Origin of the sequence: Pantoea latae, assembly GCF_002077695.1 — a bacterium.
Classification (GTDB): domain Bacteria; phylum Pseudomonadota; class Gammaproteobacteria; order Enterobacterales; family Enterobacteriaceae; genus Pantoea; species Pantoea latae.
The window spans coordinates 57,672-113,434 of record NZ_MWUE01000007.1; the positions used below are offsets into that span (position 1 = coordinate 57,672).

Here is a 55,763-nt window from a genome sequence, read left to right on the forward strand (position 1 = left end):
TTTGTGCTCAGAGAAGTGACCCTGCAGGTGGTTAATCTGAGCAGTCAGCAGTGCAACCTGAACTTCAGTTGAACCGCTGTCGTTAGCGCCACGACCGTATTTGGCAACGATCTCTGCTTTAGCTTCTACGCTTAGAGACATAATAAACTCCAGTAATAAATGAATGTATGGGTGCCGATCTCTAATTCAGCTACCCGCTTTAAAGCCGCGCTATTCTACTCTTCGCCCGATGGCAACGCAAATGGGACGTTAAGCTAAGGTTACGCGGGATACTCCACCACCAGACGACGCGGCGCGACGCGTCCGTCGTCGGCGATTTCCGCCATGCCGATAAATTTCTGCGCATCGCCTTCGGTGACGCGCACCAGCCCGCTTTGCGGCGCATCTGCAGCCTGAACCGGCATGCCTTGCTTAAACGAGGCGGCAGCAGCGGCAGAGATATTCACCTGCGGAAAATCTTCCGCCGGGCTGTCCATCGGCAGCAGCAGCGCGTCAAGCGGCGCGTAGTCCGGCGTCTCCGCCGCGTTGACCGTTGCCGCTATCGCCTGCAGCTGCTCCAGCGTCATCATCTTCTCAATCGGGTAGCGCGCCACCTGCAAACGACGCAGCATAATAACGTGTGCGCCGCAGCCGAGCTTTTCGCCCAGATCGTCGATGATGGTGCGAATATAGGTGCCTTTGGAAACGTGAATTTCCAGCTCCAGCTCACTGCCTTCCCAGCGGATAAACTGCAGCTCGAACACGGTGATCGGACGCGCGTCGCGCGGCACGGTAATGCCTTCGCGCGCGTACTCATAGAGCTTGCGCCCCTGATACTTCAGCGCCGAAAACATGGTCGGCACCTGCATCGTCTCGCCGCGGAAACTCTCCAGCGCCGCATCCAGATCCGCCTGGCTAAAGGTCACCGGACGGGTCTCGATCAGATTGCCGTCGGCGTCGGAGGTGTCGGTGCGCTCGCCGAGGCGTGCGATGACGCGATAGCGTTTATCCGAGTCGAGCAGGTACTGAGAAAACTTGGTGGCTTCGCCGAGGCAGATCGGCAGCATGCCGGTCGCCAGCGGATCGAGCGCGCCGGTATGGCCCGCCTTGTTAGCGTTGAACAGGCGCTTTACTTTTTGCAGCACATCGTTAGACGACGCGCCCTGCTGTTTATCCAGCAGGAACACGCCGTGGACGTCGCGACCGCGACGACGAGGACGACTCATTAGTCCTCCTTGTCATCTTCCGCCGGGTTTTCACCGCGACGCTCGACATCGTTCCGGATCACATTAGAGACCAGGTTCGACATGCGCATACCTTCAATCAGCGAGTTATCGTAGAAGAAGGTCAGCTCCGGCACGATGCGCAGACGCATCGCCTTGCCGAGCAGGATACGAATATAGCCAGACGCCTCTTTCAGCGCTTTCAGGCCGTTTTTCACCGCATCCTCATCTTTATCGTTGAGGAAGGTGACAAATACTTTGGCATAAGCGAGATCGCGCGACACTTCCACGCCGGATACCGTCACCATCATGCCGAGACGCGGATCTTTAATCTCGCGCTGCAGAATGATGGCGATCTCTTTTTGCAGCTCCTGCGACACGCGCTGTGGACGGCCAAATTCTTTCGCCATAATCATCTCTCCAAAATAATTCGGGAGGCCAGCGGCCTCCCAAATTGCAACACATCGCGTAATGCTTATTCGATGGTGCGCTTAACTTCAATCACTTCGAACACTTCGATCATATCGCCAACGCGAACGTCGTTGTAGTTCTTCACGCCGATACCACATTCCATGCCGTTACGCACTTCGTTGACGTCATCTTTGAAGCGACGCAGAGATTCCAGCTCGCCTTCATAGATAACCACGTTGTCGCGCAGGACGCGGATCGGGTTGTGACGTTTGATGTTGCCTTCGGTGACCATACAGCCCGCGATCGCGCCAAACTTCGGTGACTTGAACACGTCACGCACTTCCGCCAGACCGATAATCTGCTGTTTGAACTCCGGCGCCAGCATACCGCTCATCGCCGCTTTCACTTCGTCGATCAGATTATAGATGACGGAGTAGTAACGCAGGTCAACGTTTTCAGCATCGATGACGCGACGCGCAGAGGCATCAGCACGCACGTTGAAGCCGAGGATAATGGCGTTGGAGGCCGCGGCCAGCGTTGCGTCGGTTTCGGTGATCCCACCAACGCCCGAACCGATAATCTTCACCTTCACTTCGTCGGTGGAGAGTTTCAGCAGCGAGTCGGAGATCGCTTCCACAGAGCCCTGGACGTCGGACTTCAGCACGATGTTCAGCTCGGAGACTTCGCCTTCGGTCATGTTGGCGAACATGTTCTCCAGCTTCGCCTTCTGCTGACGCGCCAGTTTCACTTCGCGGAACTTGCCCTGACGATAGAGTGCGACTTCACGCGCTTTCTTCTCGTCACGCACCACGGTCGCTTCGTCGCCCGCTGCCGGCACGCCGGAGAGGCCAAGGATTTCCACCGGAATAGAGGGACCCGCTTCCAGCACTTCACGGCCCAGTTCGTCACGCATCGCACGCACACGGCCATATTCGAAGCCGCACAGCACGATGTCGCCTTTGTTCAGGGTACCTTCGCGCACCAGCACGGTAGCGACCGGACCACGACCTTTATCCAGGAAGGATTCGATTACCACGCCGCTCGCCATGCCTTCACGGATCGCGGTCAGCTCCAGCACTTCCGCCTGCAGCAGAATGGCGTTCAGCAGATCGTCGATGCCGGTGCCGGCTTTCGCCGAGACGTTGACGAACATGTTTTCGCCGCCCCACTCTTCCGGAATGATGCCGTACTGGGTCAGTTCGTTCTTCACGCGATCCGGATCGGCTTCCGGCTTATCGATTTTGTTGACGGCAACCACCACCGGCACGCCCGCTGCTTTCGCATGCTGGATTGCTTCGATGGTCTGCGGCATCACGCCGTCGTCAGCCGCCACCACGAGGATAACGATATCCGTCGCCTGCGCACCACGCGCACGCATCGCGGTAAACGCGGCGTGGCCCGGGGTATCCAGGAAGGTGATCATGCCGTTGTCGGTTTCAACGTGGTAAGCACCGATATGCTGGGTAATGCCGCCCGCTTCGCCAGAGGCGACTTTGGTTGAACGGATGTAGTCCAGCAGCGAGGTTTTACCGTGGTCGACGTGGCCCATGATGGTCACGACCGGCGCGCGGGATTCCTGCGCAGCGTCGGTGTCGCGATCGCTCATTACCGCTTCTTCCAGCTCGTTCTCGCGGCGCAGGATCACTTTGTGACCCATCTCTTCCGCAACCAGCTGAGCCGTTTCCTGATCGATCACCTGGTTGATGGTCGCCATCGCGCCCATCTTCATCATCGCTTTGATGACCTGGGAACCTTTCACCGCCATTTTGTTCGCCAGTTCGGCTACGGTGATGGTTTCGCCGATGATAACGTCGCGGTTAACCACCTGAGCGGGTTTGTTGAAGCCCTGCTGCAGCGCGCTCGGTTTACGATGCTTGCCGCCTTTGCCGCCGCGAATCTGCGCGCGCGCTTCTTCACGATCGGTTTTGGCTTCAGAGTGCTTGTTGCCTTTTTTCGCCGGACGCGCCGCTTTAGCGGTGGTGCGCGCACGCGCGCGACCCGCTTCTACCTGACGGTCGTTTTCGTCTTCCGCCTGACGGGCATGAGTTGAAGTGGTGACGTGATAGTCGCCCTTATCTTCTTCCTCAGGTTTTTCCCATTCAGCCGATTTTTCTTCAGCCAGGCGGCGCGCTTCTTCAGCAACGCGGCGAGCGTCCTCTTCCAGCTTACGGCGCGCTTCTTCTTCCGCTTTACGCTTCAGTTCAGCCGCTTCCGCTTCGCGACGGGCTTTGTCGGACTGCGCAGCCTTGGTCATATCGTCGGTTTGATGATTCGTCACTTTTTCTTTTTCCGCTGCTTCACGCTTCGCCTTTTCAGCGGCTTCGCGCTTGGCTTTCTCTTCGGCATCACGTTGCGCTTTTTCTTCAGCTTCGCGACGGGCTTGTTCTTCCGCCTCGCGTTGCGCCTTTTCTTCCGCTTCACGCTGAGCCTGGGCTTCTGCTTCTGCCTGTTCAGCTTCCGCATCACCTTTTACATAGGTGCGCTTTTTGCGGACTTCGATTTGCACCGATTTACTTTTACCCCCGGTGCCTGGGATATTCAAGGTACTGCGTGTCTTACGCTGCAATGTTAACTTGCTTGAGCCGGTCTGACCATGCTCGCGATTGAGGTGAGACAGTAAAGTTTCTTTCTCTTGCTGCGTGACCGCGTCGTTCTCCGACTTGCGGATCCCTGCGTCAGCGAATTGCTGAACCAGGCGATCGACCGGGGTCTGAATCTCTGCGGCCAGCGATTTTACGGTTACATCTGTCATGCTGTTCCTTCCTGTTATTACGCGTCATCGCCGAACCAGCAGATATTTCGCGCGGCCATAATCAGCGCGCCGGCTTGCTCATCATTCAGCCCTTCAATATCCGTCAGGTCGTCGACACCTTGCTCGGCGAGATCTTCCAGCGTGCAAACGCCTTTCGCCGCCAGGCGGTACGCCAGCGTACGATCCAGGCCGTCGAGATTCAGAAGATCCTCAGCAGGCTCCTGATTACCACGGCTCTCTTCTTTCGCCAGCGCCAGGGTGGTTAACGCATTTTTGGCTCGTTCACGCAGGGCTTCTACGGTCTCTTCGTCCAGACCATCAACGTCCAGCAGCTCGTTGATCGGCACGTATGCCAGCTCTTCCAGCGAAGAGAAGCCCTCTTCCACCAGTACGGTGGCGAACTCTTCGTCGATGTCGAGATGTTTAGTAAACATATCGATAGCAGCATGCGCTTCGGCCTGGTGTTTCGCCTGCAGATCATCGACGGTCATCACGTTCAGCTCCCAGCCGCTCAGCTGTGAAGCCAGACGCACGTTTTGGCCGTTACGGCCGATCGCCTGAGCCAGATTGCCGGCTTCAACAGCGATATCCATAGTGTGGTTATCTTCGTCAACCACAATCGACGCCACGTCGGCCGGGGCCATGGCGTTAATTACAAACTGCGCCGGGTTGTCGTCCCACAGCACGATATCGATACGCTCGCCGCCCAGCTCGCTGGAAACGGCCTGCACGCGCGCGCCGCGCATGCCGACGCAGGCGCCGACCGGATCGATGCGTTTGTCGTTGGTTTTCACCGCGATTTTAGCGCGTGAGCCCGGATCGCGAGCCGCCGCTTTAATCTCGATGACTTCTTCGCCGATTTCCGGCACCTCAATGCGGAACAGTTCGATCAGCATTTCCGGCTTCGAGCGAGTCACGAACAGCTGCGCGCCGCGCGCTTCCGGACGAACGGCGTACAGCACGCCGCGAATACGGTCGCCCGGGCGGAAATTCTCACGCGGCAGCATATCTTCACGCAAAATCACCGCTTCGGCGTTGCTGCCGAGATCCAGGGTGATATTGTCGCGGTTTACTTTCTTCACCACGCCGGTGATGATTTCGCCTTCGTGCTGGCGGAACTGATCGACCACCATCGCGCGCTCAGCTTCGCGCACTTTCTGGACGATAACCTGTTTCGCGGTCTGGGTGGTGATGCGGTCAAAGGTGACCGATTCGATCTGATCCTCGACGTAGTCGCCCAGATTGAACGCTTCATCCTCGAAGCGGGCTGCTTCCAGCGTGATCTCGCGCGTCGGCTGCGTCACTTCTTCTACGATTTCCCAACGACGGAACGTATCGAAGTCGCCGCTTTTACGGTCGATGCTGACGCGAACGTCAATCTCTTGCTCGTACTTCTTCTTGGTTGCAGTTGCCAGCGCGCTCTCCAGCGCTTCGAAGATTTTCTCACGCGGCAGGGCTTTTTCGTTAGAAACGGCTTCTACAACAGCTAAGATCTCTTTGTTCATCCTGGTTAGCCTCAATCCGGACTTTTAAAAGTGGGGGACCAGGTTCGCTTTCTGAATATTGCTCAGCGCGAACACCTCATCTTTACCCTCAACGGTCACCGTCACCATCTCGCCGTCAACCGACTTGATGATGCCCTGCCACTTGCGGCGGTTCTGTACCGCCATGCGCAGGACCAGACTGACTTCTTCGCCGGTATACCGCACGTAGTGTTCTGCGGTAAACATCGGGCGATCCAGTCCCGGTGAGGAGACTTCAAGGTTGTAAGCCACGGTGATGGGATCTTCCACATCCAGCACCGCGCTTACCTGGTGGCTGACATCCGCGCAATCATCGACATTGATGCCATCTTCACTATCAATATAGATGCGCAGGGTTGATGTGCGACCGCGAACGAATTCAATACCGACCAGTTCATAGCCGAGCGCTTCTACCGGAGCCGATACCAGCTCTGTCAATTTTTGCTCTAATGTGGACAAGCCCACCCCCAAGACATAAAAAAAGGGCTTAATAGCCCAGTGTTGCGATTTCCTGATAACAAAAAACCCCGAAAATTCGGGGCTTTTTGTGACTGGACCCTGTACGCCGCTATGCGGCTCGGCACCGTCCAGAAGAATTTTTTTCAAAACTCGCTGCGATGCGCCCGTCGATGCATACAGTATATTTGAAAAAGAACTCTAAGGGAAAGTGGTTGCGGGGGCCGGATTTGAACCGACGACCTTCGGGTTATGAGCCCGACGAGCTACCAGGCTGCTCCACCCCGCGTCCGAAAACGTGACGAATGTTACGCTGATCTTGCGATTTTTGCAAGTAAAACTCAGATTTGGTACCGAGGACGGGACTTGAACCCGTAAGCCCAATCGGGCACTACCACCTCAAGGTAGCGTGTCTACCAATTCCACCACCTCGGCACTGTTCAGACCGCGACTTGAATCTGTCGCGTCGCAAGCATGACGAACTTATTTAGGGATATCGTTACCCGGCGCCGCCGGTTGTGCTGGCTGAGTCGTTGACTGAGCCGGCGCAGACAGATTTTCCCACTCGCTTCCCTTTGAAGTCTTATTGGTGTTCAGGTTACCCAGAACCAGGCTGATGATGAAGAACAGCGCGGCGAGAATGCCGGTCATGCGAGTCATGAAATTACCTGAACCCGTAGAACCGAACAGCGTGCCGGATGCGCCTGCACCGAATGAGGCTCCCATATCAGCGCCTTTACCTTGCTGCAGCATAATCAAACCCACGAGGGCGATGGCCACAATAAGGAAAACAACTAAAAGAGCTTCGTACATAATCAACCTGTTTCCTTGCGCGATAACCGCACAGTTAAGCTTCAGCCAGTATAGATGGGCCGTGTCGTCATCACCCATCAGAAGCGGGTGTGAATACTAACCAAAGGCGCATCCCTCTGCAAGGGTAATTTTCTTTGCCGCAGCTGACTGCGGAAAAAAGCGCCATCATGATGATTTTAACGGCGGATCGGCGTAAAAACCGCCGCCGTCAGCGTCTTAAACCGCCTTCACCTGCTCGGCAATACGGTGCGCCAGCTCGGTTACCTGGGCTTCGTTTTCCCCTTCCACCATCACGCGGATCAGCGGCTCGGTGCCCGATTTGCGCAGCAGCACGCGTCCGCGCCCCGCCAGGGTTTTCTCCACCTCCGCCGTCACGCTTTTCACCGCGTCGTCTTCTAACGGGTCGCCTTCGCCGCTAAAGCGGACGTTGACCAGCACCTGCGGCAGCATCTTCATGCCGCTGCACAGGTCGTGCAGGCTCATATGGTTGCGCACGATTGCAGTGAGCACTTGCAAACTTGCCACAATGCCGTCGCCGGTGGTGGTTTTATCCAGCAGGATAACGTGGCCGGAGTTTTCCGCGCCGAGACGCCACTTCTTCTCCTGCATCTTCTCCAGCACGTAGCGGTCGCCCACTTTGGCGCGCGCAAATGGAATGCCGAGCTGCTTCAGCGCCAGCTCCAGACCCATATTGCTCATCAGCGTACCGACCACGCCGCCGCGCAGCTGGCCCTGACGCAGCCCTTCACGCGCGATGATATAGAGGATCTGATCGCCGTCGACCTTCTCGCCGAGGTGGTCGACCATCATGATACGGTCGCCGTCGCCGTCGTAGGCCAGCCCCAGGTCAGCCTTCTCCGCCAGCACGCGCTGCTGCAGCATACGCAGGTCGGTCGCGCCGCACTCTTTGTTGATATTCATGCCGTCAGGCTGGGTGGCGATAGCGATAACGGTGGCGCCCAGTTCGCGCAGCACGTTAGGCGCGATGTGATAGGTGGCGCCGTTGGCGCAGTCGACCACGATTTTCAGGCCGTTCAGGCTCAGCTCGCTCGGGAAGGTGCCCTTGCAGAACTCGATGTAGCGGCCCGCGGCATCGACGATGCGGCTGGCGCGGCCCAGTTCGGCGGATTCGACGCAGGTCAGCGGCTTCTCCATCTCCAGCTCAATCGCCTCTTCTACCTCGTCCGGCAGCTTGGTGCCCTCGGCGGAGAAAAATTTAATGCCGTTGTCGTCAAACGGGTTGTGCGACGCGGAGATAACGATGCCCGCTTCGGCGCGGAAAGTGCGCGTCAGATAGGCGATGGCCGGCGTCGGCATTGGCCCGGTAAAGGCGGCGGAGAGACCTGCGGCCGCCAGGCCCGCTTCCAGCGCCGACTCCAGCATATAACCAGAGATACGGGTGTCTTTGCCAATCAGTACCTTTCTGGAGCCGTGGCGCGCCAGCACCTTGCCCGCCGCCCAGCCCAGCTTCAGTACGAAGTCAGGGGTGATTGGCGCTTCGCCGACCTTGCCGCGAATGCCATCTGTACCGAAATATTTACGATTACTCATGCCTTAATTATCCTTTTGCTCTCCGTGTCGCTTCGACAACGCGCATCGCCTCGACCGTCTCTTTAACGTCATGTACACGAATGATCTGCGCGCCCTGCATGGCGGCGATCACCGCGCAGGTCAGGCTGCCGGTCAGGCGCTGCGACGGCCCGACATTCAACAGCTGACCAATCATAGATTTACGCGACATGCCCACCAGCAGCGGCAGCGCAAAATGGTGAAAATGGCTCAGGTGGGCCAGCAGCTCATAATTGTGGTTGAGATTCTTACCGAAACCGAAGCCAGGGTCGAGCAGCAGATTCGCTTTTTTAATGCCGGCAGCCTCGCAGCGCGCAATCTGATCCACGAAGTAAGCGTCCACTTCGCTCACCACATTTTGATACTCCGGCGCCTGCTGCATGGTGCGCGGCTCGCCCTGCATATGCATCAGGCAAACCGGCAGGTCGACCGCCGCCGCCGCTTCAAGGGCGCCAGGCTCCGACAGCGAACGAATATCGTTAATGATGTGAGCGCCCGCTCGCGCCGCCTCGCGGATCACCTCTGCCTTTGAGGTGTCGACGGAGATCCACACCTCAAAGCGCTGGGCAATCGCCTCGACGACCGGAATGACGCGCGCCAGCTCTTCGTCGACGCTGACCTCGTCCGCGCCCGGACGCGTCGACTCGCCGCCGACGTCGATAATGGTGGCGCCTGCGTTGACCATCTCATTGGTGTGCGTGAGCGCTTCTACCAGCGAGTTATGCTTTCCACCATCGGAGAAGGAGTCCGGCGTGACATTCAAAATACCCATCACATGGGGAAACGAGAGATCGAGATGGGCATCACGGGCGTACAACTTCATGGGGAAAATCTCCTCTGATTACCTGATTACGGATGTAAAAAACCCCGGACCAGCCGGGGTTTTTGCAAGGGTGAAAACCCTGTTATTTGTCGAACTGCTCTGACATGGTGTTGCCAGGATTCGGGGTGCGCGGCTCATCGACAGGACGCGGCGCCTTCGGCGTGCCGTTGCTGTCGGAGTTGCTGCCCGGATCTTCCCAGCCTGCCGGCGGACGCACTTCGCGGCGCGCCATCAGGTCGTCGATCTGCGGCGCGTCGATGGTTTCATACTTCATCAGCGCGTCTTTCATCGCGTGAAGGATGTCCATGTTCTCGCCCAGAATACGGCGGGCGCGCTGGTAGTTGCTGTCGATCAGGTGCTTCACTTCCTGGTCGATAATGCGCGCGGTTTCGTCGGACATGTGTTTCGCTTTCGCCACTGAACGGCCGAGGAACACTTCGCCCTCTTCTTCCGCATACAGCAACGGACCGAGTTTTTCCGAGAAGCCCCACTGCGTCACCATGTTGCGCGCCAGGTTAGTGGCCACTTTGATGTCGTTAGAGGCGCCGGTGGAAACGTGTTCCGCACCGTAGATAATCTCTTCCGCCAGACGGCCACCGTACAGCGTCGAGATCTGGCTTTCCAGCTTCTGACGGCTGGCGCTGATCGCATCCCCTTCCGGCAGGAAGAAGGTCACACCCAGCGCGCGACCGCGCGGAATAATCGTTACCTTGTGCACTGGATCGTGTTCCGGCACCAGGCGACCGATAATGGCGTGGCCCGCTTCGTGGTAGGCAGTCGACTCTTTCTGCGCTTCCGTCATCACCATGGAGCGACGTTCCGCACCCATCATGATTTTGTCTTTCGCTTTCTCGAACTCTACCATCGACACCACGCGCTTGTTGCCGCGCGCGGCGAACAGCGCCGCTTCGTTCACCAGGTTAGCGAGATCCGCACCGGAGAAGCCCGGCGTACCGCGCGCGATGATGCCTGCGTCGATATCGGTCGCCAGCGGCACGCGGCGCATATGCACTTTCAGGATCTGCTCACGGCCACGCACGTCCGGCAGACCGACCACAACCTGACGGTCAAAGCGGCCTGGACGCAGCAGCGCCGGGTCGAGAACGTCTGGGCGGTTCGTGGCGGCAATAACGATAATGCCTTCATTGCCTTCGAAACCGTCCATCTCTACCAGCATCTGGTTCAGGGTCTGTTCACGTTCGTCATGACCGCCGCCCAAACCGGCGCCGCGCTGACGACCGACGGCGTCGATCTCATCGATAAAGATGATGCAGGGCGCAGCTTTCTTCGCCTGTTCGAACATGTCGCGCACGCGAGAGGCGCCGACGCCGACAAACATCTCAACGAAGTCAGAACCGGAAATGGTAAAGAACGGCACCTTGGCTTCGCCCGCGATGGCTTTCGCCAGCAGGGTTTTACCAGTACCTGGCGGGCCCACCATCAGCACGCCTTTCGGGATCTTACCGCCCAGCTTCTGGAAACGGCTCGGTTCGCGCAGATACTCGACCAGCTCGCCCACTTCCTCTTTCGCTTCGTCGCAGCCTGCCACGTCAGCGAAGGTGGTTTTGATCTGATCTTCCGTCAGCATGCGCGCCTTGCTCTTGCCAAAGGACATCGCGCCTTTGCCGCCGCCGCCCTGCATCTGACGCATAAAGAAGATCCACACGCCAATCAGCAGCAGCATTGGGAACCAGGAGATGAAGATTGAAGCCAGCAGGCTCGGCTCTTCCGGCGGTTCGCCAACCACTTTGACGTTTTTGGTCAACAGGTTATCGAGTAACTTGGGATCATTGACAGGAATGTAGGTCGTGTATTTATTACTGTCTTTCTTGATTACGTTAATCTCACGCCCGTTAATACGTGCCTCGCGGACCTGATCCTGGTTCACTTCCGACAGGAAGGTTGAATAATCAACCCTACGGCCATTCGACTCGCTGGGCCCAAAGCTCTGGAATACTGACATCAGCACGACCGCGATGACTAACCAGAGAATCAGGTTTTTCGCCATGTCACTCAAGGGATTAACCTCATATTACAACGGTGTTAACAGACAGCGTAGGGTACTATATATCCTTCATACATGGAATCGCGGCTGGTGGGCTGCAACTTCATCAATTGGGCTATAGTTTGCGCCCTGTCGCCACAATGTACACTTCGCGCGAACGTGATCGCGAAGCGTCCGGCTTACGAATTTTCACTTTCGTAAACAGGGAGCGAATTTCCCGCAGGTATTCATCGAAGCCATCTCCCTGAAACACTTTCACTACAAAACTGCCGCCCGGTGCCAGGATATCCCGACACATTTCGAGCGCCAGTTCAACCAAATACATCGAACGGGGAATATCCACTGCCGGCGTCCCGCTCATGTTGGGCGCCATATCCGACATGACCACCTGAACTTTTTGATCGCCTACGCGTTCAAGCAGCGCTTTGATCACCGATTCTTCACGGAAATCGCCCTGAAGGAAATCGACGCCGACGATAGGATCCATAGGCAAAATGTCGCAGGCGATAATGCGCCCCGACGCGCCGATTTGCTGCACCACATATTGTGACCAGCCGCCCGGTGCCGCCCCCAGATCTACCACGGTCATACCGGGTTTGAAAAGCTTGTCACCCTGTTGTATTTCATCAAGTTTAAACCAGGCGCGCGAACGCAACCCTTTTTTCTGTGCCTGAAGCACATATTTATCGCTAAAGTGTTCCTGTAACCAGCGGCTGGAGCTGGCCGAACGCTTTTTACCCGTCATAATTTTCTCAACTAAATCGTCATCGCAGCGATAAACCTGCACGCAATGGGTTGCGTTGATTTGGTGATAACCCCGAGATGGCGGTAGAATGAACCGTTTTCAATCCCTGAGTAAGCAAAAAATACGATGAATCTAAGTACCAAACAAAAACAGCACCTGAAAGGCCTCGCCCATCCACTGAAACCGGTGGTGATGATCGGCGGCAACGGCCTGACCGAAGGCGTGCTGGCCGAAATCGAATCCGCACTGGAACATCACGAACTGATCAAGGTGAAAGTCGCCTCGGAAGATCGTGAAACTAAACAGCTGATCGTTGAGGCTATCGTGCGTGAAACCAAAGCCAGCAACGTGCAGGTGATCGGTAAAACGCTGGTGCTGTATCGCCCCTCTAAAGAGAGCAAGATTTCTCTGCCGCGCTAACGCGCATGCCGGGCAACCGGCCAAAGAAAGTGCCATGCTCCCGCATGGGTTAAAAGGCCGCATCGCGGCCTTTTCCATTCTTTACATTAAGCTGTAACGCTTTTCAAAGCGTAGCTCTCTCTTAAAGGTATTCCACTTTAAGAATTTCGTACTCGACGTCGCCGCCCGGGGTTTTGATGATGGTCACATCATCTGCTTCTTTACCCACCAGGCCACGCGCCATCGGCGAATTCACCGAAATCAGATTTTGCTTAAAATCCGCTTCGTCATCGCCCACGATGCGATAGGTCGACTCTTCGTCGGTCTCGGTGTTCAGCACGGTCACGGTCGCGCCGAAAATTACCCGGCCGGTGTTCGGCATCGCCGTAACGTCGATAACCTGCGCGTTAGAAAGCTTGGCTTCGATCTCCTGGATACGGCCTTCGCAAAACCCCTGCTCTTCACGCGCGGCGTGATACTCCGCATTCTCTTTCAAATCGCCGTGCTCGCGTGCTTCGGCGATTGAGGCGATGATGCGCGGGCGCTTCACGGTTTTCAGTTCGTTCAGCTCTTCGCGCAGCTTCTCGGCGCCCCTTAACGTCATCGGAATCTGATTCATTTAAGCTCCTCGCTCTCTTTCCTGTTTTAACGGCGTCGTCCTGACCAGTGTCCACAGAAAAACCGGTTCTGCAGGGCCTGACCCTCGTTTTGCAAATAAAAGAATCCTGACCCGGAAAAGGTTCCAGGCCAGAAAGTGGTTTTGCATTTTGATACGTATTTTAACTCAGAGTTCCCTGTGGGTCATCGTTTACTTTCTACCGCTGCGGGACGTAGTATTGACGCCTTCACCTGCCAGTTACCGCGAGATTATGCGATTTTCACGACTTGTTACCGGACTAACCTGTGCGTTTATGCTGCAGGCACAAGCAGCGCCCGTTGATGAATACATGCAGTATTTGCCAGATGGTGCCAATCTGGCGTTGATGGTGCAGAAAGTGGGCGCCAGCGCCCCGATAATCGACTATCACGGTAAGCAGATGGCGTTGCCCGCCAGCACCATGAAGGTCATCACCGCGCTGGCGGCGCTGCTGGAGCTGGGCGGCGACTTTCGCTTCCAGACCACGCTGGAAACCAAAGGCGCCATCAGCGACGGCACGCTCAACGGCGATCTGGTGGCGCGTTTCGCCGGCGACCCGACGCTGAGCCGTCAGGATCTGCGCAACATGGTCGCCGCGCTGAAGAAACAGGGCGTCACCCATATTAAAGGCAACCTGGTGATCGACACCTCGGTGTTCGCCAGCCATGACATGGCGCCGGGCTGGCCGTGGAACGATCTGACGCAGTGCTTCAGCGCGCCGCCGGGCGCGGCCATCGTCGATAAAAACTGCTTTTCCGTTTCGCTCTACAGCGCCAGTGCGCCGGGCGACACCGCCTTTGTGCGCATCGCCTCCTACTATCCCGCGCATATGTTCAGCCAGGTGCGCACCCTCGGCCGCAACAGCGGCGAAGGGCAATACTGCGAGCTGGACGTGGTGCCGGGTGAACTCAACCGCTACACGCTCACCGGCTGCATGCGCCAGCGCGCGGAGCCGCTGCCGCTGGCGTTCGCCGTGCAGGATGACGCCGCCTGGGCGGGAGAGATCCTCAAGCAGGAGCTGCGCCAGGCCGAGATCGACTACAGCGGCCATCTGGTGCGCCAGACGCAGGTGACCTCGCCGGGCACCGTGCTGGCCTCGACGCAATCCGCGCCGCTGCATTCTCTGTTGCATACTATGCTGAAAAAGTCGGACAACATGATCGCCGACACGGTATTCCGCACCATCGGACACCACTACTTCAACGTGCCGGGCACTTTCCGCGCCGGATCGGACGCCATTCGTCGCATCCTGCGCGAGAAAGCCAACGTGGATTTAGGCAACAGTATTCAGGTGGATGGTTCGGGTCTGTCGCGCCACGATCTCATCGCGCCGGACACCATGATGCAGGTGCTGCAGTACATCGCGAAGAACGACGCGACGCTGGACTATATCTCTATGCTGCCGCTGGCGGGCCATGACGGCACGCTGCTCTATCGCGGCGGTCTGCATGAGGCGGGCGTCGACGGCAAAGTCTCGGCGAAAACCGGCTCGCTGCAGGGCGTTTATAACCTGGCCGGCTTTATCACCACCGCCAGCGGCGCGCGCGTCGCCTTTGTGCAGTTCCTGTCGGGCTACGCGGTGCCGCCGCAGGATCAGCGCACGCGACGCGTTCCGCTGGTGCGCTTCGAGAGCCGACTCTATCGGGATATCTACCAGAATAACTAGCGCATGAAAATATTGATCGTTGAGGATGATGTATTGCTGCAGGCGGGCCTGACGCAGGCGCTGAGCAGCCAGGGCTACGCCGTTGACGGCGCCGCCAGCGCCGCCGAGGCGGATGCGCTGCTGCACAGCGCGCAGTACAGCCTTATCGTGCTGGATCTCGGCCTGCCGGATCGCGACGGCAGCGATCTGCTGCGTCAGTGGCGGCGATCCGGCGTCGATCTGCCGGTCTTGATCCTCACCGCGCGCGACGCGCTTGACGATCGCGTTGAGGGGCTTGACGCCGGCGCCGACGACTATTTGATCAAGCCGCTGGCGCTGGCGGAGCTGCAGGCGCGGGTGCGCGCGCTGATCCGCCGCTATCAGGGCCGCAGCGATAATCTGCTGCAGCAGGGCGATTTGACGCTCAATCTCTCTTCCCAGCAGGTATTGCTGGAGAACCAGCCGCTCGACGTGACGCCCAAAGAGTTCGCGCTGCTGACGCGGCTGCTGATGCGCGTCGGACAGAACGTGCACCGCGAAACCCTGCAGCAGGATCTCTACAGCTGGCAGGACGACACCGGCTCCAACACGCTGGAGGTGCATATCCACAATCTGCGCCGCAAGCTGGGCAAAGATCGTATCAAAACCGTGCGCGGCGTCGGCTATCGGCTGGAGAACCGCGAATGAACAGCATGCGTCAGCGCCTGCTGATTATGCTGGCGCTGATCCTGCTCACCTGTCAGATCATGAGCGCCTTCTGGCTGTGGCACGAAAGCCGCGAGCAGATCAGCTTCCTTGTCAACGAAACCCTCTCGGCGAAGGCGCGCAACGATCGCGTCGAAAATGAGATCCGCGAAGCCATCGCCTCGCTGCTGCTGCCCTCTGTGGTGATGGTCGGCCTGACGCTGGTGCTCTCCTTCTGGGCGATTAGCTGGATCGTGCGTCCGCTGCGCGCCCTGCAGACCAGCCTGGCGCAGCGCTCCGCCGATAACCTGACGCCGCTCGCCATTCACTCCGATATGGAAGAGGTGGTGGCGGTCACTGGCGCGATCAACCAGCTGCTGGCGCGCCTCGATCATACCTTACAGCAGGAACGGCTCTTCACCGCAGACGCTGCCCATGAGCTGCGCACTCCCCTCGCCGGCCTGCGCCTGCATCTTGAACTGCTGCAGCAGCAAGGGGTGCCGCACAGCGAGATGCTGGTGGCGCGCATCGATCAGCTGATGCACACCGTGGAACAACTGCTGATGCTGGCGCGCGCCAGCCAGGCGTTAGCCAGCGGCCATGCGCAGCCGATTCACTGGCAGGCGGACATTCTGCAGCCGCTGCAGCCGGAAATGCGCGAGCTGGCCGATCAGCGCCAGCAGCGGCTGCGCTGGCCAGCGTCAGAAGTGGCGCCGAGCCAGGGCGAGCCGGTGCTGCTGCGTCTGCTGCTGCGCAATCTGCTGGAGAATGCCTCGCGCTACAGCCCAGCGGAGAGCGAGATTACCATTACGCTGGAAGCGCGCGACGGCAATATCATACTGAGCGTGATGGACGAAGGACCCGGCATCGATCCCGATGCGGCGGAGGAGCTAACCAAAGCGTTTCGCCGGCGCGATCAGCGCTACGGCGGCAGCGGGCTGGGGCTGAATATCGTGCTGCGCATCCTGCAGATGCACTATGGCGAGCTGAAGCTCATCAATCGCAGCGATCGCAGCGGGCTTATCGCCCGCTGCGTGCTGCCGTTGCGGCTTAACTGATTAGAACTGCGTGTTCAGGCTGACGTAGTAAGTCCGGCCTGATTCGTTGTAGGTATTCGCGCCCGCGCCATACAGGTAAGAATTGGTGGTGGCGTTGCCGGTGGTCTGGGCGTTGCCCTGACGGAAGTGGCGCTTATCGAACAGGTTGTCGATGCCGACCGTCACGCTGGCGTACTTATTCACGTCATAGGTGCCGCTCATGCCGACTACCGAGTAAGGGCTGACCTCTTCGGTGGCGCTGCCGGTGACCGCATTGCCTTTGTAGTCATACTTCTTCGGCACCTGCTTGCCGTACCAGGTGAGCGTGGTTTGCAGCGACAGATCCTGGGTTGCTTGCCAGCTCAGCGTGGAGTTCAGCGTATAGTCGGGAATAATCGACAGGCGATCGCCGGTCTCTTTATTCTTGCTCTGCAGCATATAGGTGAAGTTGTTGTTCCACGCGATGCTCTCCGTCACCGGAATATTCACCGTGCCTTCCAGCCCTTCCACCACCGCTTTCGGCACGTTCTCCCACTTATAAATGTCGGTGGTGCCGTTTGACGCTTTGCCGGACGGCGCATAGCCCGCCTCGATCTTGTTGCGATAGTCGTTGCGGAACCAGGTCAGACCCGCCTGATAGCCTTCATGCTTCCACTCCAGCCCAATCTCTTTATTGATGCTGTTTTCCGCTTTCAGATCTTTATTGCCCTGCAGATAACAGGCGCCGGTGCTGGCAGCGCAGCCCTGTCCGTTGCTGTAGAGCAGATAGTTAGGGTTGGTCTGGTAGAGGCTCGGCGCTTTATAGGCGCGGCCGATACCCATCTTCAGCGTGAAGTCGTCACCTAAGCCCTGCGAGAGGTTAAGCGACGGGCTCCAGTTATCGCCGACGATAGAGTGGTGATCAAAGCGCAGGCTCGGCGTCAGCATGGTGCTGTCGGTCAGCTCCATATTGTCTTCGGCGAACAGCGAGAAGATTTCCGCCTGCGAATAGGGGCTGCGGCCAGAGCTGGAGATGCCCGGCACCGAGCCGTTCGAGGCGGCCTGCGTGGTCGACGAGGGATCCTTCATGCGCTGCTGGTTCCACTCGGTGCCGAAGGTCGCGGTCTGACTCACCAGCAGTTCGAACGGCACGCTGATCTCGCTGTGCAGCAGCACGTCGTCCAGCTGGATGGTATTGAAGCCGCTGTTGGAGAAGATGCCTTCGGTGCCGCCGGCCAGCCCTTCGTTGATGCGTGAGTTGCGCGTATTTTCATAGCGCGCATAGGTATTGGTGCTGATGCCGTTGTCCCAGGCGCCGGTCCACTTCACGGCGAAATTCTGGCGATAGAGGCGGTTGGTCTCTTTGCCGTAGAGGCTTTTCACCAGCGCGCTGGTGTTGGTGTTCTGGGTGTCGCCGGAGTAGAGGTTGCCCTGGCGGCTGTAGCCCGCCTGGAACTCCAGCGCCTGCATCGGCGCGAACGCCCAGCGCAGCATGGCGTTGATGTCTTTATTCACCACCCCTTCGCGGCCCGCCGGATAGCTGCCGGCGTAGCTGCCGGTGCGCTCCGCCGCGTGACCTTCATTGATGTCGTAGGCGTCCGCCTGGGTTTTCGCCAGGTTGCCGTAGAGGCGGAAGCTGACGTCGTCGCCCAGCGGCCCTTCCAGGCTGAAGTTGGTGCGGCGTGTCGCTCCTTCGTCTTTGTGCTCCGGCACGTTGTAGTAGGCGTTCCACGAGCCGTGCCACTGCTGGTCATCATATTTTTTGGTGATGATATTCACCACGCCGCCTGCCGCGCCGTTGCCGTAGCGCACCGCCGCCGGGCCGCGAATGACGTCGATGCGCTCGATCATCTCCGGCGGCACCCAGTTGGTATCGCCGCGCGTATCGCGCTCGCCGCGCCAGCCGAGACGCACCGAGTTGCGGCTGGAGACCGGCATGCCGTCCACCAGAATCAGGGTGTTCTCCGGCCCCATGCCGCGAATATCAATCTGACGGTTGTTGCCGCGCTGGCCGCTGGTGGAGTTGCCGGTCAGGTTGACGCCCGGCATGGTGCGGATAATTTCCGACACGTCGCGCGCAGGGGGACGCTTTTTGATCTCGTCCGCGGTAATGGTGGAGACGCCCGGCGCCTGCAGGTTCTGCTGCGCGGCGCTCACCACCAGCGTGTCGTCGTGCGAAGTAGAAGAGGTGCTGGTGTCGGCAGCCTGCACGCTGGTGGCGGCAAGGCCGAGTTCAATCAGAATGGCTAATGACAAACGGGATAATTTAGGCATTTTTTATGTTCCTGGATTGCCGGCGGAAACCAGATGTCTCCTGCAGGCGCGCCGGTGAAAGAGTCATTCTCTGCAAGCAAGCATTCCAGCCGCACCCAGGCCCTCCTTCGCGGAACATCCGCCTGACAACACAGGCTGATGAGGCTGGCGGAACGCGCGCGCTCCTGGTGTCGGAGCGGGAAACACCCTATTGCAAATGCAAATAATTATCAATAGTATTATTCATAACATCTGCGCAACGCTGCGCGCATCGGGTCCAGTAAATAGTGCATTTATGACGTGGTTAACGAATGAAACCGGCAGTGACGCCTGGTGGCAGACTTTACAGCAGCAGGGCCTGCCCCTGATTGAACCCGCCCGCGACGGCGCATGCGACGTCACCTTCTTCTGGCGCGATCCGCAGGGAAGCGAAACCACCTCGTCCACCCGCCGCGTCTGGATCAATATCACCGGCGTTACCGATCATCATCAGCGCGCCGCGCCTCAAAGCTTCGATCATATCCCCGGCACCGACGTCTGGTTCTGGCGCACCCGGCTGCCCGCCAGCTGGCGCGGCAGCTATTGCCTGATGCCTGACAGCGATCCTGTCGACTTCGACGGCGAAGCGGATATGGCGACGCTGCGCGCCTGGTGGAGCCAGAAATTCCCCACCGCGCAACAGGATCCGCTTAATCCGCTGCGCGGCTGGTCAGGCGGACGCGGCATGCGCGTGTCGCCGCTGCACCTGCCCGACGCGCCCGATCAGCGCGTCTGGGAAGCAGTCGACAGCGGTCGCGCGCCGACGCTGCCGCTTCAGCACCATATCTGGCAGAGCGCGCGCCTCGGCAATCGCCGCTCGGTCTGGATCTACGCCACCGGCGAGGTGCAGCCGAGCGAGCGTCCGCTGGCGCTGCTGCTGGACGGCCAGTTCTGGGCCAATAGCATGCCGATCGCCTGGCCGCTACAGCAGCTCACCGACGCCGGCGAACTGCCGCCGGCGGTCTACGTGATGATCGATATCATCGATCGCGAACACCGCAGCCGCGAGCTGCCCTGTAATCCCGACTTCTGGCTGGCGCTGCAGGAGGAGCTGCTGCCGCAGCTGCAGGGCTGGGCGCCGCACCGCGTCAGCGCCGCCGAGACGCTGGTCAGCGGCCAGAGCTTTGGCGGGCTGGCGTCGACGTACGCCGTGCTCAACTGGCCGCAGACGTTCGGCGGCGCCATCAGCCTTTCCGGCTCGTTCTGGTGGCCTGCGCGCGGCGAGCCCAACGGCAGGCTGATCCAGCAGCTGCAACAGGGCGACTACTGTCACGCGTCGTCGCGTTTCTATCTGGAGGCGGGACACCGCGAACACCTGATTTTTAAAGCAAACCAACAACTCCAACAGGACCTGTCCGCCGCAGGACATCAGGTCATTTTCCATCCGGTCGACGGCGGTCACGACGCGCTCTGCTGGCGCGGCGGCCTGCTCAACGGACTGAAAGCAATGTGGCAACATCTTCTTTAAATCGCCTGGCTAGCCCGACTGTTGCGGGCAGGAGACCGATATGCAACCTAATCCCTTCGACGATCCGCAGCAGGATTGTTTCGTGCTGCAGAATGCGCAGCAGCAGTACAGCCTCTGGCCCGCGTTTCGCGCCCTGCCCGCCGGCTGGCGCAGCGTCTTCGGCCCGCAGCCGCAGACGGCGTGCCTGAGCTGGCTCAATGCGAACTGGCGCGATATTCGCCCGGCTCATTCCACCGCGAACCGGAGCGACCATGTCTGAGATGCTGATGAATTCCCTTGATACCGATCAGAAAATATTGCCGCTGGTGGCGGCGCAGCCCGGCATCTGGATGGCCGATCAGCTGTCGCAGCAGACCAACGCCTACGCGGTTGCCCACTTTGTCGAGCTGCGCGGCGTGCTGGACGGCGCGCTGCTGAGCAAGGCGATCGTCGCCGGGATGCAGGAGGCTGATACGCTGAATATGGCGTTCGGCGAGCACGAGGGCGAAGCGGTGCAGTGGCTGGCGCCGCAGCGTTTTACGCTGCCTGAGATCGTCGATCTGCGTCAGGAGGCCGATCCCGACGCCGCGGCGCGCGCGCGTATGCGCGCCGATATGTCCGGCGATCTGCGCGTGCTGAGCGGCGCGCCGCTCTGGCATCACCAGCTGATGCGCCTCGGCGAGCAGCGCTGGTTCTGGTATCAGCGCTATCATCACCTGGTGGTGGACGGCTTCAGCTTCACCGCCCTGACGCGCCGCATCGCCAATATTTACAGCGCGTGGCTGCGCGGCGAGACGCCGGAACCGACGCCGTTTACCCCATTTAGCGAGGTGGTAGAGGAGTATCAGCGCTATCAGGCGTCGCCGAGCTGGCAGCGGGACCGCGACTTCTGGCGCGAAAAGAGTGCGCAGCTGCCGCCGCCCGCCTCGCTTTCGCCGCTGCCGCTGGCCGGACAGCCCGCCAGCACCGCGCTGCTGCGCCACAGCGTTTCGCTGGACCGTGATCTTTTCCAGACGCTGGCGCAGCAGATGGCGGTCAGCGCGGCCGACGCCGCCTTTGCGCTGGTAGCGCTCTGGCTGGCGCGCCTCAGCGGCCAGAACGATTTCGCCGCCGGCTTTATTTTTATGCGCCGCATCGGCTCGGCGGCGCTCTGCGCCACCGGACCGGTGATTAACGTGCTGCCGATGGCGGTGCGCTACCGTCCCGACCAGCCGCTCAGCGCGCTGGCGCAGCAGCTGGCCGCCGAGGTGAAAAAGATGCGCCGTCATCAGCGCTTCGACGCCGAGCAGGTGCAGCGCGACGCAGGCCGCCTCGGCGACGGCGATCCGCTCTACGGCCCGGTGATCAACCTGAAGATGTTCGACTATCAGCTCGACTTTAACGGCGTGGAGGGCATCACGCACCAACTGGCGTCGGGGCCGGTGCGCGACCTCGAGATCGCCATCTATATCAGCGAACAGGGCGAGCTAACGCTGGAGCTGCTGGCCAACGCTGAGCGCTATCAGCGAGAGACGCTGGCGCGGCACGCCAGCCGTTTCGATCTGCTGCTGCGGCAGCTGGCGGCGCAGCCGGATCGCCCCTGCGGCGAACTGGATCTGCTGACCGAGGCGGAGCATCTGCAGCTGGCTGCGATCAACCAGACCGCTAAGGCGCTGCCGGCGGCCACGCTGAGCAGCCTGCTGCAGGCGCAGGCGCAGCGCACGCCGGACGCCCCCGCGCTGGCGGACGATCGCCATCAGCTCAGCTACCGCGAGATGCGTCAGCAGGTCGAGGCGCTGGCGCAGCAGCTGATTGCCAGCGGCGTGCAGCGCGGCGATATCGTCGCCGTGGCGCTGCCGCGCGCGGTCTTTCTTTCGCTGGCGCTGCAGGCGATCGTCAGCGTTGGCGCGGCCTATCTGCCGCTCGATACCGGCTATCCCGACGATCGCCTGCAGATGATGCTGGAGGACGCCGCGCCGAAAACCCTGATCACCTGCCGCGAGCTGGCGACGCGCTTTGCCGCGCTGGCGCCGGTCGAGCCGCTGTTCTATGACGCGCTGCTGCCTGCGGCGGCGGAACGCGCGCTGAGCCAGGCGCCGCGCCCGCAGGATGGCGCCTATATCATTTATACCTCCGGCTCGACCGGTCGGCCGAAAGGCGTGCTGGTCGGCCATGAGGCAATCGTCAACCGCCTGCTGTGGATGCAGGCGAGCTATCCGCTCGACGCCACAGATGTGGTGTTACAGAAGACCCCCAGCAGCTTCGACGTCTCAGTGTGGGAATTTTTCTGGCCGCTGCTGACGGGCGCGCAGCTGGTGATGGCGCCGCCGGAGGCGCACCGCGATCCCGACGCGCTACAGCAGCTTTTTGCGCGCTATCGCGTCACCACTACCCACTTTGTTCCCTCGATGCTGGCGGCGTTTGTCGCCTCGCTGCAGGACAGGGAGGCGGTGGCGCGCTGCGCCAGCCTGCGTCGCGTCTTCTGCAGCGGCGAGGCGTTGCCGGCGGATCTGTCGCGCCAGTGGGAGGTGCTGACGCAGACGCCGCTGCATAATCTCTACGGCCCGACCGAAGCGGCGGTGGACGTCAGCTATTATCCCGCCTTCGGCCCGGAGCTGGCGGCTGTGGAAGGCGCCAGCGTGCCGATCGGCTTCCCGGTCTGGAACACCGGCCTGCGCATCCTCGACGCGCGTCTGCAGCCGGTTCCGCCAGGCGTCGCGGGCGATCTCTATCTCACCGGCGTGCAGCTGGCGCACGGCTATCTCGATCGCCCTGACCTTACCGCCAGCCGTTTTGTCGCCGATCCCTACGGCAACGGCACGCGCATGTACCGCACCGGCGACGTGGCGCGCTGGCTGGCGAACGGCGCGGTGGAATATCTGGGCCGCAGCGACGATCAGCTGAAAATCCGCGGCCAGCGTATCGAGCTGAACGAAATCGACCATGCGCTGGCGGCGCTGCCGGGCGTGCAGCAGGCGGTAACCCATGCGGTGGTGCTGGGCAATGCCGGCGCGCAGCAGGGCGACGCGCGTCAGCTGGTCGGCTATGTGGTGGCGGATCGGCCTATCGACGCCGAGGCGATGCGCGCCGCGCTGGCGCAGCAGCTGCCCGCGCATATGGTGCCGGTGGCGATCGTCGCGCTGGAGGCGCTGCCGCTCAGCAGCAACGGCAAGCTGGACCGCAAAGCGCTGCCGCTGCCGCAAAGCCGCGCGGGCGACGCGAGCCGCGCGCCGCTGCCGGGTCTGGAGACGCACCTGGCAGATGCCTTCGCCGCGCTGCTGGAACGCGACAGCGTCGGCGCGCAGGAGGATTTCTTCGCCCTCGGCGGCCACTCGCTGCTGGCGATGCGGCTGGCGGCGCAGCTGCGGCGCGCGCTGAAGCAGCCGGTTTCCGTCGGTCAGATCATGGTCGCCTCGACGGTAGAGAAGCTGGCGGCGCTGCTGAGCGATGCGCAGGCGGCGCAAACCGCCGGCTTCGAGCCGGTGCTGCCGCTGCGTCGCGGCAGCGGGCCGACGCTGTTCTGCTTCCATCCGGCGTCGGGCTTCGCCTGGCAGTTCAGCATTCTGCAGCGCTATCTCGACGCGCGCTGGTCCATTATCGGCATTCAGTCACCCGACGCCAGCGGCCCGCTCAGTCAGGCGGCGCATCTTGATGAGGTGTGCGACGCGCATCTCGCCACGCTGCGCCAGCAGCAGCCGCACGGCCCCTACTATTTCCTCGGCTATTCGCTGGGCGGCACCCTGGCGCAGGGCATCGCTGCGCGGCTGGAGGCGCTGGGTGAAGAGGTAGCATTCCTCGGCCTGCTCGACACCTGGCCGCCGGAAACGCAGAACTGGGACGAGAAGCGCGGCAAGAATCAGCTCGATCCGGCGGTGCTGGAGGAGGTAAACCGCGAGCGCGAGCAGTTTGTCGCCGCGCAGCGTCAGCAGGCGGGCGAAGGGCTGGAGGCGATGTTCGATGCGATCGAGGCCAACTACGCCAGCTCGGTTCGGCTGCTGGCGACGGCGCGCAGCGCGCGCTTCAGCGGCCGCGCCACGCTGTTCCTCGCCACCGAGACGCAGCAGCCGGGACAGGACGCGCGCCGCGCCTGGGCGCCCTATGTCGGCGAGCTGGAGGTGCGGCCGCTGGCGTGCGCCCACGTCGAGATTATCTCGCCGCGCATGTTCGAGCAGATCGGGCCGCAATTGCAGCAATTGCTGGCAAGATTTGACTGACGTCCTGAATACACATCCGGTGCCATGTCTGGAAGATATGGATATGCCGGGGCATCAGTTGGCGATGTAGGCTAAGGAGCCGCAGGGAGGTGAGACGCTGTGCTTTGGCGTGGTCACCCACACCCTGGGGAGGCTGCGGTGAATCAGCCGATCAGCAGACGTGCTTTAACGCGGACCGCTTCAAGCTCTTGCGGGGTAGCGCGGCCCTTCGGCGCCGCGTTGCGCGCTTTCCAGTCGAGGTTACGAACCTGGTCCGCCAGGGCAACATTTGCGGGTGCGCCGGCGATGGGCACTTCAAACGGGTTACCTTTGATCCTGGTAGTGAGCGGAACGCAAACCATCATGCCAATGCGGTTGTAAATCGCCGGGCTCATGACCAGCGCCGGCCTGCGGCCAGCTTGCTCATGCCCGGCCTGAGGAGTGAAATCGAGCCAGAGAATATCGCCGGCGTCAGGAACAGATTGCATTACCAAACCTCCTGGCCTTGTGGGTCTCCGAAGTCTGTTTCGCCATGAATGTTTTCAGGGGTTACCTGGCTCATGAGCATCTCGAGCGTGACCTGGCGCACGGGTTGAATGACCAGACACTGCACGTTATTAGAATCCGTCTGAACAGTGACCTCGACTTCTTCGTTTATGTCCATGTTCATCAAGGCCATCATGTGTGCGGGAATGCGCACCGCTGGGCTATTGCCCCAACGTTTGATTGTCTGTCGCATCTTTAGTACTCCGGTTTAACAAGTTGCCGCTGCTTCTTCGTCTGCTGCAGCCACTTCTGTTGTCGAAGAGAGTCTACTCTGCAATCAAACCTGTATCAACATTGTATCTACTCGAGTGCTCCTGGTTGCCTTTATGATGTCTCTCTTTGCCGATCAGCGAATCGCTGCGCTTGTTCATCAAATCTGCGCCGTCGCAACTGACGCTAATGCAGCGCGTAGAGGTCTGAAAGGGGTGGGCACGGAACGCGTTGCTCTTCGGACCCGACGACCCGCTCCTTTATACGCACTAGCTCCTCAGTTGCGCCCGCGTCCCAGCGGCACAATCATCGGCGTATGCGCCACCGGATCCTCGACGATAATGCAGCGCAGCCCGTAGACCGCCTCAATCAATTCCGGCGTGACGATCTCGGACGGCCTGCCCTCGGCGACAATCTGGCCGCTGCGCATCGCAATCAGGTGGGTGGCGTAGCGGCACGCCTGATTCAGATCGTGCAGCACCACCACCAGCGTGCGGTGATGCTGCTGATTGAGATCCTGCATCAGCTCCAGCAGCTCGATCTGGTGGGTGATATCGAGCCAGGTGGTGGGCTCGTCCAGCAGCAGCAGCGGCGTCTGCTGTGCCAGCACCATGGCGATCCAGACGCGCTGGCGCTGACCGCCGGAAAGCTGATCCACCGGCTGCGCGGCGATATCCGCCACGCCGGTCGCCTGCATCGCCTGCTGCACCGCCGCCTCATCCTCATCGCGCCAGCGGCCAAACAGCGGCTGATGCGGATAGCGGCCGCGCGCCACCAGCTCGCTGACGCTGATGCCCGACGGCGCCTGCGAACTTTGCGGCAGCAGCCCGAGACGCCGCGCCACCTCTTTGGTGGAGAGACGCGAAATCGCCTCGCCGTCGAGCAGCACCTGCCCTTTCAGCGGCGGCGCCAGCCGGCTCAGCGCGCGCAGCAGCGTCGACTTGCCGCAGGCGTTGGGGCCGATAATCACCGTCAGTTCGCCGTCTGGAATGGTCACCGACAGCGCCTCCGCCACGATTTTTTTCTCGTAGCCCAGCGTCAGCGCGTCGCCCTGCAGGCGTGCACTCTTCTCTCTCATTGGCGTCGCGCCTCCCGAACCAGTAGAGCAATCAGATATAGGCCGCCGAGGCTGACGGTAATCACGCCGACCGGCAGCTGGTAAGGCAGGAAAAGATGCTGCGCCGCGTAGTCCGCCGCCAGCAGCAGCAGCGCGCCGCACAGCGCCGCCAGCGGCAGCGCGCCTTTGATGCCGCCGCACAGGCGACGGGCGATCTGCGGCGCCAGCAGCGCGACGAACGAAATCGGCCCGGCCAGCGCGGTCGAGGCGGCGGTCAGCACCACGCCGATCAGCATCAGCCACAGGCGACTGCGCTCCACCGGCACGCCCAGCGCGCAGGCGGTGTCGTCGCCCATCTCCATCAGCCGCATACGTCGCGCCAGCAGCGCGGTAAGCAGCAGCGCCGCCAGCAGCACCGCGATCACCGGCACCGCTTTTGCCCAGGTGATGCCGTTCAGCGAGCCGGCGCTCCATAGCCCCGCGCTGAGCGCCGCCTCCAGCGAGGCGCTGATAATCAGCCAGCCGTTGAGCGCCATCAGCAGCGCGCGCACGCTAATGCCGACGATAATCAGCCGAAAGGTCTCTACGCCGTTGCGCCAGGCAAACAGGTAAACCACGCCCGCGGTGAGCACGCCGCCCAGCAGCGCCGCCAGCGTCACGATTTCGCTGTTCTGATGAAACAGCACCAGCGCCACCAGCACGCCGCTGTAGGCGCCGGTATTAAAGCCGAGAATATCGGGACTGCCGAGCGGGTTGCGCAGCAGCGACTGAAAAATCGCGCCGCTGACGCCCAGCGCCGCGCCAATCAGCAGCGCCATCGCCACGCGCGGCAGCCGCCACTCCAGCACGATCAGCTGCACGTTGCGCGCCGCCTCGCCGGTGAATAACTGCCACAGCTGCGCGCCCGAAACCGGCAGCGCGCCGCGCGTCACGCCGAAAAACGCCAGCAGCGCGCAGGCCGCCAGCAGCCAGATGGCCTGCATCGTCGCCCGGCTCATATCTGCCCTCTCCCCAGTTTGCGACGCACCAGCACAATCAGCATCGGCGCGCCGAGCAGCGCGGTGACCACCGACACGCGCAGCTCGCCGGGCACCATCACCCGCCCCAGAATATCGGCCGCCAGTAGCAGGCAAGGGGTGATCAGCAGCGTGCCCGGCAGCATCCAGCGGTGATCGTTGCCCCACAGCCAGCGCGCCAGATGGGGCGTCATCAGCCCGACAAACGCGATGGGACCAACGGCGGCGGTGGCGGCACCGCTTAACAGGGCGATAGCCAGCAGCCCCAGCAGCTGGGTGCGCGCCACGCGCGTGCCGAGCGCCGTTGCCAGATCGCCGCCCATGCTCAGGCTGTTAAGCGCGCGCGACAGCAGCAGCGCGATCAGCGCGCCGACTGCCACCGCCGGCCAGGTGGCGCGCAGCACGGCAAAGCTGCGGATATCGAGCGAGCCGCTGTGCCAGAAGCGCAGATGATCGTAAATATCAGGATTAAGCAGAGAGAGCCCGGAGGTCAGCCCTTCCAGCACCGCGCCCAGCGCCACGCCCGCCAGCGTCAGCCGCACCGGATTGACCCGGCCGCCGCCCAGCGCGCCGGTCAGCGCCACCAGCAGCGACGCCAGCAGCGCGCCGCCGAAGGCGAAGCCGAGCCAGTCAGCGGGCGAATCCGCGCCGAACAGCGCGATACCCAACACCACGGCGAAGCCAGCGCCCGCGTTGACGCCGAGAATGCCGGGATCGGCAAGCGGATTGCGCGTCAGGCTCTGCATCAGCGCGCCCGCCAGTCCCAGCGCGCAGCCCGCCAGCAGGCCGGCGAGGGTGCGCGGCAGACGCGCTTCGCGCAGGATAACGCAGTCGGCGCTGTCGCAGTGGCTGGTCAGAGCAAGAGAGAGAGTATGAATGGGGATCGATTTGGCGCCGAGCATCAGGCTGAGCGCGATCAAGAGCAACAGCAGCATCCCTGAGGCGGCTATTGCGGTGAGTTGGCGCATAACGTTCCGAACCTTCACTGTTCACTGACGCCGCTGGCGCGTCAATTTGATAATGATACTTATTATCGTTATTACTCGTATTTTTGTATGTTACCATGATTCGCCTCGACCATAACGAGGAAAACCGCAGCAAAAGGCGAACAAATGAACAAACCCTCCCATCTGATCGATCTCAGCCTGTTGAAGACCCATCCCGCTTTTCGCGCCGTCTTTATCGCCCGCTTTATCTCTATCGTCGCACTCGGCATGCTGGCGATCGCCGTTCCGGTGCAGATCCAGCAGCTGACCCGCTCGCCCGCGCTGGTCGGGCTGGCCGTTACCCTGGCGGGCGCGGGCATGTTTGTCGGGCTGCTCACCGGCGGCGTGCTGGCGGATCGCTATGAGCGCAAGCGCCTGATCCTGATTGCGCGCTCCACCTGCAGCCTTGGCTTCGTAGCGCTGGCGATCAACGCCTCTCTGCCGACCCCATCGGTCGCCGCGGTTTTCCTGCTCGGCCTGTGGGACGGCTTTTTCGGCGCAATTGGCGTCACCGCGCTGCTGGCGGCCACGCCGGCGCTGGTGGGACGGGAAAACCTGATGCAGGCGGGCGCCATCACCATGCTGACGGTGCGCTTCGGCGCCATTCTCTCGCCCGCGGTCGGCGGTCTGGTGCTGGCGCACGGCGGCGCGGCGTGGAACTACGGCCTCGCCGCCTTCGGCACGCTGCTTACCGTGTTAACCCTGCTGCGGCTGCCGCTGATGCCGCCGCCGCCTCAGCCGCGCGAGCATCCGCTGCGGGCGCTCGCCAGCGGCGTGCAGTTTCTGTTTACCGCACCGCTGGTCGGCATGGCGGCGCTGATCGGCGCGCTGGTGACGCTGGCGAGCGCGGTGCGCGTGCTCTATCCGGCGCTGGCACCGCACTGGCAGGTCAGCCTCAACGAACTCGGCCTGATGTACGCCGCCGTGCCGCTCGGCGCGGCGCTGGGCGCGCTGACTAGCGGACGGCTGGCGAACTCGCCGCAGCCCGGCCGGCTGATTTTAGGCAGCGCCATCGCCGCTTTTCTCGCGCTTGGGCTGTTCAGCCTGATGCCGCAGTTCGCGCTCGGGCTGGCGTGCCTGGCGGCGTTCGGCTACTTCAGCGCGGTAAACAGCCTGGTGCAGTATCAGTTGATCCAGTCGCTGACGCCCGATGCGCTGCTGGGCCGCATCAACAGCCTGTGGACGGCGCAGAACGTCACCGGCGATGCGATCGGCGCGGCGATGATTGGCGCAATGGGTTCCTGGCTGCTGCCGCAGCAGGCCGCCGCGCTGTTCGGCTTCGGCGCGGCGCTGCTGGGCGGGGTGATGTGGATAGCGATGGCGCGGCTACGCCGCTATCAGCCGCCAGCACCGGCGCTGGCGGAAGAGGCGTTATGATTTAACGAACAGCTGTTCCAGACGCGTCAGCAGATGCGTGGCGCTGTAGTAGTCGAGCCGGAACGTATCTGCGCCCAGCGCATAAACCTGCTGCTGCTTCACCGCCGCAGTCTGCGCCAGGAAGGGGTTCTGCATCAGCTGCTGCGCAGTCTGATCCTCGGCGGCGAACAGCAGGAACGTCTTGCCGTTCAGGCCGCTGGCGACATTCTCGCCGGAGAGCTGAATAATATCTTTGCGCTGGCCCATGCTGTGGGTCTGCTGCAGGCCCGCAGGCGGCACGGCGAGCGTAAAGCCGAGCTGCTCCAGCAGCTTGCCCTGCGCCGATTCGCTGGTCCAGAGGTTCACCGCGCGGCCGCCGCCGTTAAACACCATAGCGGAGACCGGCTGCGGCGGCAGCGCGATTTTCTGCTTCAGCGCCGCTTCCTGCGCGTCAAACGCCTTCACGCGCGCCGCCGCGTCCGCCTCATGCCCGGTCGCCTCGCCGAGCAGCGTCACCAGCTGCTGCCAGCTTTTATCGTCATAGTTCACCACCAGCGTCGGCGCGATGGCCGAAAGCTGATCCACCAGCTTGATGGCGGAGTCGTTGCCGGTGGCGCTGACGATAATCAGATCGGGCGCTTCGGCGGCCACCGCTTCGGCGCTCGGCTCGCCGATATAGAGGCGCTTGAGCTGTTTGCGCTTCGCGACGTCGCCCCACTGGCGGAAAAAGCCCTGCTCGTCTGCCAGTCGGCTGCCTGGCGCGGTTGCGCCGCTGGCGATCACCGGCGCGTCAATCGCCAGCAGCGAACCGGTCAGGGTCACGCTGGTCGAGACGATGCGCTGCGGCGCCTGCTGCAGCGTAACGCTGCCGCTGGCGCTGTGCAGCGTGCGCGGCCAGCCGCCCTCGGCGCGCGCGTCAGGGTTGGCCAGCAGCGTGACGAGCGCCAGCGCGGCAACCGTCAGAAAACTCCGCTTAATCATAAGATTCCGTCCACCTTTTGCTGTAAGAGATCGCCCCGTAAATTTTCCTAATCACGCCTGACGCGTGCGCTGAACGCCGCGAATTTATTGACACTCCAGCGTAATCAACGTAGGTTACAGGGCCACAATACAAATGATAATCATTATTAGTTATCTTATCATTTATAGGTGAAAATTATGGTGGAAACGTTGACGTTTGGAAATCCCCTGCTCCAGGATTTCTCCGCGCTCTGTCGGGGATTTATCTTCACATCACCGTGGCGCAGTATCGCTACGCAAGGCTGCTACACCACCGTCACCACCCCGGTGACCGATGGCGACGCGCTGGACGGCGAGTTTCAACAGCAGCTGCGGCGTCACTTCGCGGCGGCGAAAAAAGAGGGCATCGCCCAGCCGATCCTGGTCGGCGCCATCCCGTTCGACGTGACGCAGCCCGCTGCGCTGTTTATCCCTGAATCGCATCAAACCTTTAACCGCGCCGATCTGCAGGCTGCGCTGCCAGCCGCGCAGGCGCCGCTGCCGCAGGTGCGTCGTCGCGCCGCCGTGCCGGAGCATGACGTCTTTACCGCGATGGTGGCGCAGGCCGTCGCCGCCACGCAGCGCGGCGAGCTGGATAAAGCGGTGCTGTCGCGCCTGATGGATATCGTCACCGAACAGCCGGTGGATATTGCCGCGCTGATGCAGCGCATCGTGGCGCAAAACCCTAATACGTATCACTTCCATCTGCCGCTGCCACAGGGCGGCTCGCTGGTTGGCGCCAGCCCGGAACTGATGCTGCGCAAGCAGGGAGGCGATTTCAGCTCCTGCCCGCTCGCCGGCTCCGCGCGACGCGACGCCGACGCGCAGCGCGACAAAGCCGCTGGCGACGCCCTGATGCAGTCAACGAAAGATCGTCACGAGCACAAGCTGGTGACCGACGCGATGCGCGATGTGCTGCAGCCGCGCAGCCGCCTGCTTTCGGTGCCCGCCACGCCCTCGCTGCTCAACACCGCCACGCTGTGGCATCTGGCGACGCAGATCGACGGCGAAGCGCGCGACGAGCGTGAGAATGCGCTGTCGCTCGCCTGTTTGCTGCATCCGACCCCGGCGCTGAGCGGCTTTCCGCACCAGCGCGCCCAGCAGCTGATCCAGACGCTGGAGCCGTTTGAGCGCCAGCTGTTCGGCGGCATTGTCGGCTGGTGCGACGAACAGGGCAACGGCGAATGGGTCGTGACCATCCGCTGCGGCACCGTGCACGGCGCGCGGGTGCGCCTGTTTGCCGGCGCGGGCATTGTGGCGGATTCGCAACCGGAATCAGAATGGCGCGAGACCGGTGTCAAACTCGACACCATGCTGCGCGCTTTTGGACTGCAATAAAGGAAATACCATGTCGATCCCCTATCACCGCTGGCCAGACGATCTGGCGGCGCGCTACCGCGAGAAAGGCTACTGGCTGGATGTGCCGATGACCGATATCCTCGCGCGTCATCAACAGAGCGACGCCATCGCCGTTATCGAAGGCGATCTGCAGCTGAGCTACCGTCAGCTGGCGCAGCGCAGCGACAACCTGGCTGCGGCGCTGCGGCGCCGCGGGCTGAAAAACGGCGACACCGCGCTGGTGCAGCTGGGCAACGTCGCTGATTTCTACGTCACCGTCTTTGCGCTGTTTAAGCTGGGCGTCGCCTCGGTCTATGCGCTGTTCAGCCACCAGCGCACCGAGCTGCAGGCCTACGCCGCGCAGATCGAGCCTGCACTGCTTATCGCCGATCGCCGCCATGCGCTGTTCGCCGACGACGGCTTTATCGACGCGCTGTGCGCCGATTGCCCGTCGCTGCGTCAGGTGATCCTGCGCAACGACAGCCAGCCGGAAAATACCCTGGAGGCGCTGATGGCCGAAGCGGCGGGCGACTTCCAGCCGACGCCAACCGCCGCCGACGAAGTGGCGTTTTTCCAGCTCTCCGGCGGCAGCACCGGCACGCCTAAGCTGATCCCGCGCACCCATAACGACTACTACTACAGCATTCGCGCCAGCGACGAGATTTGCGCGGTCAGCGCCGACACGCGCTATCTTATCGCCCTGCCCGCGCCGCATAACTTCGCCATGAGTTCCCCTGGCGCGCTCGGCGTCTTTTATGCGGGCGGCCAGGTGATTCTGGCGGAGGATCCCAGCGCGACGAACTGTTTCCCGCTGATTGAAAAGCATCGCGTGACCGACACCGGCCTGGTGCCGCCCGCCGTCAGCCTCTGGCTGCAGGCGATTAATGAGTGGGGCAGCAATCAGGCGCTGACGTCGCTGCAGCGCATGCAGGTCGGCGGCGCGAAGCTGGGCGAAACCCTGGCGGCGCGCATTCAGCGCGAAATCGGCTGCCAGCTGCAGCAGGTGTTCGGCATGGCGGAAGGGCTGGTGAACTACACTCGCTTCGACGACGACGAAAAAACCATCCTTACCACCCAGGGCCGTCCGATTTCGCCCGACGATGAGGTGTGGGTGGCGGACGAAAACGGCGACCCGCTGCCAGCCGGCGCCATCGGCCGCCTGATGACGCGCGGCCCTTACACCTTCCGCGGCTACTATAAAAGCCCGGCGCACAACGCGGCCAGCTTCGACGCCGAGGGGTTCTACTGCTCAGGGGATCTGATTGAGATTAACGAGCGGGGCTACATTACCGTGCAGGGCCGCGAAAAAGATCAGATCAACCGCGGCGGCGAGAAGATTGCCGCGGAAGAGATCGAAAATCTGCTGCAGCGCCATCCCGAGGTGATCCATGCGGCGCTGGTGTCGATGCACGACGAGCTGATGGGCGAAAAGAGCTGTGCCTTTATCGTCGCGCGTCAGCCGATCAAACCGGTGGCGCTGCGTCGCCATCTGCGCGAGCTGGGCGTCGCCGAATATAAACTGCCCGATCGCATTACCTGCGTGGATGAACTGCCGCTGACGCCAGTCGGCAAAGTAGACAAGAAACGTTTGCGCCAACAGCTTGCCGATCAACAAGCGCAAGCCTGACCTGTTCCGGAGATTTTATGGCTATTCCAAAACTGACCTCATACTCGCTGCCTGCCGCCGCCGAGCTGCCCGCCAACAAGGTGAAATGGACGCTGGAGCCGCAGCGCGCCGCGCTGCTGATCCACGATATGCAGGCCTATTTTCTTAACTTCTGGGGCGAAAACAGCCCGCTGGTCAATCAGGTGGTGGAGAACATCGCCCGCCTGCGCGCGTACTGCAAGTCGCAGGGCATTCCGGTGTTCTACACCGCGCAGCCCAACCAGCAGAGCGATGAAGATCGCGCGCTGCTGAACGATATGTGGGGATCCGGCCTGAACAAACACCCCGATCAGCAGAAGATCGTGGATGCGCTGGCGCCCGACGCCGACGATCAGGTGCTGACCAAGTGGCGTTACAGCGCCTTCGTGCGCTCGCCGCTGGAGTCGATCCTGCAGGAGATGGGGCGCGATCAGCTGATCATCACCGGCGTGTACGCCCACATTGGCTGTCTGACTACCGCCACCGACGCCTTTATGCGCAACATCCAGCCCTTTATGGTGGCCGATGCGCTGGCCGACTTCAGCCGCGAAGAGCATATGATGGCGCTGACCTACACCGCCGGCCGCAGCGGCAAAGTAGTGATGACCGCCGATCTGATGCCGCTGCCGCTCAGCAAAGACGATCTGCGCGCGCTGATCCTGCCGCTGCTGGAAGATGACGACGTGCCGGAAGATGATGAGAACCTGATCGACTACGGCCTCGACTCGGTGCGCGTGATGGCGCTGGCGGCGCGCTGGCGTCAGGTGCACGGCGATATCGATTTTGTCAGCCTGGCGAAAAACCCCACCATCGACGGCTGGTGGGCGCTGCTGTCACGGGAGCCTGCGCAATGAGCCACGCTTTCGACTTTAGCGGCAAGCAGGTCTGGGTGACCGGCGCAGGCCAGGGCATCGGCTACCACACCGCGCTGGCGTTTCACGCGGCGGGCGCGCAGGTGCAGGGCTTCGACCTGCGCTTTCACGACCATCCCTACCCTTTCGCCTGCCATACGCTGGACGTCGCCGATCCCGAAGAGGTGAAAAGCCGCTGCGCGCCTCTGCTGGCGCAGCAGCCGCGCCTTGACGTGCTGGTGAACGGCGCGGGCATTTTGCGCATCGGCGCCACCGACGAGATTTCCGTTGCGGATTTCCAGGCCTGCCTGGCGGTCAACGTCGGCGGCGCCTTCAACATGTACCAGCAGACGCTGCCGGTGTTCCGCCAGCAGCGCGCGGGCGCCATCGTCACTATCGCCTCGAACTCGGCGCACGCGCCGCGTATCGGCATGTCCGCGTACGGCGCGTCGAAAGCCGCGCTGCGCAGCCTCGCCCTGACGGTCGGCCTGGAAATGGCGCCCTACGGCGTGCGCTGTAACATCGTCTCGCCCGGCTCGACCGACACCGAGATGCAGCGCAGCCTGTGGCATACGCCAACCGCCGAGCAGGAGATGATCGACGGCTTCCCGGATCAGTACAAGCTGGGGATCCCGCTGCGTAAAATCGCCACGCCGCAGGAGATCGCCCATAACGTGCTGTTCCTCGCCTCGGATCTCGCCAGCCATGTGGTGCTGCAGGATATCGTGGTAGACGGCGGCGCGACGCTGGGAGCCTGACCGATGGCGATCTGGAAACGCGCCACCGACCTCGACGCGCTAAACGCCATCGGCGATAACTCGCTGGTGGCGCATATCGGCATCCGCTTTACCGCCATCGGCGACGATTATCTGGAGGCGGTGATGCCGGTCGACGCGCGCACCCATCAGCCTTTCGGCCTGCTGCACGGCGGTGCTTCGGTGGTGCTGGCGGAGTCGATGGGGTCGATCGCCGGCTACCTCTGCACCGAAGAGGGCAAAAGCGTGGTCGGCATTGAGGTCAACGCCAGCCACCACCGCTCGGTCTCCAGCGGCGAAGTGCGCGGCATCTGCCGTCCGCTGCATATCGGCTCGCGCAATCAGGTGTGGCAGATTGAGATCCGCAACGCGCGCGGCCAGCTCTGCTGCTCGTCGCGCCTGACGGTGGCGGTGCTGGGGTAATGAAAAAGGGACAGCTTTCGCTGTCCCTTTTCTCTGGCATTAACGCTGGTAGATGATTTCGACGCCTTCGTCGTCATCTTCGTCCCAGTCGTCATCCCACTCTTCGTCTTCTTCTTCCACCACGCTTTCCATCGCTTCACGGTGGTAATCATCCCACATGAACTCGACTTTTTCGGGTTTCTTCTCTTCTTCTTCCGCCTCTTTCGGGTTGGCGTTGATGAAGCTCATCACGTCCCAGCAGAGATCCTGCACGCCCTGACGGCTTGCCGCGGAGATCAGGTAATATTTGTCTTCCCAGCCCAGCGCCTCGGCAACCGCTTTGGCGCGAATTTGCGCTTCTTCTTCGCCGATCACGTCGATTTTATTGAACACCAGCCAGCGCGGCTTGTTGAACAGCTTGTCGCTGTACTTCTCCAGCTCGCCGAGAATAATGCGCGCGTTTTCCACCGGATCGGACTCGTCGATCGGCGCGATGTCGATAAGGTGCAGCAGCACGCGGCAGCGCTCAAGGTGCTTCAGGAAGCGAATGCCGAGGCCAGCGCCGTCGGCGGCGCCTTCAATCAGCCCCGGAATATCGGCGACCACAAAGCTCTGCTCGCTGTCCATGCGCACCACGCCCAGGCTTGGCACCAGGGTGGTAAACGGATAGTCCGCCACTTTCGGCTTGGCGGCCGAGACGGCGCGGATAAAGGTCGATTTACCGGCGTTCGGCAGGCCGAGCATGCCGACGTCCGCCAGCAGCATCAGCTCCAGCTGCAAATCGCGCTTCTCGCCCGGCGTACCCATGGTTTTCTGACGCGGGGTACGGTTGACTGAGGATTTAAAGCGCGTGTTGCCCAGGCCGTGCCAGCCGCCTTTGGCGACCATCAGCTTCTGCTCGTGACGCGTCATGTCGCCCAGCGTTTCGCCGGTGCCCTGATCGATCACGCGCGTGCCAACCGGCACCTTGACGATAATGTCCTGACCGCGCTTGCCGGTGCAGTCGCGGCTCTGGCCGTTCTGCCCGCGTTCGGCGCGGAAGGATTTCTCAAAGCGATAGTCAATCAGGGTGTTCAGGTTCTCGTCGGCAACCAGATAGACGTCGCCGCCGTCGCCGCCGTCGCCGCCGTCCGGGCCGCCTTTCGGAATATATTTTTCACGGCGGAAGCTGACGCAGCCATTGCCGCCATCGCCGGCAACCACCAGGATTGTCGCTTCATCAACAAACTTCATTTTCTTTCTCCGTCACACAATCGTCCGCACGCTGTCGCAGCGCGGCGGACGGGTCCGCCAGGGTCTGTCTGCGCTGACCGGCGGCGGATAAATCAGGACTGATTTACATCAGGCGTACATAAAGTGTACAGCAATACAGAGCGACAGGTCGCAGAATGTAAAAAGCCCCGCAATGGCTGCGGGGCTTTTATTCGTGCGTTCAGACAGTCGCTGTCTGCGTCACGACAACCTTACTCAGCAACGATGCTGATGTATTTACGGTTGTTCGGACCTTTCACTTCGAATTTTACTTTGCCGTCTGCGGTAGCGAACAGGGTGTGGTCACGACCACAGCCTACGTTGTTACCGGCGTGGAACTTAGTACCACGCTGACGAACGATGATGCTACCTGCCAGAACAGATTCGCCACCGAAACGTTTTACACCCAGACGTTTTGCATTGGAGTCACGACCGTTACGAGTCGAGCCACCAGCCTTTTTATGTGCCATTTGTCAGATCTCCTCTTAAGCGCTGATGCCAGTGATTTTCACATCAGTGAACCACTGACGGTGGCCAGCCTGCTTACGGTAGTGCTTACGACGACGAAACTTAACGATCTTAACTTTCTCGCCACGACCGTGCGCAACGATTTCAGCTTTGATCACGCCGCCTGAAACCAGTGGCGCGCCGATTTTCACGTCTTCGCCATTTGCGATCATCAGCACCTGGTCAAACTCAATGGTTTCACCGGTTGCGATGTCCAGCTTTTCCAGGCGAACGGTCTGACCTTCGCTTACTCGGTGTTGTTTACCACCACTTTGGAAAACCGCGTACATATAAAACTCCGCTTCTGCGCATGCCTTTCGTTCATCAGGCGGCGCGATAAATATTCACAATAGGGCGCGAATTCTACGCAAATCTCCAGCAGAAGACAAGTGCACTTTGCACTCTCTTGCAGAAAAAAAACACAGGCCGATCGCAAACGTTTCTCATCCGGAAAATTCAAGTACAATCAGTAACAGATTACCTGAACTCAGGCTGGTTAAAGCACGTACCATAAGCCGTTGAAACGAGTCAAAGCTGAACAGACGAATGAACTTAGAACAAATTAATGAATTAACCGCGCAGGATATGGCGGCCGTCAACCAGACCATCCTCGACCAGCTGAATTCCGAGGTCTCGCTGATCAATCAGCTTGGCTATTACATTATCAGCGGCGGCGGCAAACGCATCCGTCCGATGATCGCCGTGCTCTCTGCGCGCGCGCTGGGCTATCAGGGCGACCTGCACGTGACGAACGCGGCGCTGATCGAATTTATCCACACCGCCACGCTGCTGCATGACGACGTGGTGGATGAATCCGATATGCGTCGCGGCAAAGCGACGGCGAACGCGGCGTTCGGCAACGCAGCCAGCGTGCTGGTCGGCGATTTTATCTACACCCGCGCGTTCCAGATGATGACCAGCATGGGCTCGCTGCGCATCCTGGCGCTGATGTCGGAAGCGGTGAACGTGATCGCCGAAGGCGAAGTGCTGCAGCTGATGAACGTTAACGATCCCGACATCACCGAAGAGAACTACATGCGGGTGATTTACAGCAAAACCGCGCGTCTGTTCGAGGCGGCGTCGCAGGCTTCCGCCATTCTCGCGGAGGCAACGCCGGCGCAGGAAAAAGCGATGCAGGATTACGGGCGCTTTCTCGGCACCGCGTTCCAGCTGATTGACGATCTGCTCGACTACAGCGCCGACGGCACCACGCTAGGCAAAAATACCGGCGACGACCTGAGCGAAGGCAAACCGACGCTGCCGCTGCTGCATGCGATGCACAACGGCACGCCGGAGCAGACGAAAATGATCCGCGAAGCGATCGAACAGGGCAACGGCCGTCACCTGCTTGAGCCGGTACTTGCCGCGATGCAGCAGTGCGGCTCGCTGGAGTGGACGCGCAAGCGCGCCGAGCAGGAAGCGGACAAAGCGATCGCCGCCCTCAGCGCCCTGCCGGAATCGCCCTGGCGCAGCGCGCTCGAATCGCTGGCGCATATGTCGGTGCAGCGCGACTTCTGATCCCCAGGCGGAGCGCCCTGCGCAGCTCCGCTTTTCCCTGCCCGCTTCACTTTTTCCCGAAATGTCTCTTATCTGTTGCCGCGCTTTTGCGTAGTGGCGCGCACTTCTCCTGGCTGAGCCAAAAATTACTGGAAGCAGATGGAAACTTTCTGTTATAAATTTCCATAAGTTTCCAGATAAGAGAAACCAGCAAGGTTCCCGGCTGCAAGGGAAACATTTCACCCCAGGAACAAGGAGAATGCGATATGCAAAAAAGGATTGAAGACTGGCATCCCGCCGATGTGATCGCCGCGCTGCGCAGACGCGGCACGACGCTGGCGGCGCTGTCGCGCCAGGCGGGATTAAGCTCCTCGACGCTGGCTAACGCCCTTTCACGTCCGTGGCCGAAAGGCGAGTGGATTATCGCCGACGCGATCGACGTCCACCCCGCCGAGATCTGGCCAAGCCGCTACTACGATCCACACACGCATCGGCTGCTGGATCGTAAAAAGCGCATTCGATCGCTGGCGAAGCCGGAAACGATCGAGCAGGATCCCGCCAGCGTCTGAGTCTCTACCAGGCGAAAAAAAACCAGCCGCGCAAAAGCGGCTGGTTTCATGTTAACGGCTTAACGTCGACGCTTATTCGCCGCTGACGCGCTCAATCTGCGCGCCCATCGCCTTCAGCTTGTCTTCGATATGCTCATAGCCGCGATCGATATGATAGATGCGGTCCACCAGCGTCGTGCCTTCCGCGATGCAGCCCGCCAGCACCAGGCTCGCTGACGCGCGTAAATCGGTCGCCATCACCTGCGCGCCAGAAAGCGTTTCCACGCCGTGACAAATCGCGGTGTTGCTCTCGATCTCCGCATGCGCGCCCATACGGATCAGCTCCGGGATGTGCATAAAACGGTTTTCGAAAATAGTTTCGGTGATCACGCCCGTGCCTTCGGCAACCAGGTTGAGCAGCGTGAACTGCGCCTGCATGTCCGTCGGGAAGCCAGGATGCGGCGCGGTGCGCACGTTGACCGCCTTCGGACGCTTGCCGTGCATATCCAGGCTGATCCAGTCGTCGCCGGTTTCGATATCGGCGCCCGCGTCGCGCAGCTTCGCCAGCACGGCGTCCAGCGTGTCCGGCTGGGTATTGCGGCACAGCACTTTGCCGCCTGAGATCGCCGCCGCCACCAGGAAGGTGCCGGTTTCGATACGGTCCGGCAGCACGCGATAGACGCCGCCGCCCAGACGCTCAACGCCTTCGATAGTGATTTTGTCGCTGCCTGCGCCGCTGATCTTCGCGCCGAGCGCGATCAGGAAGTTGGCGGTATCGACAATCTCCGGCTCGCGCGCCGCGTTCTCGATGATGGTGACGCCGGTGGCCAGCGTCGCCGCGCTCATGATGGTGACCGTCGCGCCGACGCTCACTTTATCCATCACGATATGCGCGCCTTTCAGACGACCGTCGACAGAGGCTTTGACGTAGCCCTCTTCCAGCTTGATCTCCGCGCCCAGCTGCTCCAGGCCCGCAATATGTAGATCCACCGGACGCGCGCCGATGGCGCAGCCGCCCGGCAGCGAAACCTGTCCCTGCCCAAAGCGCGCCACCAGCGGCCCCAGCGCCCAGATAGAAGCGCGCATGGTTTTCACCAGATCGTACGGCGCGCAGAAGATGTCGACCTGGCTGGCGTCGACGTGTACGGAGCCGTTGCGCTCGACCTTCGCACCCAGCTGGCTCAGCAGCTTCATCGTGGTATCGATATCACGCAGCTTCGGCACGTTCTGGATCTCGACCGGCTCTTCGGCCAGCAACGCAGCAAACAGAATCGGCAGCGCGGCGTTTTTCGCCCCGGAAATGGTCACTTCACCGCTTAAACGGGTGGGGCCTTGCACACGAAATTTGTCCATTAACACGGCTCTCAATTAGCTAAAGACGGATGGGGCTCGCCAGCGGCGAGCGCCCCTGAGGCGGGCTTAAAAACCGTTGAGTTTACGGTCGCGCGCCCATTCAGCAGGGGTGTAGGTTTTGATAGAGACGGCATGAATGCGGTTGTCGGCGATATATTCCATCAGCGGCGCATAAACAGCCTGCTGTTTTTTCACGCGGCTCAGCTCGCCAAACATTTCACCCACGGCGATCACCTGAAAGTGGCTGCCGTCGTTGCTCATTACGTGGACTTCGTCCAGCGGCAGTGCCTTCATCAGCACGGCCTGAATTTCACTGTTTTCCATTGCTCATTACTTCATTTGGAATAATAAAGGGTGACATCTTAGAGGAAAGCGCCGGACTCTTAAACATGCAAAAGCCCCTGCGGAAAACAGGGGCTTAACGGATGCGAAAAACAATCAGGCGCTTTTATCCGCAGAAACAATAATCTGCTGCAGATTGTAGAGGGTGATCAGCGACTGCAATTTCTCGCTGATGCCGCTAAAGCGCGGCGTAACGCCCTGCGCACGCGCGATTTCCCGCAGGTGCACCAGCAGCGCCAGACCGGCGGAATCGACGCGCGCCAGGCCAGAGACGTCGATAATCTCCGCCTTGTCGATTAGCGTCTCGCGCTGCTGCCAGAGCGCCAGCAGCGTATCGCGGTTCAGTTCGCCGTACAGCGACAGCGTGCTGGCGTCACGCTGCCAGCGTAATGACTCATGCATCGTTACTGTTTATCCAGCGTAATCGGCTGTGCCGCGTAGGTTTTAAGCTGGGCGGTCAGGCCGTCGATGCCTTTGGTGCGCAGCAGATCGCTCCACTCGTTCTGTTTGGTGGTGATCATGCTGACGCCTTCCGCCACCATGTCATAGGCCTGCCAGTTGCCGCTCTGGCTGTTCTTGCGCCACTGGAAATCGAGGCGAACCGGCGGACGGCCGTTGGGATCGACGATGGTGACGCGAATCGCGACGATTTTCGCGTCGCCCAGCGGCTGTTCAGGCTGGATCTGGTAGGTCTGGCCGTGATAGAGCGCCAGCGCCTGACCGTAAGCCTGCGCCAGGTAGTCGCCAAAGGCGCTGAAATAGGCCTCGCGCTGCGCCGGCGTCGCTTCACGGTAGTAGCGGCCCAGCACTAAGGCGCCGGCGTACTTGATCTGCACATAGGGCAGCAGCTCCTGGCGCACCACGTCGCGCAGATAGTTAGGGTTCTGCTTGATTTTCGGCTGCTCGTTTTTCAGGCGCGTAAAGGTTTTCGCCGCCGCTTCGTCCATCAGCTTATAGGGATTAGTTTGATCGGCGGCGTTCGCCGCAGCCAGCGGCGCGACCGCCAGCATGGCAATCATCAGGAAACGTTTGAACATCGTTTTTTACCTCTCAGGGTTGGGCCGGGGCCGCAGGCGCGCTGTCGGCACCCTGCGGATCCTTGTTATTCGTGCCGTCTTTGTTGTCGCCGCCGCTCTTATACAGGAACTGACCGATCAGGTCTTCCAGCACGATAGCCGACTTGGTATCGCGGAGCGTGTCGCCGTCTTTCAACATCGCCGAGCCCAGCTCGGGATCGTCAAAGCCTAGATTCAACGCTAAAAATTGCTCGCCGAGTAAGCCCTGCGTGCGGATCGCCAGCGAACTGGTGTCGGAAATTTTATCGGCGTACTCGTCGCTGATCGCCATCGTTACGCGCGGCAGCAGGGTTTTCGGTTCGAGAGAGATATCGGTGACGCGGCCAATTACCACGCCGCCGATCTTCACCGGCGAGCTGACTTTCAGGCCGCCAATATTATCGAAGGTGGCATAGAGCTGCCAGGTCGGCTGCGTGCCGAGCGACTTAAGATCCGCCACGCGCAGGCAGAGAAACAGCATCGCCACCAGCGCCAGCAGCATAAACACGCCAACCCAAATTTCGCTTTTTTTGCTTTGCATTGCATTAGTTCCCAAACATCAGTGCTGTCAGCACAAAATCCAGACCGAGCACCGCCAGCGAGGCGTGCACCACGGTGCGCGTCGTCGCGCGGCTGATCCCTTCAGAGGTCGGAATCGCGTCGTAACCGTTAAACAGGGCGATCCAGGTGACCGTCACGGCAAAAACGGCGCTTTTAATCAGGCAGTTGATCACGTCGGTGCGAAAATCGACCGCGTTTTGCATCGCCGACCAGAAGAAGCCGGGATCGATGCCTTTCCAGCTCACGCCGACCAGCGCGCCGCCCGCGATGCCGACGGCGGTAAAGATCAGCGCCAGCAGCGGCATGCTGATAAAGCCCGCCCAGAAACGCGGCGACACCACGCGGCGTAGCGGATCCACCGCCATCATCTCCATGCTGGAGAGCTGTTCGGTCGCCTTCATCAGCCCGATCTCCGCCGTCAGCGCCGATCCGGCGCGCCCGGCAAACAGCAGCGCCGTTACCACCGGTCCCAGCTCGCGCAGCAGCGACAGCGCCACCAGCATGCCGAGACTGGTTTCCGCGCTATAGGTGGTCAGCACCAGATAGCCTTGCAGCCCCAGCACCATGCCGATAAACAGCCCGGAGACCACGATAATCAACAGCGACAGGACGCCGACGCTGTAGAGTTGCCTGATCAGCAGCGGCGCGTGTTTTCGAAAGGCAGGTTTGCCTACCAGCGCGTGAAACAGCATTAACCCTGCCCGCCCGAAGGTGGAGCAGGTATTGATTCCGCGACGTCCTGTTGACGCCAGCGCCTTTAACAACATGAGTTTACACTCTCCCTGAGCCGGTAAGATCGGCAAGATAGTCTCCGGCGGCAAACCGGAACGGAACAGGGCCGTCCGCAATCCCATCCAAAAACTGACGCACGCGCGGATCGGGGTTTTCCCGCAGCTGCGGCGTGCTGCCCTGAGCAATGATTTTTTGCCCGGCCACAATATACGCTCTGTCGGCGATGCTGAGTACTTCCGGCACATCGTGCGACACCACGATGCAGGTGAGGCCCAGCGAATGGTTCAGCTCATCGATCAGCTTCACCAGCACACCCATAGTGATGGGATCCTGGCCGACGAAAGGCTCATCGAACATGATCAGCTCCGGCTCGAGCGCGATGGCGCGCGCCAGCGCCGCGCGCCGCGCCATACCGCCGGAGAGCTCCGCCGGCTTCAGCTGCGCCGCGCCGCGTAAGCCGACCGCCTCCAGCTTCATCATCACCGTGCTGTGCAGCAGCGCCGCAGGCAGCCGGGTGTGCTCCCGCAGCGGCCAGGCGACGTTTTCATAAACAGTCAGATCGGTAAAAAGCGCGCCCGACTGAAACAGCATGCTCATTTTTTTGCGCGTCTCGTAGAGTTTCGCGCGCGACAGTCGGGGGATGTTTTCGCCGCGAAACCAGATCTCGCCGCGATCGGGTTGCAGCTGGCCGCCGATCAGACGCAGCAGCGTGGTTTTACCAATGCCCGACGGTCCCATAATGGCCGTGACTTTTCCCTTCGGCACCGTCAGCGAAATATCGTCGAAAATCGCACGATCGCCGCGTGAAAAACTGACGCCACGAACCTCAACCAGGTTCGTTTCCTGTTGGTCCATTATTACCTCTTCTGTGGATCGGGCGTTATAAAGCCTACGATGGTAGCCTGTAACGCGCCAGTGCACGATAGCTTTACAGAAACTTACCGCCTTGATTTGGCTAAAGCGGGCATAAAATTTACTTTTGCCGCTCAGACGGTCAAAATCAGCGCCTGTTTGTGATGACAGAACCTGAAACCTGCCGTACAAGACGTGGCGGCAACGCATTTCATCCAAGGATTTTTCATGTTCGTAGCCTCTGCCCTGCTGATCGTTGGTTTGATTTTACTGGCTTACGGCGCCGATCGCCTGGTGTTTAGCGCCGCGATACTGTGCCGATCCTTCGGGATCCCGCCGCTGATTATCGGCATGACGGTGGTAAGCATCGGCACCTCGCTGCCGGAGATGATCCTCTCGTTTTCAGCGGCGCAGCATGGCCAGATGGATCTGGCGGTCGGCACGGCGCTCGGCTCCAACATCACCAATATTCTCTTGATCCTCGGCGGCGCGGCGCTGCTGCATCCCCTGAACATACACTCCAATCTGGTGCGGCGCGAACTGCCGCTGATGCTGCTGGTCTCACTTCTCAGCGGCCTGATGCTGTTCGATAACTACCTGAGCCGTCTCGACGGTGTCGGCCTGATCGCCATCGCCATCCTCTATTTGCTGGTGGCGATCCGCTTCGCGCGCCGCGCCGAGCGCGACAATAGCGACACCCTGACGCGCGAACAGCTTGCAGAGCTGCCGCGCGAAGAGAGCGGCAACACGGTGGCGTTTCTCTGGCTGGCGGTCGCGCTGATTATTTTGCCGATGGCGACGCGTATGGTGATCGACAACGCCACCGCCTTCGCCGACTATTTCGGCGTCAGCGAGCTGGTGATGGGTGCCACGCTGATCGCGGTCGGCACCAGCCTGCCGGAGCTGGCGACGGTGATCGCCGGTGCGCTGAAAGGCGAAGACGATATCGCCATCGGCAATCTGATTGGTGCCAATATTTATAATATCGCTATCGTGCTGGGCCTGCCGGCGCTGATGAATCCCGGCAGCGTAGACGAACACGCCTTCGCGCGCGATTACTGGGTGATGCTCGGCGTCAGCGCCCTGTTCGCCCTGCTCTGCCTGCAGCGCAGCCGCCGTATCGGCCGCCGTGCAGGAACGCTTTTACTCTGTGGTTTCATCGTCTGGGGCGCCCTGTTGTGGATCCAGCCCGCTTTCATCGACGGATAACAAAGGACCGATTTGCCATGTCAACTCAGCTTTCAATCGCGAATTTCGACTTTCAAGCGGCGGGAAAAGCGGTACTGCGCATTGAGCGTGAAGGTCTCGAACAGCTGGACCAGTATATTAACGACGACTTCACCCGCGCCTGCGAGATGATCTATCGCTGTCAGGGCAAAGTGGTGGTGATGGGGATGGGCAAATCGGGCCATATCGGCAAGAAGATGGCCGCCACCTTTGCCAGCACCGGCACGCCGGCATTTTTTGTGCATCCCGGCGAAGCCAGCCACGGCGATCTCGGCATGGTCGGCGGCAACGACGTGGTGCTCGCCATCTCTAACAGCGGCGAATCCAACGAGATTCTGGCGCTGATCCCGGTGCTAAAGCGGCAGCATGTGCCGCTTATCTGTCTGACCAGCCGTCCCGACAGCGCCATGGGCCGCGTCGCCGACGTGCACCTGTGCGTGAAGGTGCCGCAGGAAGCCTGCCCGCTCGGGCTGGCACCGACCAGCAGCACCACCGCGACGCTGGTGATGGGTGATGCGCTGGCGGTGGCGCTGCTTGAGGCGCGCGGCTTTACCGCCGAGGATTTCGCGCTGTCGCATCCGGGCGGCGCGCTGGGACGCAAGCTGCTGCTGCACGTCAGCGACATTATGCACAGCGGCGACGAGATGCCGCACGTGACGCGCGACGCCTCGCTGCGCGACGCGCTGCTGGAGATCACGCGCAAAAATTTAGGGCTGACGGTGATTGTCGACGATCTGATGAAGATCGAAGGGATTTTTACCGACGGCGACCTGCGCCGCATCTTCGATATGGGCATCGATTTCCAGCATGCCACCATTTCGGAAGTGATGACGCGCGGCGGCATTCGGGTGCGCCCCAATATGCTGGCGGTCGACGCGCTGAACCTGATGCAAAACAAAAACATTACCGCGCTGCTGGTGGCCGATGACGATCGTCTGCTCGGTGTGGTACATATGCATGACATGCTGCGCGCCGGCGTAGTCTGAACAGGAAACGAACATGTCGCTAAATACTTCACTGGTGGAAACCTGCTACGGACCCGTTAGCGCGGAGGTCATGGCGCGCGCCAGCCAGATCCGCCTGCTGATTTGCGACGTCGACGGCGTAATGTCGGACGGCGTGATCTACATGGGCAACAATGGCGAAGAGCTGAAGGCCTTTAACGTGCGCGACGGCTACGGCATCCGCTGTTTGCTAACCTCAGATATCGAGGTGGCGATCATTACCGGCCGCAATGCGCGTCTGATGGAAGATCGCTGCAAAACCCTGGGCATTCGCCATCTTTATCAGGGACAGTCCGATAAGCTTTTGGCCTATCGCGAACTTCTGGATAAACTGTCGCTTTCCGATGAGCAGGTCGCCTATATCGGCGACGATCTGATCGACTGGCCGGTCATGGCCAGAGTGGGGCTGAGCGTCGCCGTCGCCGATGCGCATCCTGTGCTGCTGCCGCGCGCCCGTTACGTCACGCGCATCGCGGGCGGACGCGGCGCGGTGCGCGAAGTGTGCGACCTGATTTTAATGGCGCAGAACAAATTTGAGGATGCCAAAGGGCTATCAGTATGAGTAGAAGCAGGCGTTGGATAACGCTGATCCTGGCCTTGATCGCGCTGGTGCTGATCGGCTGGAACCTGACCAGCCAGGATGACGCGAGCGCGCCGGTCGCCGCCAGCGATCAGGAGCCGACCTATACCAGCGCGAATTCGAATACCGTGGTCTACAACCCGCAAGGGGCGCTGGCGTACAAACTGGTGTCGGACAAAGTGACCTATTTCGCCGCGGACGAGGTGAGCTGGTTCGACAAGCCGGTGATGACCACCTACGACGAAAACAAGGTGCCGACCTGGTCGGTGCGCGCGGATAAAGCCAAACTCACTAAAGATCGTATGCTTTATCTGTATGGTCATGTGGAAGTGAATACGCTGACGCAGGATTCCCAGCTGCAGCGCATCAAAACGGACAATGCGCAGGTCAATCTCGTCTCTCAGGACGTGACGTCCGACGACCAGGTCACGCTGTTCGGGCGCGGTTTTAACTCTACCGGCATGAAAATGCGTGGAAATTTACGGACGAAAAACGCCGAGTTGATTGAAAAGGTCAAAACTTATTATGAAATCCAAAATGCACAATAACAGCCTTAAGTTTTTCCTGGTCGGCGCGCTGCTGGCGGCCAGTCTGCCCGCGCTGGCGGTGACCGGCGACTCGGACAAACCGGTCAACATCGACTCTGAAAACCAGGCGCTGGACCTGCAAGGCAATGTGGCGACCTTTACCGGCAACGTCATCGTCACCCAGGGCACCATTAAAATCACCGCCGATAAAGTGGTGGTTACGCGTCCCGGCGGCGACAGCAATAAAACCATCGTTGATGCCTGGGGCAACCCGGCCACCTTCTACCAGATGCAGGACAGCGGCAAGCCGGTGCAGGGCCACGCGGCCAAACTGCACTACGAGCTGGCGAAAGATTTCGTCGAGCTGACCGGCAACGCCTACATCGAACAGCAGGACAGCAATATCAAAGGCGACCGCATCACCTATCTGGTTAAAGAGCAGAAAATGCAGGCCTACAGCCAGGGTCAGAGCAAGCGCGTCACCACCGTGCTGGTGCCGTCGCAGCTGCAGGACAAAAACGCTAACAGCCCGAAAAAGAGTAACTGATCGCTATGGCCACACTAATCGCAGAAAACCTGGCGAAGGCCTATAAGGGCCGTCGCGTGGTGGAAGACGTCAGCCTGCAGGTGAAGTCCGGCGAGATCGTCGGCCTGCTGGGCCCCAACGGCGCGGGTAAGACCACCACCTTCTACATGGTCGTCGGCATCGTGCCGCGCGACGCGGGCCGCATCGTCATTGACGACGACGACATCAGCATCCTGCCGCTGCACGCGCGCGCGCGTCGTGGCATCGGCTATCTGCCGCAGGAAGCGTCGATTTTCCGCCGTCTGAGCGTTTACGACAACCTGATGGCGGTGCTGCAAATCCGTGACGACCTCACCGAGGAGCAGCGTCAGGATCGCGCCAACGAGCTGATGGATGAGTTTCATATTGCCCATCTGCGCGACAGCATGGGCCAGGCGCTATCGGGCGGCGAGCGCCGCCGCGTCGAAATCGCCCGTGCGCTGGCCGCCAATCCGAAATTTATTCTGCTGGATGAGCCGTTTGCCGGCGTCGATCCCATCTCGGTTATCGACATCAAAAAGATCATCGAGCATCTGCGCGACAGCGGCCTCGGCGTGCTGATCACCGACCACAACGTTCGTGAAACCCTGGCGGTGTGCGAACGCGCCTATATCGTTAGCCAGGGGCACCTGATCGCCCACGGCACGCCAAATGAAATACTTGCAGATGAGCAGGTTAAACGGGTTTATTTGGGCGAAGAGTTCAGACTCTGATAAGGTGTCGTTAATACGATGTTTGCTTAGGAAATCCCGTCCTGAATATGAAGCAAGGTTTGCAACTCAGGTTCAGCCAACAGCTGGCGATGACTCCACAGCTGCAGCAGGCCATCCGACTGCTGCAGCTCTCTACGCTTGAGCTTCAGCAGGAGCTGCAGCTGGCGCTGGAGAGCAATCCCCTGCTGGAGCAGGCTGACGTGCACGAAGAGATCGACAGCCGCGACTATCAGGAAGATGAGGTGCTGGACACGCGCGAGGCGCTGGAACAGAAAGAGATGCCGGACGACCTGCCGCTCGACGCCACCTGGGACGAGATGTATACCGCAGGCACCCCTTCCGGCACCGGCACCGACTATCAGGATGACGAGCTGCCGGTCTATCAGGGCGAAACCACCCAGTCGCTGCAGGATTACCTGATGTGGCAGGTGGATCTGACGCCATTCACCGACACCGATCGCGCCATCGCCACCTCTATCGTCGACGCCATCGACGATACCGGCTATCTCACCGTTTCGCTTGACGAGATCCTCGACAGCATGGGCAATGACGAGCTGGCGCTGGATGAGGTCGAAGCGGTGCTGAAGCGCATTCAGCGTTTCGATCCGGTCGGCGTCGGCGCGCGCGATCTGCGCGACTGCCTGCTGGTGCAGCTCTCCCAGTTCGCTCCGGCCACGCCGATGCTGGCCGAGGCGCGCCTGATTGTCAGCGAACATCTCGATCTGCTGGCCAACCACGATTTCCGCAGCCTGATGCGCGTCACCCGCTTTAAAGAAGAGGTGCTGAAAGAGGCGATGCAGCTGATCCAGTCGCTGGATCCGCGCCCCGGTCAGTCGGTGCAGACCGGCGAGCCGGAATATGTCATCCCCGACGTGCTGGTGCGCAAGGTCGGCAAGCGCTGGACGGTAGAGCTGAATAGCGACAGCGTGCCGCGTCTGCGCATCAATCAGCACTATGCCGCGATGGGCGGTGCCGCGCGCAACGACAGCGACAGCCAGTTTATCCGCAGCAACCTGCAGGAGGCGCGCTGGCTGATCAAAAGCCTCGAAAGCCGCAACGATACGCTGCTGAAGGTGACGCGCTGCATCGTCGAGCAGCAGCAGGCCTTTTTCGAGCAGGGCGAAGAGTTTATGCGTCCGATGGTGCTGGCGGATATCGCGCAGGCGGTGGATATGCATGAATCCACTATCTCGCGCGTGACCACGCAAAAATATCTGCACAGCCCGCGCGGCATCTTCGAACTTAAATATTTTTTCTCCAGCCACGTCAACACCGAAGGCGGCGGCGAAGCCTCCTCCACGGCGATTCGGGCGCTGGTGAAAAAATTAATCTCGGCGGAGAATCCCGCTAAACCCTTGAGCGACAGCAAGCTCACCTCCATGTTGTCTGAACAGGGCATTATGGTGGCGCGCCGTACCGTCGCTAAATATCGCGAGTCTTTATCTATCCCGCCATCGAACCAGCGGAAACAGCTGGTTTGACAGAAATGAGAAGGAAGACCTATGCAGCTAAATATCACTGGGCAAAACGTTGAAGTCACCGAACCGCTGCGTGAGTTCATCAACAACAAATTTGCCAAACTGGAACACTATTTCGATCGCATCAATCAGGTTTATATTGTTCTGAAAGTGGAAAGGGTCACTCAGGTTGCGGACGCGACCTTACACGTCAACGGCGGCGAGCTGCACGCCACGTCGGAAGCGGAAGATATGTATGCGGCGCTTGACGGGCTGGTCGACAAGCTCGCCCGTCAGCTTAACCGGCATAAAGACAAACTGAACAAACACTAACCTTCACGCTTGCAGCGCGCCCCGCGCGCTCAGGGCGGTCTGGATGGGGCGGATTTACCGCCCCGTTTTGCCATCTGTGCAAGCGCCGCGGCCACGCCGCGGCTCTGTGAACTCGCAAGTGAAACGATAATGAACAACGATCTGATACTGGAACTGAGCACCGTGCTGACGCCGGACTGCACGCGCAGCGGCGTACACTGCCAGAGTAAAAAACGCGCGCTGGAGATTATCAGCGAGCTGGCAGCGAAGCAGCTTAATCTGCCGCATCAAACCCTGTTTGAGGCGATCCTGACCCGTGAGCGCATGGGCAGCACCGGTATCGGCAACGGTATCGCGATCCCGCACGGCAAGCTGGAAGAGGACACGCTGCGCGCGGTCGGCGTGTTTATCAGCCTGGACCAGCCTATCGCCTTCGACGCGGTAGACAACCAGCCGGTCGACCTGCTGTTTGCGCTGCTGGTGCCGGCGGATCAGTGCAAAACGCACTTGCACACCCTCTCTCTGGTCGCAAAGCGTCTGGCGGACAAAACCGTTTGCCGCCGCCTGCGCGCGGCGCAGAGCGATGAAGAACTCTACGCCATCATTACAGAAGCTCCAGAGGAGCAGTAACGCGCGCTGCGCTTTTACCGGCGTGCGCGCCGGTTTAAAACGGGAGAGAAGGTCATGGTGCTGATGATCGTTAGCGGTCGGTCAGGCTCAGGAAAATCGGTGGCGCTACGCGCGCTGGAAGATATGGGATTCTACTGCGTCGATAACCTGCCCGTGGTGCTGTTGCCCGAGCTGGCAAACTCGCTGGTGGAGCGCAATATCTCGGCGGCCGTCAGCATCGACGTGCGTAATATGCCGGAGTCGCCGGAAGTGTTCGAACATGCGCTAAATAATCTGCCGGACGCCTTTTCGCCGCAGCTGCTGTTTCTCGATGCCGATCGCAATACGCTGATCCGCCGCTACAGCGATACGCGTCGTCTGCATCCGCTCTCCAGTAAGAACCTGTCGCTGGAAAGCGCCATCGACGAAGAGAGCGATCTGCTGGAGCCGCTGCGCTCGCGCGCCGATCTGATTATCGATACCTCCGAGATGTCAGTGCACGAGCTGGCGGAGATGCTGCGCACGCGGCTGCTGGGCAAGCGCGAACGCGAGCTGACGATGGTGTTTGAATCCTTCGGTTTTAAGCACGGCATTCCCATCGACGCCGACTACGTTTTCGACGTGCGCTTTCTGCCGAACCCGCACTGGGATCCTAAACTGCGCCCGATGACCGGCCTCGATCGCCCGGTCGCGGCGTTTCTCGATCGCCACACCGAAGTGCATAACTTTATCTACCAGACGCGCAGCTATCTCGAGCTGTGGCTGCCGATGCTGGAAACCAACAACCGCAGCTACCTGACCGTCGCTATCGGCTGCACCGGCGGCAAACACCGTTCGGTCTATATCGCCGAGCAGCTGGCAGACTACTTCCGCTCACGCGGCAAAAACGTGCAGTCGCGCCATCGCACGCTGGAAAAACGTAAATCATGACCGTTAAACAAACCGTGGAAATCAAAAACAAGCTGGGCATGCACGCGCGACCGGCGATGAAGCTGTTCGAGCTGGTGCAAAGCTTCGACGCCGAAGTGCTGCTGCGCAACGAATCAGGCACCGAGGCGGAGGCGAGCAGCGTGATCGCCCTGCTGATGCTTGATTCTGCCAAAGGTGGTCATATTGAGATTGAAGCCAGCGGCCCGGAAGAGCACCAGGCGCTGGCGGCCGTTATCGAACTTTTCGAGGCCGGCTTCGACGAAGAGTGATGCTTAGTCGAGATGATTACGCTGCAGGAAGCCCTCGCCGCCCAGCTGGCGCATCTGCCGCATAATCCACTGCTGGCGCTGGCGCACATAGCCTGACGGCGCGTCGGCGCGGAAGCGAATTGGGTTAGGCAGCACCGCTGCCAGCAGCGCCGCTTCCGCGATAGTCAGCCGACTGGCCGGCTTGTGAAAATAGCGCTGCGACGCCGCTTCCACGCCGAAGATCCCCTCGCCGAACTCGGCGATGTTCAGGTAGACCGTCAGGATGCGGCGCTTGGTCCAGACGGTTTCGATGCCCACCGTCAGTCCCGCCTCCAGCCCTTTTCTTAGCCAGCTGCGTCCATCCCAGAGAAACAGGTTTTTCGCCGTTTGCTGCGACAGCGTGGAGGCGCCGCGCATGCGCGAGCCCTCGCTGTCGAGCACCGATTCAATCGCATCGACGTCAAATCCCCAGTGCGTCGGGAATTTCTGATCCTCCGAGGCGACAACCGCCAGCGCCATCCACGGCGAAATCTCGTCGTGACCCACCCAGTCAGAGTGTGCCACATAGTGAAAATCGCCGCTCAGCCAGGCGCCGAGCTGCCTCTCCGCCATCACCGCGGAAAAGGGCACCGGCAAAAAGGCGAACAGACCAATACCGATAACCCATACGCCCAGCAGCGTCACTATCACGCGCGTGGCGATACGTTGAATGCCTCGCCAGAGGCTCCCTTTATTCCTGCTCATGCAATGTTCTCTTACCTGTTCCCTGAATTAATCAATTCCTGACGTGATGAAAGGCGCATCTCCGTCAAAAAGGCTGATGAAGAGCGAAATTATGCGCATATTGACGCCGTCAGCGCTCTTTTTTACCGCCGTAAAGCGCCAACAGATCGAATCACATCAAGCACTTCCGTTAAAAAGGAATCGGTTCCATACTTGTTGCGCGCTTATCGCTTTTCACGACATACACTTAACCATTTGTGATAAACCTCACAATGATTCATTCACGATATTAAACCTTCACTCTGGCGTCACTGTTCTGCTACTCACTATTTAGCGTAAAGGAACAGAAAACAGACAACCTCATGCTGCCAATTCCAGCGCTAAAGCGGCGATAAAATCACGCTATTCCGCCGATTGCTTTCTGCGGATTTGCCTGGCATCACAACGATTTGGAAATTTACGCGTGCGCTTTCCAAAACGTTTTGGATAAAGTGCGGCACCAGGTTAATTTACCTAATATTATCAATGCATTACATACAAAACACCTGCAAATTCCTTGCGAAAGCGTTTTTCCCTGCCTTGCGGCGCGCCTCGCAGCGCGCCGGCAAACAAAAACCGCGCAAAAACTGGAACAATTGGTCAAAATGAGCGCAATGCAACGCAGAAATTGATTCCTTGCTTGACTGTGTTGCCAAATTAATGTTTTCTGTATTTAAACGCTGCTCAACATCACACATTTTAATGAATCTTCACCCAGTCATTAATGGAATTTGCTAAGGTGATGGCATGTGTTAACCAATACCACGCTGCTGCACGTTAACTCGAATCAGTATAGCAACAGCGCCTTTTTCCCTGGTGTTGGCGCAGTATTCGCGCACCCCGGTCTTCGACTGGGGTCATTTTTTTTCAGGCCCGTGGTTTTTCTCTTTCTGCTACCCACTCGCGTAATACCTGCACGTCGTGACGCCATTCGCGCTTAAGCTCTTCAACCCATTCGCCCACGTTGTCCCACCATGCCGGCAGCTCCGGACTCTGGATCTGTTTCGCCACCTGCTGCAGGTGCTGTAATCCCACCGATCCCGCCGCGCCTTTAATTTTGTGGCCCTCTTCCGCAATGCCTTTCTGGTCGCGCGCCATCAGATTGGAGTCGAGCACCTCAAGGTAGCCTGGCATCATCTGTTCGAACATCGTCAGGCTCTGCGTAATCAGTCCGGGGCCGACCAGTTCGATATATTGCTCCAGCATCGGCACATCGAGCAGCGCGCGCGTCTTGTCGTCGCCCTCCTCGCGATCGGCCTGCGCGTCGTCGCTGGGGTGATCCCAGAACTTTTTGATCATGGCGGTTAGCGCCGGCACCGACAGCGGTTTACTCAGCACGTCGTCCATGCCCGCCTCCAGATACTCTTTTTTATCCTTGAGCACGTTGGCGGTCAGCGCCACCAGCGGCGGCAGGCTGGCGTCGGGGTAGCGCTGATGAATGGCGCGCGAGACGTCGAGACCGGTCATATCCGGCAGCTGGATATCGAGCAGGGCGAGGTCGAACTCCAGCGGGTCGAACATCTCCAGCGCGGCCTGCCCGGTCATCGCCACTTCGACGCTGCAGCCGAGTTTTTCCAGCACCGAACGCGCCACCACCACGTTTAGTTCAATATCCTCGACCAGCAGCACGTGCAGCGCCGGCAGCGGCATGCTGTCGTCTCTGCTGTCATCTTCTACCTCTTCAGCCACGCGCGGCGCGTTGATCAGCACGGTGAAGCAGGATCCCTGCCCCGGCGCGCTGCGCACGGTGATATCGCCGCCCATCGCCTGCGCCAGACGGCGCGATACCGCCAGGCCAATGCCGGTGCCGGTCGCCGGTTTGCCGCCGTGCTGATCTTTCACCTGATAGTACATGGCGAAGATCTTATCCTGCTCATCCTGCGGGATGCCCTGGCCGGAGTCTTCCACCTCAAAACGCAGCATCTCATTCTGCTCATAGGCGACGCGCACCACGATTTCGCCGTGCTGGGTAAATTTCACCGCGTTGCCGATCAGGTTCCACAGGATCTGGCGCAGGCGCGTGCCGTCGGCGCAAATTTTGTGCGGCAGCGGCAAGCCTGGCGCCATCACGAACTTCAGCCCTTTCGGCTGCGCCAGCAGCCCGGAGAGGTTTTCCAGATCCGCCAGGAAGCCGGTAAAGTCGAGCGGCTGGTTATCCAGCTGCACCTTGCGGCGTTCGATCTTGTCCACCTCAATCACGTCGTTAAAAATGTTGCCGAGCGTAATGGCGGAGACATGAATGGTTTTCAGGTACTTCAGCTGCTCCTGATTGAGATCGGTGTCGAGCAGGATGCGGCTCAGGCCGACAATGCCGTTAAGCGGCGTACGCAGCTCGTGGCTGATCGTCGAGATAAAGGTGGTCTTTTCCCGGCTGGCGTT

General features: G+C 60.5%; 57 protein-coding genes and 2 tRNA genes (2 of these 59 cut by a window edge). 26 read left to right on the forward strand and 33 right to left on the reverse strand.

What is annotated here, in order from left to right:
• The 13 genes from rpsO to rlmE all read right to left on the reverse strand — a co-directional run.
• Positions 1-141: the 5' portion of a 30S ribosomal protein S15 gene (gene rpsO / locus B2J69_RS04695; protein ID WP_010615981.1), read on the reverse strand. The gene continues 129 nt to the left of window position 1, outside the view; 141 of the gene's 270 nt are visible here — the first part of the coding sequence; it begins with the start codon at positions 139-141; the stop codon falls past the left edge of the window.
• A 119-nt stretch (positions 142-260) separates the two neighbouring features.
• Complete coding sequence (gene truB / locus B2J69_RS04700) at positions 261-1,205, reverse strand: tRNA pseudouridine(55) synthase TruB (protein ID WP_081136883.1); 945 nt, start codon at positions 1,203-1,205, stop codon at positions 261-263.
• Entirely contained in the window at positions 1,205-1,612 is a 408-nt protein-coding gene (rbfA, locus tag B2J69_RS04705; protein WP_081137160.1) for a 30S ribosome-binding factor RbfA, read from the reverse strand. Before rbfA ends, truB begins: the two co-directional genes overlap by 1 nt.
• Before the next feature lie 65 nt (positions 1,613-1,677).
• Positions 1,678-4,365, reverse strand: coding sequence for a translation initiation factor IF-2 (gene infB, locus B2J69_RS04710; RefSeq protein ID WP_081136884.1), 2,688 nt, complete (start codon positions 4,363-4,365; stop codon positions 1,678-1,680).
• Between the two features lie 17 nt (positions 4,366-4,382).
• Positions 4,383-5,870 (reverse strand): transcription termination factor NusA, encoded by a 1,488-nt coding sequence (gene nusA, locus B2J69_RS04715; protein ID WP_081136885.1) that lies wholly within the window; start codon positions 5,868-5,870, stop codon positions 4,383-4,385.
• 24 nt (positions 5,871-5,894) lie between these two features.
• Complete coding sequence (gene rimP / locus B2J69_RS04720; RefSeq protein WP_033749310.1) at positions 5,895-6,347, reverse strand: ribosome maturation factor RimP; 453 nt, start codon at positions 6,345-6,347, stop codon at positions 5,895-5,897.
• 209 nt (positions 6,348-6,556) lie between these two features.
• A tRNA-Met gene (locus tag B2J69_RS04725) sits at positions 6,557-6,633 on the reverse strand.
• Positions 6,634-6,692: 59 nt separating this feature from the next.
• Positions 6,693-6,779, reverse strand: a tRNA-Leu gene (locus B2J69_RS04730).
• A gap of 48 nt (positions 6,780-6,827) precedes the next feature.
• On the reverse strand, positions 6,828-7,157 hold the full coding sequence (gene secG, locus B2J69_RS04735; protein ID WP_081137162.1) for a preprotein translocase subunit SecG: 330 nt from the start codon (positions 7,155-7,157) through the stop codon (positions 6,828-6,830).
• Positions 7,158-7,373: 216 nt separating this feature from the next.
• Positions 7,374-8,708: a phosphoglucosamine mutase gene (glmM, locus tag B2J69_RS04740; protein WP_081136886.1), complete on the reverse strand. Its 1,335-nt coding sequence runs from the start codon at positions 8,706-8,708 to the stop codon at positions 7,374-7,376.
• A gap of 7 nt (positions 8,709-8,715) precedes the next feature.
• Entirely contained in the window at positions 8,716-9,549 is an 834-nt protein-coding gene (gene folP / locus B2J69_RS04745) for a dihydropteroate synthase (protein ID WP_081136887.1), read from the reverse strand.
• A gap of 82 nt (positions 9,550-9,631) precedes the next feature.
• Complete coding sequence (ftsH, locus tag B2J69_RS04750) at positions 9,632-11,557, reverse strand: ATP-dependent zinc metalloprotease FtsH (RefSeq protein ID WP_081136888.1); 1,926 nt, start codon at positions 11,555-11,557, stop codon at positions 9,632-9,634.
• Between the two features lie 112 nt (positions 11,558-11,669).
• Positions 11,670-12,299: a 23S rRNA (uridine(2552)-2'-O)-methyltransferase RlmE gene (gene rlmE / locus B2J69_RS04755; RefSeq protein WP_081137164.1), complete on the reverse strand. Its 630-nt coding sequence runs from the start codon at positions 12,297-12,299 to the stop codon at positions 11,670-11,672.
• Positions 12,300-12,425: 126 nt separating this feature from the next.
• On the opposite strand from rlmE, the gene yhbY reads away from it, so the two are divergent.
• Complete coding sequence (gene yhbY, locus B2J69_RS04760; RefSeq protein WP_081136890.1) at positions 12,426-12,719, forward strand: ribosome assembly RNA-binding protein YhbY; 294 nt, start codon at positions 12,426-12,428, stop codon at positions 12,717-12,719.
• Between the two features lie 121 nt (positions 12,720-12,840).
• On the opposite strand, the gene greA is transcribed toward yhbY, so the two are convergent.
• A complete protein-coding gene (greA, locus tag B2J69_RS04765) occupies positions 12,841-13,317 on the reverse strand; it encodes a transcription elongation factor GreA (RefSeq protein ID WP_081136892.1) in 477 nt (158 codons plus the stop codon).
• A gap of 250 nt (positions 13,318-13,567) precedes the next feature.
• Here greA and dacB point away from each other — a divergent pair, with 250 nt between their 5' ends.
• From dacB to pmrB, 3 genes are read left to right on the forward strand one after another with little or no spacing between them, the layout of a single operon-like run.
• Positions 13,568-15,001: a serine-type D-Ala-D-Ala carboxypeptidase gene (gene dacB / locus B2J69_RS04770; RefSeq protein WP_081136894.1), complete on the forward strand. Its 1,434-nt coding sequence runs from the start codon at positions 13,568-13,570 to the stop codon at positions 14,999-15,001.
• A gap of 3 nt (positions 15,002-15,004) precedes the next feature.
• Positions 15,005-15,667 carry a two-component system response regulator PmrA gene (pmrA, locus tag B2J69_RS04775; protein WP_081136896.1) on the forward strand — a complete coding sequence of 221 codons (663 nt, stop codon included), beginning with the start codon at positions 15,005-15,007 and terminating at the stop codon, positions 15,665-15,667.
• Positions 15,664-16,722: a two-component system sensor histidine kinase PmrB gene (gene pmrB, locus B2J69_RS04780; RefSeq protein WP_081136898.1), complete on the forward strand. Its 1,059-nt coding sequence runs from the start codon at positions 15,664-15,666 to the stop codon at positions 16,720-16,722. Before pmrA ends, pmrB begins: the two co-directional genes overlap by 4 nt.
• Here the strand turns inward: pmrB and B2J69_RS04785 are convergent, their stop codons facing one another.
• On the reverse strand, positions 16,723-18,954 hold the full coding sequence (locus B2J69_RS04785) for a TonB-dependent siderophore receptor (RefSeq protein WP_081136900.1): 2,232 nt from the start codon (positions 18,952-18,954) through the stop codon (positions 16,723-16,725).
• 274 nt (positions 18,955-19,228) lie between these two features.
• Here B2J69_RS04785 and fes point away from each other — a divergent pair, with 274 nt between their 5' ends.
• The 3 genes from fes to B2J69_RS04800 are packed head-to-tail and all read left to right on the forward strand — an operon-like array spanning position 19,229 to position 24,612.
• Entirely contained in the window at positions 19,229-20,440 is a 1,212-nt protein-coding gene (fes, locus tag B2J69_RS04790) for an enterochelin esterase (RefSeq protein WP_081136902.1), read from the forward strand.
• Positions 20,441-20,480: 40 nt separating this feature from the next.
• On the forward strand, positions 20,481-20,699 hold the full coding sequence (locus tag B2J69_RS04795) for an MbtH family protein (RefSeq protein ID WP_081136904.1): 219 nt from the start codon (positions 20,481-20,483) through the stop codon (positions 20,697-20,699).
• Positions 20,692-24,612 (forward strand): enterobactin synthase subunit F, encoded by a 3,921-nt coding sequence (locus B2J69_RS04800; protein WP_081136906.1) that lies wholly within the window; start codon positions 20,692-20,694, stop codon positions 24,610-24,612. Before B2J69_RS04795 ends, B2J69_RS04800 begins: the two co-directional genes overlap by 8 nt.
• A 143-nt stretch (positions 24,613-24,755) precedes the next feature.
• Here B2J69_RS04800 and mazF read toward each other — a convergent pair whose 3' ends face one another.
• From mazF to fepD, 5 genes are all read right to left on the reverse strand, one after another.
• Positions 24,756-25,079 carry an endoribonuclease MazF gene (gene mazF / locus B2J69_RS04805; RefSeq protein ID WP_081136908.1) on the reverse strand — a complete coding sequence of 108 codons (324 nt, stop codon included), beginning with the start codon at positions 25,077-25,079 and terminating at the stop codon, positions 24,756-24,758.
• Positions 25,079-25,330 carry an AbrB/MazE/SpoVT family DNA-binding domain-containing protein gene (locus B2J69_RS04810; RefSeq protein WP_081136910.1) on the reverse strand — a complete coding sequence of 84 codons (252 nt, stop codon included), beginning with the start codon at positions 25,328-25,330 and terminating at the stop codon, positions 25,079-25,081. The genes mazF and B2J69_RS04810 overlap by 1 nt, the downstream gene beginning before the upstream one ends.
• A gap of 294 nt (positions 25,331-25,624) precedes the next feature.
• Positions 25,625-26,425 (reverse strand): ATP-binding cassette domain-containing protein, encoded by an 801-nt coding sequence (locus B2J69_RS04815; protein WP_081136912.1) that lies wholly within the window; start codon positions 26,423-26,425, stop codon positions 25,625-25,627.
• Positions 26,422-27,402, reverse strand: a complete 981-nt coding sequence (fepG, locus tag B2J69_RS04820; protein ID WP_081136914.1) for an iron-enterobactin ABC transporter permease — start codon at positions 27,400-27,402, stop codon at positions 26,422-26,424. The genes B2J69_RS04815 and fepG overlap by 4 nt, the downstream gene beginning before the upstream one ends.
• Positions 27,399-28,388, reverse strand: coding sequence for a Fe(3+)-siderophore ABC transporter permease (gene fepD, locus B2J69_RS04825; protein ID WP_081136916.1), 990 nt, complete (start codon positions 28,386-28,388; stop codon positions 27,399-27,401). Before fepD ends, fepG begins: the two co-directional genes overlap by 4 nt.
• Before the next feature lie 144 nt (positions 28,389-28,532).
• On the opposite strand from fepD, the gene entS reads away from it, so the two are divergent.
• Positions 28,533-29,783, forward strand: coding sequence for an enterobactin transporter EntS (entS, locus tag B2J69_RS04830; RefSeq protein ID WP_081136918.1), 1,251 nt, complete (start codon positions 28,533-28,535; stop codon positions 29,781-29,783).
• Here the strand turns inward: entS and fepB are convergent.
• The gene (fepB, locus tag B2J69_RS04835) at positions 29,778-30,743 is read right to left on the reverse strand and encodes a Fe2+-enterobactin ABC transporter substrate-binding protein (protein WP_081136920.1); all 966 of its coding nucleotides are present in this window, start codon (positions 30,741-30,743) and stop codon (positions 29,778-29,780) included. The genes entS and fepB overlap by 6 nt on opposite strands.
• A 177-nt stretch (positions 30,744-30,920) precedes the next feature.
• On the opposite strand from fepB, the gene B2J69_RS04840 reads away from it, so the two are divergent.
• The 5 genes from B2J69_RS04840 to B2J69_RS04860 are packed head-to-tail and all read left to right on the forward strand — an operon-like array spanning position 30,921 to position 35,773.
• Positions 30,921-32,099, forward strand: coding sequence for an isochorismate synthase (locus B2J69_RS04840; RefSeq protein WP_081136922.1), 1,179 nt, complete (start codon positions 30,921-30,923; stop codon positions 32,097-32,099).
• Between the two features lie 10 nt (positions 32,100-32,109).
• Complete coding sequence (locus B2J69_RS04845; RefSeq protein ID WP_081136924.1) at positions 32,110-33,726, forward strand: (2,3-dihydroxybenzoyl)adenylate synthase; 1,617 nt, start codon at positions 32,110-32,112, stop codon at positions 33,724-33,726.
• A gap of 17 nt (positions 33,727-33,743) precedes the next feature.
• Complete coding sequence (locus B2J69_RS04850) at positions 33,744-34,598, forward strand: isochorismatase (RefSeq protein ID WP_081136926.1); 855 nt, start codon at positions 33,744-33,746, stop codon at positions 34,596-34,598.
• Positions 34,595-35,353 carry a 2,3-dihydro-2,3-dihydroxybenzoate dehydrogenase gene (gene dhbA, locus B2J69_RS04855; protein WP_081136928.1) on the forward strand — a complete coding sequence of 253 codons (759 nt, stop codon included), beginning with the start codon at positions 34,595-34,597 and terminating at the stop codon, positions 35,351-35,353. The genes B2J69_RS04850 and dhbA overlap by 4 nt, the downstream gene beginning before the upstream one ends.
• A gap of 3 nt (positions 35,354-35,356) precedes the next feature.
• The gene (locus tag B2J69_RS04860) at positions 35,357-35,773 is read left to right on the forward strand and encodes a hotdog fold thioesterase (protein WP_081136930.1); all 417 of its coding nucleotides are present in this window, start codon (positions 35,357-35,359) and stop codon (positions 35,771-35,773) included.
• A gap of 39 nt (positions 35,774-35,812) precedes the next feature.
• Here B2J69_RS04860 and cgtA read toward each other — a convergent pair whose 3' ends face one another.
• From cgtA to rplU, 3 genes are all read right to left on the reverse strand, one after another.
• The gene (gene cgtA / locus B2J69_RS04865; protein WP_081136932.1) at positions 35,813-36,985 is read right to left on the reverse strand and encodes an Obg family GTPase CgtA; all 1,173 of its coding nucleotides are present in this window, start codon (positions 36,983-36,985) and stop codon (positions 35,813-35,815) included.
• Between the two features lie 230 nt (positions 36,986-37,215).
• Positions 37,216-37,473: a 50S ribosomal protein L27 gene (gene rpmA / locus B2J69_RS04870; RefSeq protein WP_006121751.1), complete on the reverse strand. Its 258-nt coding sequence runs from the start codon at positions 37,471-37,473 to the stop codon at positions 37,216-37,218.
• Positions 37,474-37,488: 15 nt separating this feature from the next.
• Complete coding sequence (gene rplU / locus B2J69_RS04875; RefSeq protein WP_033749281.1) at positions 37,489-37,800, reverse strand: 50S ribosomal protein L21; 312 nt, start codon at positions 37,798-37,800, stop codon at positions 37,489-37,491.
• A gap of 256 nt (positions 37,801-38,056) precedes the next feature.
• Between rplU and ispB the strand changes: the two genes are divergently transcribed.
• Entirely contained in the window at positions 38,057-39,028 is a 972-nt protein-coding gene (gene ispB / locus B2J69_RS04880; protein ID WP_081136935.1) for an octaprenyl diphosphate synthase, read from the forward strand.
• A 245-nt stretch (positions 39,029-39,273) separates the two neighbouring features.
• On the forward strand, positions 39,274-39,576 hold the full coding sequence (locus tag B2J69_RS04885; RefSeq protein ID WP_081136938.1) for a helix-turn-helix domain-containing protein: 303 nt from the start codon (positions 39,274-39,276) through the stop codon (positions 39,574-39,576).
• A 72-nt stretch (positions 39,577-39,648) separates the two neighbouring features.
• Here the strand turns inward: B2J69_RS04885 and murA are convergent, their stop codons facing one another.
• The 7 genes from murA to mlaF form a co-directional block, all read right to left on the reverse strand.
• Positions 39,649-40,908: a UDP-N-acetylglucosamine 1-carboxyvinyltransferase gene (murA, locus tag B2J69_RS04890; RefSeq protein ID WP_081136940.1), complete on the reverse strand. Its 1,260-nt coding sequence runs from the start codon at positions 40,906-40,908 to the stop codon at positions 39,649-39,651.
• A 66-nt stretch (positions 40,909-40,974) separates the two neighbouring features.
• Positions 40,975-41,232: a BolA family iron metabolism protein IbaG gene (gene ibaG / locus B2J69_RS04895; RefSeq protein WP_033749277.1), complete on the reverse strand. Its 258-nt coding sequence runs from the start codon at positions 41,230-41,232 to the stop codon at positions 40,975-40,977.
• Between the two features lie 114 nt (positions 41,233-41,346).
• Entirely contained in the window at positions 41,347-41,652 is a 306-nt protein-coding gene (gene mlaB / locus B2J69_RS04900) for a lipid asymmetry maintenance protein MlaB (RefSeq protein ID WP_081136942.1), read from the reverse strand.
• A gap of 2 nt (positions 41,653-41,654) precedes the next feature.
• Positions 41,655-42,287 carry a phospholipid-binding protein MlaC gene (gene mlaC / locus B2J69_RS04905; RefSeq protein ID WP_081136944.1) on the reverse strand — a complete coding sequence of 211 codons (633 nt, stop codon included), beginning with the start codon at positions 42,285-42,287 and terminating at the stop codon, positions 41,655-41,657.
• A gap of 13 nt (positions 42,288-42,300) precedes the next feature.
• Complete coding sequence (mlaD, locus tag B2J69_RS04910) at positions 42,301-42,846, reverse strand: outer membrane lipid asymmetry maintenance protein MlaD (RefSeq protein WP_081136946.1); 546 nt, start codon at positions 42,844-42,846, stop codon at positions 42,301-42,303.
• 4 nt (positions 42,847-42,850) lie between these two features.
• Entirely contained in the window at positions 42,851-43,633 is a 783-nt protein-coding gene (gene mlaE, locus B2J69_RS04915; RefSeq protein WP_081136948.1) for a lipid asymmetry maintenance ABC transporter permease subunit MlaE, read from the reverse strand.
• Between the two features lie 4 nt (positions 43,634-43,637).
• The gene (gene mlaF / locus B2J69_RS04920; protein ID WP_081136950.1) at positions 43,638-44,453 is read right to left on the reverse strand and encodes a phospholipid ABC transporter ATP-binding protein MlaF; all 816 of its coding nucleotides are present in this window, start codon (positions 44,451-44,453) and stop codon (positions 43,638-43,640) included.
• A 225-nt stretch (positions 44,454-44,678) separates the two neighbouring features.
• On the opposite strand from mlaF, the gene B2J69_RS04925 reads away from it, so the two are divergent.
• The 11 genes from B2J69_RS04925 (at position 44,679) to npr (ending at position 52,643) form a co-directional block, all read left to right on the forward strand.
• Positions 44,679-45,659, forward strand: a complete 981-nt coding sequence (locus B2J69_RS04925) for a calcium/sodium antiporter (protein WP_081136952.1) — start codon at positions 44,679-44,681, stop codon at positions 45,657-45,659.
• Positions 45,660-45,676: 17 nt separating this feature from the next.
• Complete coding sequence (kdsD, locus tag B2J69_RS04930; protein ID WP_081136954.1) at positions 45,677-46,663, forward strand: arabinose-5-phosphate isomerase KdsD; 987 nt, start codon at positions 45,677-45,679, stop codon at positions 46,661-46,663.
• A 13-nt stretch (positions 46,664-46,676) separates the two neighbouring features.
• On the forward strand, positions 46,677-47,243 hold the full coding sequence (gene kdsC / locus B2J69_RS04935) for a 3-deoxy-manno-octulosonate-8-phosphatase KdsC (RefSeq protein WP_081136956.1): 567 nt from the start codon (positions 46,677-46,679) through the stop codon (positions 47,241-47,243).
• Positions 47,240-47,809 (forward strand): LPS export ABC transporter periplasmic protein LptC, encoded by a 570-nt coding sequence (gene lptC, locus B2J69_RS04940; protein WP_081136958.1) that lies wholly within the window; start codon positions 47,240-47,242, stop codon positions 47,807-47,809. Before kdsC ends, lptC begins: the two co-directional genes overlap by 4 nt.
• Positions 47,787-48,335 (forward strand): lipopolysaccharide ABC transporter substrate-binding protein LptA, encoded by a 549-nt coding sequence (gene lptA, locus B2J69_RS04945; protein WP_081136960.1) that lies wholly within the window; start codon positions 47,787-47,789, stop codon positions 48,333-48,335. The genes lptC and lptA overlap by 23 nt, the downstream gene beginning before the upstream one ends.
• 5 nt (positions 48,336-48,340) lie before the next feature.
• Positions 48,341-49,066, forward strand: a complete 726-nt coding sequence (gene lptB / locus B2J69_RS04950; protein ID WP_081136962.1) for an LPS export ABC transporter ATP-binding protein — start codon at positions 48,341-48,343, stop codon at positions 49,064-49,066.
• Positions 49,067-49,113: 47 nt separating this feature from the next.
• Complete coding sequence (gene rpoN, locus B2J69_RS04955; protein WP_081136964.1) at positions 49,114-50,547, forward strand: RNA polymerase factor sigma-54; 1,434 nt, start codon at positions 49,114-49,116, stop codon at positions 50,545-50,547.
• 21 nt (positions 50,548-50,568) lie between these two features.
• Complete coding sequence (hpf, locus tag B2J69_RS04960) at positions 50,569-50,856, forward strand: ribosome hibernation promoting factor (protein ID WP_081136966.1); 288 nt, start codon at positions 50,569-50,571, stop codon at positions 50,854-50,856.
• 129 nt (positions 50,857-50,985) lie between these two features.
• Positions 50,986-51,465: a PTS IIA-like nitrogen regulatory protein PtsN gene (gene ptsN / locus B2J69_RS04965; RefSeq protein WP_081136968.1), complete on the forward strand. Its 480-nt coding sequence runs from the start codon at positions 50,986-50,988 to the stop codon at positions 51,463-51,465.
• A 54-nt stretch (positions 51,466-51,519) separates the two neighbouring features.
• A complete protein-coding gene (gene rapZ / locus B2J69_RS04970) occupies positions 51,520-52,374 on the forward strand; it encodes an RNase adapter RapZ (RefSeq protein ID WP_081136970.1) in 855 nt (284 codons plus the stop codon).
• Positions 52,371-52,643, forward strand: coding sequence for a PTS phosphocarrier protein NPr (gene npr, locus B2J69_RS04975; RefSeq protein WP_081136972.1), 273 nt, complete (start codon positions 52,371-52,373; stop codon positions 52,641-52,643). Before rapZ ends, npr begins: the two co-directional genes overlap by 4 nt.
• 3 nt (positions 52,644-52,646) lie before the next feature.
• Here the strand turns inward: npr and mtgA are convergent, their stop codons facing one another.
• Positions 52,647-53,366 (reverse strand): monofunctional biosynthetic peptidoglycan transglycosylase, encoded by a 720-nt coding sequence (gene mtgA, locus B2J69_RS04980; protein WP_081136974.1) that lies wholly within the window; start codon positions 53,364-53,366, stop codon positions 52,647-52,649.
• An 885-nt stretch (positions 53,367-54,251) separates the two neighbouring features.
• Positions 54,252-55,763 carry the 3' portion of an aerobic respiration two-component sensor histidine kinase ArcB gene (gene arcB, locus B2J69_RS04985; protein WP_081136976.1) on the reverse strand. It continues 831 nt past the right edge of the window, so 1,512 of the gene's 2,343 nt are visible here — the last part of the coding sequence; its start codon lies off the right edge, out of view — the gene reads right to left on this strand; its stop codon occupies positions 54,252-54,254.

Excerpts from the sequence above, each read along its gene's own strand:
- fepD (WP_081136916.1), bottom strand. The coding sequence starts at position 28,388 with ATGCGCCAACTCACCGCAATAGCCGCCTCAGGGATGCTGCTGTTGCTC.
- B2J69_RS04785 (WP_081136900.1), bottom strand. The coding sequence starts at position 18,954 with ATGCCTAAATTATCCCGTTTGTCATTAGCCATTCTGATTGAACTCGGC.
- lptB (WP_081136962.1), top strand. The coding sequence starts at position 48,341 with ATGGCCACACTAATCGCAGAAAACCTGGCGAAGGCCTATAAGGGCCGT.
- hpf (WP_081136966.1), top strand. The coding sequence starts at position 50,569 with ATGCAGCTAAATATCACTGGGCAAAACGTTGAAGTCACCGAACCGCTG.
- B2J69_RS04850 (WP_081136926.1), top strand. The coding sequence starts at position 33,744 with ATGGCTATTCCAAAACTGACCTCATACTCGCTGCCTGCCGCCGCCGAG.
- mlaC (WP_081136944.1), bottom strand. The coding sequence starts at position 42,287 with ATGTTCAAACGTTTCCTGATGATTGCCATGCTGGCGGTCGCGCCGCTG.
- mlaD (WP_081136946.1), bottom strand. The coding sequence starts at position 42,846 with ATGCAAAGCAAAAAAAGCGAAATTTGGGTTGGCGTGTTTATGCTGCTG.
- murA (WP_081136940.1), bottom strand. The coding sequence starts at position 40,908 with ATGGACAAATTTCGTGTGCAAGGCCCCACCCGTTTAAGCGGTGAAGTG.
- rlmE (WP_081137164.1), bottom strand. The coding sequence starts at position 12,299 with ATGACGGGTAAAAAGCGTTCGGCCAGCTCCAGCCGCTGGTTACAGGAA.
- pmrA (WP_081136896.1), top strand. The coding sequence starts at position 15,005 with ATGAAAATATTGATCGTTGAGGATGATGTATTGCTGCAGGCGGGCCTG.
- B2J69_RS04810 (WP_081136910.1), bottom strand. The coding sequence starts at position 25,330 with ATGCGACAGACAATCAAACGTTGGGGCAATAGCCCAGCGGTGCGCATT.
- infB (WP_081136884.1), bottom strand. The coding sequence starts at position 4,365 with ATGACAGATGTAACCGTAAAATCGCTGGCCGCAGAGATTCAGACCCCG.
- fepG (WP_081136914.1), bottom strand. The coding sequence starts at position 27,402 with ATGAGCCGGGCGACGATGCAGGCCATCTGGCTGCTGGCGGCCTGCGCG.
- B2J69_RS04925 (WP_081136952.1), top strand. The coding sequence starts at position 44,679 with ATGTTCGTAGCCTCTGCCCTGCTGATCGTTGGTTTGATTTTACTGGCT.
- mtgA (WP_081136974.1), bottom strand. The coding sequence starts at position 53,366 with ATGAGCAGGAATAAAGGGAGCCTCTGGCGAGGCATTCAACGTATCGCC.
- ispB (WP_081136935.1), top strand. The coding sequence starts at position 38,057 with ATGAACTTAGAACAAATTAATGAATTAACCGCGCAGGATATGGCGGCC.
- ptsN (WP_081136968.1), top strand. The coding sequence starts at position 50,986 with ATGAACAACGATCTGATACTGGAACTGAGCACCGTGCTGACGCCGGAC.
- rpmA (WP_006121751.1), bottom strand. The coding sequence starts at position 37,473 with ATGGCACATAAAAAGGCTGGTGGCTCGACTCGTAACGGTCGTGACTCC.
- greA (WP_081136892.1), bottom strand. The coding sequence starts at position 13,317 with ATGAATCAGATTCCGATGACGTTAAGGGGCGCCGAGAAGCTGCGCGAA.
- kdsC (WP_081136956.1), top strand. The coding sequence starts at position 46,677 with ATGTCGCTAAATACTTCACTGGTGGAAACCTGCTACGGACCCGTTAGC.
- npr (WP_081136972.1), top strand. The coding sequence starts at position 52,371 with ATGACCGTTAAACAAACCGTGGAAATCAAAAACAAGCTGGGCATGCAC.
- lptC (WP_081136958.1), top strand. The coding sequence starts at position 47,240 with ATGAGTAGAAGCAGGCGTTGGATAACGCTGATCCTGGCCTTGATCGCG.
- dacB (WP_081136894.1), top strand. The coding sequence starts at position 13,568 with ATGCGATTTTCACGACTTGTTACCGGACTAACCTGTGCGTTTATGCTG.
- fepB (WP_081136920.1), bottom strand. The coding sequence starts at position 30,743 with ATGATTAAGCGGAGTTTTCTGACGGTTGCCGCGCTGGCGCTCGTCACG.
- B2J69_RS04845 (WP_081136924.1), top strand. The coding sequence starts at position 32,110 with ATGTCGATCCCCTATCACCGCTGGCCAGACGATCTGGCGGCGCGCTAC.
- dhbA (WP_081136928.1), top strand. The coding sequence starts at position 34,595 with ATGAGCCACGCTTTCGACTTTAGCGGCAAGCAGGTCTGGGTGACCGGC.
- entS (WP_081136918.1), top strand. The coding sequence starts at position 28,533 with ATGAACAAACCCTCCCATCTGATCGATCTCAGCCTGTTGAAGACCCAT.
- yhbY (WP_081136890.1), top strand. The coding sequence starts at position 12,426 with ATGAATCTAAGTACCAAACAAAAACAGCACCTGAAAGGCCTCGCCCAT.
- B2J69_RS04885 (WP_081136938.1), top strand. The coding sequence starts at position 39,274 with ATGCAAAAAAGGATTGAAGACTGGCATCCCGCCGATGTGATCGCCGCG.
- B2J69_RS04840 (WP_081136922.1), top strand. The coding sequence starts at position 30,921 with ATGGTGGAAACGTTGACGTTTGGAAATCCCCTGCTCCAGGATTTCTCC.
- lptA (WP_081136960.1), top strand. The coding sequence starts at position 47,787 with ATGAAATCCAAAATGCACAATAACAGCCTTAAGTTTTTCCTGGTCGGC.
- ftsH (WP_081136888.1), bottom strand. The coding sequence starts at position 11,557 with ATGGCGAAAAACCTGATTCTCTGGTTAGTCATCGCGGTCGTGCTGATG.
- rpoN (WP_081136964.1), top strand. The coding sequence starts at position 49,114 with ATGAAGCAAGGTTTGCAACTCAGGTTCAGCCAACAGCTGGCGATGACT.
- secG (WP_081137162.1), bottom strand. The coding sequence starts at position 7,157 with ATGTACGAAGCTCTTTTAGTTGTTTTCCTTATTGTGGCCATCGCCCTC.
- truB (WP_081136883.1), bottom strand. The coding sequence starts at position 1,205 with ATGAGTCGTCCTCGTCGTCGCGGTCGCGACGTCCACGGCGTGTTCCTG.
- folP (WP_081136887.1), bottom strand. The coding sequence starts at position 9,549 with ATGAAGTTGTACGCCCGTGATGCCCATCTCGATCTCTCGTTTCCCCAT.
- mlaE (WP_081136948.1), bottom strand. The coding sequence starts at position 43,633 with ATGTTGTTAAAGGCGCTGGCGTCAACAGGACGTCGCGGAATCAATACC.
- fes (WP_081136902.1), top strand. The coding sequence starts at position 19,229 with ATGACGTGGTTAACGAATGAAACCGGCAGTGACGCCTGGTGGCAGACT.
- mlaB (WP_081136942.1), bottom strand. The coding sequence starts at position 41,652 with ATGCATGAGTCATTACGCTGGCAGCGTGACGCCAGCACGCTGTCGCTG.
- glmM (WP_081136886.1), bottom strand. The coding sequence starts at position 8,708 with ATGAGTAATCGTAAATATTTCGGTACAGATGGCATTCGCGGCAAGGTC.
- B2J69_RS04795 (WP_081136904.1), top strand. The coding sequence starts at position 20,481 with ATGCAACCTAATCCCTTCGACGATCCGCAGCAGGATTGTTTCGTGCTG.
- mazF (WP_081136908.1), bottom strand. The coding sequence starts at position 25,079 with ATGCAATCTGTTCCTGACGCCGGCGATATTCTCTGGCTCGATTTCACT.
- pmrB (WP_081136898.1), top strand. The coding sequence starts at position 15,664 with ATGAACAGCATGCGTCAGCGCCTGCTGATTATGCTGGCGCTGATCCTG.
- kdsD (WP_081136954.1), top strand. The coding sequence starts at position 45,677 with ATGTCAACTCAGCTTTCAATCGCGAATTTCGACTTTCAAGCGGCGGGA.
- rapZ (WP_081136970.1), top strand. The coding sequence starts at position 51,520 with ATGGTGCTGATGATCGTTAGCGGTCGGTCAGGCTCAGGAAAATCGGTG.
- rplU (WP_033749281.1), bottom strand. The coding sequence starts at position 37,800 with ATGTACGCGGTTTTCCAAAGTGGTGGTAAACAACACCGAGTAAGCGAA.
- cgtA (WP_081136932.1), bottom strand. The coding sequence starts at position 36,985 with ATGAAGTTTGTTGATGAAGCGACAATCCTGGTGGTTGCCGGCGATGGC.
- mlaF (WP_081136950.1), bottom strand. The coding sequence starts at position 44,453 with ATGGACCAACAGGAAACGAACCTGGTTGAGGTTCGTGGCGTCAGTTTT.
- B2J69_RS04815 (WP_081136912.1), bottom strand. The coding sequence starts at position 26,425 with ATGAGAGAGAAGAGTGCACGCCTGCAGGGCGACGCGCTGACGCTGGGC.
- nusA (WP_081136885.1), bottom strand. The coding sequence starts at position 5,870 with ATGAACAAAGAGATCTTAGCTGTTGTAGAAGCCGTTTCTAACGAAAAA.
- ibaG (WP_033749277.1), bottom strand. The coding sequence starts at position 41,232 with ATGGAAAACAGTGAAATTCAGGCCGTGCTGATGAAGGCACTGCCGCTG.
- B2J69_RS04800 (WP_081136906.1), top strand. The coding sequence starts at position 20,692 with ATGTCTGAGATGCTGATGAATTCCCTTGATACCGATCAGAAAATATTG.
- rbfA (WP_081137160.1), bottom strand. The coding sequence starts at position 1,612 with ATGGCGAAAGAATTTGGCCGTCCACAGCGCGTGTCGCAGGAGCTGCAA.
- B2J69_RS04860 (WP_081136930.1), top strand. The coding sequence starts at position 35,357 with ATGGCGATCTGGAAACGCGCCACCGACCTCGACGCGCTAAACGCCATC.